The following is a 57,671-nucleotide window of genomic DNA, read 5'->3' on the forward strand; positions in this document are numbered from 1 at the left end:
CCCTTAAATTTAGAAATTCAGCCTAAGCTGAATTTCTTCCTTAACTCTTAACTCTCTTAATATCCGTAGTTCTCATTAAGTAACAATATAAAAATTCTATTTGGTGCTGGCTTTCTTATTACTGTATATTCTCTACAAATTCTTTCTGGACTATTGCAATTCATACATTTTCCTGTAATTACACAAGGTGTTTTTCTATTTAATCTCTTTGCATTAGCTGGTGCTGCAAGATTTTCTACTCTTGAAATTGCCTCATTAATATTCTTCACTATCTTATTTACACCAGCAATAACTATTACTTTATCTGGACCATATAACATCGCAGCAACTCTATTCCCATTTCCATCAACATTATATAATTCTCCATCTTCTGTTATTGCATTTGTACTTGTAAAATAAGCATCACAAAAGAATGCTTCTCTATATATCTGCTTTATTTCTTCTGGCTTCAATCCTTCTTTATATCTATCTAAAAATTCATATCTTCCACTTCTTAAATGGTTTATAATCTTCGTTTCAAATAAACTCATAGAACCGCCAACTGTGACTTTGCTATTTTCTTTAACTAATTCTTTTATTTTATTAATCAATTCATCTTGTGTATTAATAAAAAAACTCTCCATATTATTTTTTCTTAATGCTTCTATTGTTCTATTAATTTTCACTTCATTAACCCACTTTATATTATTATCCATTTTAATCTTTCCCCTTTGAAATTAACTTATATAATAATTTTAAACTAATATCTATTACAATCCAATAAATATTCTAATTCTTTTTTCTTACCATGTATGATATTATATTTAGTATATTTTAATTTTGAAAGGGTTAATATTATGAATTGGATTGAAGATATAAAAAATTATAAACCTTATAACGAACAAGAAGCTAAAGATAAAGATTTAATACTAAAATGTATAAATCTTCACGATGATATATTAACAAGAGAAAATACAATTGCTCATATAACTAGCTCAGGATATATAGTAAACAAATCAAGAACAAAGGTGTTAATGATTTATCATAATATTTATAAGAGCTGGGCATGGACCGGTGGTCACGCAGATGGTGATTCTGATTTACTACACGTTGCTATAAAAGAAGCTAAAGAAGAAACAGGTCTTAAAAACGTAACTCCTGTTATGACTAATATACTTGGATTAGATGTACTTAATGTTAACGGTCATATAAAAAAAGGTAAATATGTATCATCTCATTTGCATTTATCTGTTGCTTATCTATTGGAAGCTAATGAAGAAGATAAACTAATTGTCAATGAAGAAGAAACTAGTGGTGTTAAATGGCTACCTATCAATGAGCTAGACATTCACTGTAATGAACCTTACATAATAAATACTGTATATTCAAAATTTAATAAAAAGATAAAAGAGCTGAATTTATAAATTCAGCTCTTTTATCTTATTCTTGTGATAACTTTTTATAGTTTTCAAATCTTTCCTTAGCATCCTTTTCTGTCTTAGCAAATAATTCTTCTGCTAGCTCTGGGAATACTTTAGCTAATGCTGCATATCTTACTTCTCCCATTAAGAAATCTCTAAAATCTGATTTTGGTTCTTTAGAATCTAATGTAAATGGATTCTTTTCACCCTTTAATGTTGGATTATATCTATAAAGGTTCCAGTAACCACAATCAACAGCTTTCTTTTGTTCATCTGGTGTATTAGTCATACCTTTCTTAATTCCATGACTAATACATGGTGCATATGCAATTATTAATGATGGTCCATTATAGCTTTCAGCTTCTGTTATTGCTTTTATTGTTTGATTTTTATCAGCTCCCAAAGAAACTTGAGCTACATATACATAACCATAACTCATTGCCATCATACCTAAATCTTTTTTCTTTGTTCTCTTTCCTGAAGCTGCAAATTTAGCTATTGCCGCAGTTGGAGTTGCTTTAGATGCTTGACCTCCAGTATTTGAATAAATTTCTGTATCAAATACAAGAACATTTACATCTTCATTGCTTGCAAGTACATGATCTAGACCACCATACCCAATATCGTAAGCCCAACCATCTCCACCAAATATCCATTGTGATCTCTTAATAAAGAATTCCTTATCTTTTAATATTTCTTTTGCAATTTCATCACTACATCCTTGTAATGCAGCTTCTAATTTTTCTGCCCTTTCTCTAGATCCTTCACCTATGTCTTTATTATTTAACCAATCTTCCATTGCTTCTTTTGCATTACTACATAAATTTTCATCCAATGCTTTCTTAATATTAGAAGCAATTCTTTCTCTTATTGTCTTTGCCCCCATAAACATTCCAAGCCCATATTCTGCATTATCCTCAAATAATGAATTAGCCCATGCAGGCCCATGACCTTCTTGGTTCTTTGTATATGCTGTTGCTGCACCTGAAGATGCCCATATTGAAGAACATCCTGTTGCATTTGCAATTACCATTCTATCTCCAAATAATTGAGTAACTAATTTAGCATATGGTGTTTCTCCGCAACCTGCACATGCTCCTGAGAATTCTAAAAGTGGTTGTTCAAATTGACTTCCCTTAACTGTATTCTTATTCATAGGATTCTTCTTATTCTTTATATCCTCTACAGCATAATTCCAAGCTTCTATTTGATCATGTTGGGAATCAAATGGTTTCATAATAAGCGCTTTACCTGGTGCTGGACAAACTTCTGCGCAGTTAGAACATCCTGTACAATCAAGTGGTGTAACTCCTATTGTATAGAAATAAGGTACATCTCCCTTAACACCTTTAGCTTGAAGTTTTTTAAAGCTTTGTGGTGCATTCTTTAATTCATCTTCTGTAGATAAGAATGGTCTAATGCATGCATGAGGACATACATATGAGCATTGATTACATTGTATACATCTCTCTGGAATCCATTCTGGAACATTTACTGCTATTCCTCTCTTCTCATATTTAGTAGTTCCATGCATAAAAGTACCATCTTCTATATTATTATTTACAAAAGCTGATACAGGTAAATTATTACCTTCAAGCTTATTCATAGGAATACATATATTTTTAACAAAGTCAGGAACAGATATATTTTCTTTTTGTTCATCTCCAGTAGCTGATTTCCATGATTCTGGCACATCTATCTTAACTAATGATTCTAATCCCTTATCAATAGCAGCATAATTCATATTTACTACTTTTTCACCTTTTTTACCATATGAAGTAACTACTGCTTCCTTTAAATATTTAATAGCTTCATCAACTGGAATAATATTAGCAAGCTTAAAGAATGCTGCTTGCATTATCATATTAATTCTTCCTCCAAGTCCTATTTCTTGGGCTATTTTTACTGCATTTATTGTATAGAAATTAATATTATTTTTAGCAATATATTTTTTCATTTTAGCTGGTAATTTTTCATCTAACTCTTCTTTAGTCCAAATTGTATTTAATACAAATACACCATTTTTTCTTAATCCTTCCAAAACATCATATGAATATACATATGATTGATTATGACATGCTACAAAATCTGCTTTATCTATTTCATAATGAGCCTTTATTGGATTTTTACCAAATCTTAAATGTGAAATAGTTATTCCCCCAGATTTCTTTGAATCATACGCAAAATAACCTTGAGCATACATATTTGTATGATCACCAATTATTTTAATTGCGCTCTTATTAGCTCCAACTGTACCATCTGATCCAAGTCCCCAGAACTTACATGCTGTTGTTCCTTCAACTGCTACATCTATTTCTTTGTCAGATGCTAATGATAAGTTAGTTACATCATCAGTAATTCCTATTGTAAATCCATTCTTTGGATTATTACTCTTTAAATTTTCATAAACTGCAGCTATATCTGCTGGATATGGATCTTTAGAACCTAATCCAAATCTTCCCCCTATTACCTTTGGAGGGTTATCCATTTCATTTACTGCTCTTAATACATCTAAATATAGTGGTTCACCAATTGATCCTGGTTCTTTTGTTTTATCTAATACAGCAATTTTTTTAACTGTACTTGGAATAGTATTTAATAATCTTTCAATACTAAAAGGTCTATATAACCTTACTTTTACTAATCCAACTTTTTCACCTTTATTCATTAAATAATCAATTGTTTCTTCTACAACTTCACTTACTGCTCCCATAGAAATTATAATTCTATCGGCTTCTTTATCTCCATAATAATCAAAGCAATGATATTCTCTACCTGTTAATTCTGTAATTTTACTCATATATTCTTCTACTACAGATGGAATATCGTCATAATACTTATTTAGTGATTCACATAATTGGAAGTATACATCTGGGTTTTGCGCTGTACCTCTAGTTACTGGATGACTTGGATTTAATGCATTTTTTCTAAACTTATCAATTGCTTCACAATCTACAAGGTTAGCTAATTCATCATATTCTAAAATTTCTACCTTTTGTATTTCATGAGATACTCTAAAACCATCAAAAAAGTTTACGAATGGGATTCTGGCTTTTATTGCTGTTAAATGTGCAACTGGTGATAAATCCATAACTTCTTGAACAGATCCTTCTGAAAGCATTGCACATCCTGTAGCTCTTGCAGCCATTACATCTTGATGATCACCAAATATACTTAATGATGAAGTTGCAAGTGCTCTTGCTGCTACATGAATTACTCCTGGTAATCTCTCTCCAACCATCTTATACATATTCGGAATCATAAGTAATAATCCTTGAGATGCAGTATATGTAGTTCCTAATGCCCCACTTTGAAGTATTCCATGAAGTGCTCCTGCTGCTCCTGCTTCTGATTGCATTTCTACAACTTTAACTGGCTCACCAAATATATTTTTCTTTCCTTGTGCTACCCATTCATCTACATGTTCAGCCATTGGAGATGAAGGGGTAATAGGATAAATGGAACTTACTTCAGTAAATGCATAAGAAATATATGCAGCTGCAGTATTTCCATCCATAGTTTTCATTTTTCTCATATTTTTGCCTCTCTTTCATTAGTTTTTAATTTTATACTTTAGGCTTTTATCAATTAATTTTTTCATTCTTTATTAGTATTGAAAAAATGTAAAATATTATGTATATTACTTTTAAAGTTTTTTTACTTTTTTTAACAGATGTATTGACTGCATAATTTTTTAGTTTTATACTAATAATATAAATAAAGATATCAACGCGGGATGGAGCAGTCGGTAGCTCGTTGGGCTCATAACCCAAAGGTCGTAGGTTCAAGTCCTGCTCCCGCAACCACAAAAAGGATGTCATATGACATCCTTTTTTATTTATACTAATGAATTTACAGACATAATAAATTGTTTTGCTACTCTATTAGATCTACCACTACTTAATGCTGCCCACTTAATTGCTTCTCTTTTTAATGTTTCCTTTGGTAAATTAATATTATAAATTTCAGCTAACTTATATACTGTATTCAAATAATCATTTTGATTACCTACTGAAAAAGTCAATGTTACTCCGAATCTTTCAGCTAAAGAATGTTTTTCTTCAACTGTTTCTCTAGCATGAATTTCGTCTCCTTGTCTATCATTAAACCCTTCTCTTATTAAATTCTTTCTATTTGATGTTGCATAAATTAAAACATTTTTAGGCCTTACCTCTAAACCTCCTTCAATTAATGCTTTCATATTTTTATATTCATATTCAAACTCTTCAAAAGATAAATCATCTAAAAATAAAATAAATTTAAGACCTCTATGTTTAATTAAAGATAAAATATTGTTTAAATCCATAAAATCTTTTTTATTTAATTCAATAACTCTTAATTTTTTATTATAATATTTATTTAAAATAGCCTTTACTGAAGAGGATTTTCCTGTTCCACTATCACCAAACAATAATACATTATTGCAAAGTTCACCATTTATAAAACTTTCTGTATTATTAATTAAAATTTTTAATTGCATTTCATTTCCGATTAATTCATCAAAAGTAATTGGATCACAATTTTCTATTCCTATTAGCCCCTTATTTTTGTCCCATTTAAATCCTTTATAATAATTCATAATACCAGCACCATTTTTATAATAAAAATCTACTAGTAAATTTCCTATGGTATTTATATCTTCATTATATTTAAAAATATTAAAAATTGGATCATTATCTGAAATTTTATTATCATTTAGTGTACAAAACTCTTCTGAAATATCAAATAATCTTTTAATTACTCTTATATCATTTAATGCTATATTAAATAAATTTTTATCAATTTCATTACCAACTTTTTCTGATTTTATTGTGAATAAATTTTCATCTTGTCTTACTAAATAACATAAATACATTTTAAACAAATCACCATCAATAGGTAAATCCAAAGCCTTTTCTAATAACCTATTTAAAATATATTGATGTTTATCATAATTATCTTCTTCCAAATAACTTAACACTTCAGATATAATTATGTCATCATTTAAACTATTAAATAAAATAAACCTCTTCATTCTTCTCACCCCATTAAAACAAAATTAATTATATAATACATTTTTATCCATTTTTATTCAATAAAAAAGATATAGAGTATTTATTTAATACTCTATACCCATAATCTATATCCTTAATACTCTTCTTTAATAATACCTACTTTTATCTATTTTCTATTTATTACTTTTACCTGTATACCTTCCATAACATCAAACGCTTTTTCATGTAATTCTTCATTAAATCCCGCACATAACTTAGCATCAACTAAAATTTCTGCATTAGTATATTGTGATTGAAACATTACTACATTACTTATTACACAAATATTTGTTACTACACCGATAATTTCAATACAATTAATATTTTCTCCAAGTTTTTCACTTAATTCAATTATTTTACTAGGTGAAATACCAAATGAACCCTTATTTATATGAATTGTATTTTTATTATTAATGAATTCACTAAGTTTTCCATAAAGTTCATGTCCTTCAGTATTTAAAATACAATGTGTTACAGGTAAATTCTTACCTTCTCTAGTTGCTAAATAATCCTCTGTATGAGTATCATATGTAAATACTACTTTATCTCCTTTTGACAAATAACTATTTACCTTTTCATATATTCCCTCTTCTATTTCTTTAGCTTTTTCAAATCCTAATGCTCCATCTACAAAATCCTTTTGATAATCTACTACAACCAATACTCTTTTCATTATCCATCCTCCTAACTATAAATTAATTAAATATATTTTACCATAACACCTATCTAAATGTTACTTCTGTATATACACTTATTTTTAAAAATTACATATTTATTTTCTTAAAAATTTCTGATATTTAACTTTTTTACCTTTATTAAAAGGTTAATCTTTTATATAATGGTAAAGTAATAAATTATATGGTTAAATTTTGGAGGTAATTTAATGGAATTTTTAGAAATTATAAAAGCCATAATTCTCGGTATCGTTGAAGGGGTAACCGAATGGCTTCCTGTTAGTAGTACTGGTCACATGATTTTAGTTGACGAATTTTTAAAACTAAATGTTTCAAAAGAATTTATGGAAATGTTTTTAGTAGTTATCCAGCTTGGAGCTATTTTGGCAGTTATTTTATTATATTGGAAAAAGATTTTCCCGTTTAAATTTGATAACGGTGTTAAAGTTGAAAAAGATACAATTATAATGTGGGTTAAAATATTAATTGCATGTGTTCCTGCAGCTATCGTTGGACTTTTATGGGATGATTATTTAAATGCTTTATTTTATAACCCAACTACTGTTGCAATTATGTTAATTTTATTTGGTATTCTATTTATTGTTATTGAAAACTACAATAAGGGTAAAAATCCTAAAATAAATAGTTTAACAGAAATAACATATACAGTTGCCGTAATGATAGGTTTATTTCAATTAATAGCAGCTGTTTTCCCTGGTACTTCTCGTTCTGGTGCAACTATAGTTGGTGCATTATTAATAGGTGTTTCAAGAACTGTAGCAGCTGAATTCACTTTCTTCCTTGCTATTCCTGTTATGTTAGGTGCAAGCGCATTAAAACTTGTTAAGTTTGGATTAAAGACTGGTTTTGTTATGACTGGAAGTGAACTTACTATATTATTAGTTGGAATGATTGTTGCATTTATTGTGTCAATTCTAGCAATTAAATTCCTTATGTCTTATATTAAAAATAATGATTTTAAAGTATTTGGATGGTATAGAATTGTACTTGGAATATTAGTATTAGCATATTTCTATGTAATAAGATAATCTTTACATAAAAAAGACTGAGTAAACTTACTCAGTCTTTTTTAGTACAACTCATAAATATCTGAAAACTCAATATTAATCTTTTGTACTAATGGTTTATTTTCTGCATCTATTATCCTACTATTATTATCATTATCTTCTTCCATTCTTACATTTGGAAGCTTTATAACAATCTCACAACCTTTTTCAACTTCCTTTTCTAAAGAAACTGTTCCCTCATGAAGTTCTATTAGGGACTTTACTAATGAAAGCCCAATTCCACTTCCTTCTTTCTTTCTATTAAAAGATTTATCTTCTTGAACAAATCTTTCAAAAATATGCTCACTAACTCCTTTTGATATACCACTTCCATCATCTTTAACTCTGATTGTAACAAATTCATCATCCGCATCCATTAAAACACTTATGTTTCCATTGTCATCAGTAAACTTAACTGAATTAGATAATAAATTTAAAATTACTCTCTCTATACTTTCAGGATCACATTTTATTATAAGTTCTTCAACGTATGTATCAAATAAAACATTAATATTTTTTGCTTCAACATAAGGAATAATTGACAACGTAATATCCTCTACTAAACTGATGATTTCATAATTTCCAAAGTTAAGATTCATAAATCCAGAATCTATCTTTGTAATATCAACAAGATTATTTACTAATCTTAATAATCTAAAGCAATTTTGTTTTATAGTTCCATCATATTTGCAATAAGCTTTCCATAAAGCATTTTCACCTTGGCTTTTGCTAATTTCAAGTAATTGAAAACATGAATAAATTATATTAATAGGTGTTTTAATTTCATGTGATAAATTTGCAAAGAACTGAGTCTTTGCTTTTTCAATCTCTTTAATTTCATTATATTTTTTTTGAAAGTCTTTTAAATTGTTTACTTGATTATTTAATTTATTACTTACTTCTATTCTTCTAACAACTTCAATATATAATCCAACAAGTAAAATTAAATATGCTATAGTACTTAAAAATCTATTATAAACTAATACTTTCTCTGCATATTTAGAGAAAATATTTAAATAAAAAATTCTTCTAATTGTAAATATACTTATCGTAGTAATAAATATAGTGTAAATAAACTCACTTTTTCTTATACACCTTTTTACTAGGATAAGTAATAATATTACATAATAAATTAGCAAACTACATTGAATTATATTCCAAAAATTAATACTTTTTATTGAAAATATATTGCTTAAATTTAATTTCACTTCTATAAATGTCCCTATAATATTTATTAAAACAATCAATATTACAGAAAGTTTCTTTCTACTAACAATTTTATATGCATATTTACTTTCGTTTAATATTGCAATAGTAAGTAAAAATATTCTTACTACAAATGGAAATGTTATTAAATGCGCACTTAATCCAATATTTTCAATTATAAAATTTACAAAAATATATTCAATAAATATACTTATATATGATAATTTCAAAATAAAAAACTCATTATTTTTGTACATATAATAATATAACAAACAACATGGAATTGCTATTAATCCAAGTAATACATTAATTGTATTAATATCTTGTATAATTATAGTGCTTTTTAGATTATTTATATCTAATATTTCTATACCAACAATGGAAAAACATAAAAATAATACCGTTCCAATTAACATATATAAAATATATCTTCTACTTTTCTTTTCATATTCTCTAATACTATTTTCTTTCATATATCCCCTTAACATTTGTTTTTAATATTATTTTTTAGCACAATATTTACATGATTATATCATATTTTCTATAATATTAGAAATTAATTTCTAATATTATGAACCATTAATTAAATTATTGCTAGAATTTTTCCAGTAGTTTGCATATACTATCCTAAGCAATAATTTAAGTGATATTATGAACTATACCATAGAATTAAATGATTGTATTTTACTTGGATCCGGAGCTGAAGGAAGTGTTTTTCTTACTCCAGAAGGTTTTGCTATTAAGCAGTTTAATACAATAAAAGCTGCTAAAAAAGAGGTTTCTATTCTTGATGATGTAAAAGATAGTCCTTTTTTTCCAAATGTATTGATTAGAGTGAGCAATATAGTTGTCAGAGAATATGTCCAAGGTGAAAATCTCTATGAATATATTCAAAAAAAAGGCTTATCCTATTCTCTTTCTAAAGAAATAATAGATTTACTCGAAGATTTAAAAAGATTAAAGTTTAAAAGACTTAATGTTAGAAATGCTCATATTTTTATTGATTCTAACGAAAAAATTAAAGTTATTGATCCAAGAAAACCTTATGTAAAAAACACCCCCTATCCTAAAGACATAATTAAATTACTTTTAAAGTTAAAGGTATTTGATAAGTTTTTACAAGATTTATTAAATTATAGACCTGATTTATTAGATTATTGGATTGACGGATATAATTATGTAGCCAATAATTACAGACATGTACTAAGATACTGATAAAAAAATATTACTATACAATATTTTTTTATGACAAATTATAAGTGGTAAGTTAATATTGAAACTCCTAATGGATTTTCTAAAAATATAGTTTTAATTAAATAAACCTATATTTATTTTTTAACTTACCACTTCAATTTACTGCTTATTTTTTATTTCTTTCTTACTAAATTAGTATTAAATTTAGCTACATACTTTCGATTGATACTACATCATAGCCTTGATCTTCAATCTTTTCTTTAATTTCATCATTGTTAGAAGATGTTTCAACTATGGCATACTTTTCTTCTAAATTCACTTGAATTTTGCCTGAATCTTTTAGCTCTGCTAAAGCTTCTTTTACATGATTTACACAATGATTACAACTCATACCTTCAATAAATATCTTTTTTAACATTAATATCTCCTCCTTAAATTATCAAAACCAAATATAAAAATTCCATATTTATATTGTTAATTTTATTAAATAAAATTATTTATAAAATAATTATTTTTTACTAATTAAATTTTAAGCCTTAAACTTCTTAAGTCTTAAAGCATTAGCTAATACTGAAACTGAACTTAAACTCATTGCTGCTGCGGCAATCATTGGATTAAGTAATGGTCCTCCAAATATGTGTAATACCCCCATGGCTACAGGTATTCCCAAAACATTATATCCAAATGCCCAGAATAAATTTTGTTTTATATTTCTTATTGTCGCTTTACTTAACTTAATAGCTACTATAACATCCATTAAATCGCTTCTCATAAGAACTATATCTGCTGATTCAATTGCTACATCTGTTCCTGATCCAATTGCTATTCCTATATCTGCTTGTGCTAATGCTGGTGCATCATTGATTCCATCTCCTACCATTGCAACTTTATCATCTTTTCCTTGTAACTTTTTAACTTCGTTTGCTTTATCTTCAGGCAATACTTCTGATAAAACTATATCTATTCCTACTTGCTTTGCAATAGCTTCAGCAGTCTTTTTATTGTCTCCTGTAATCATTGCAACTTTAATTCCCATGTTATGAAGCTCTTTAATTGCATTAATACTACTTGGCTTTACTGTATCAGCAACTGCAATAATTCCTTCTAATGAATTATTTATTGCAATAAACATAGGGGTTTTACCCTCATTTGCTAATCTATCTGCTTCACCCCTTAATTCACCTATGTCTATTGACCTTTCCTTCATCAATTTTAAGTTTCCTAATAAAATTGATTCATTTTCTATTACTACCTCTATTCCATGACCAGGTATTGCATTGAAATTTTCTAATGATTTTAATTCAATATTTTTTTCTATTGCTGCTCTTACTATAGCTTCACCTAATGGATGTTCAGATCCCTTTTCTGCACTTGCAGCTAAAGCTAATAATATATTATTTTCTTTCCCTCTAGATACTATATCAGTAACAACTGGTTTTCCTTCTGTTATTGTACCTGTTTTATCAAATACTATAGTATTAATTTTATGAGTAATTTCTAATGCTTCTCCACCTTTAATTAATACTCCATTTTCTGCACCTTTACCTGTACCAACCATTATTGCTGTAGGTGTTGCTAATCCCAAAGCACAAGGGCACGCAATTACTAGTACTGATATAAATATTGTTAATGCAAATACCGGTGTTTCTCCAGCTATTAACCATGCAATTGCTGAAAAAATAGCAAGCCCGATTACTATCGGAACAAAGTATGCTGAAATAACATCTGCCATCTTTGCAATTGGTGCTTTTGATCCTTGTGCATCTTCAACCAATTTAATTATTTGAGATAATGCTGTATCTCTCCCCACCTTTGTAGCCTTATATTTAATAAAGCCTGTTTTGTTAATACTTGCACCTATTACATTACTTCCAACTATTTTTTCAACTGGTATACTTTCTCCAGTAAGCATTGATTCATCTATTGCTGTTGAACCTTCAATAACTTCACCATCAACTGGTAACTTTTCTCCTGGCTTAACTAATATTATATCTCCAACTACAACTTCATCTATTGGAATTACTATTTCGTTACCTTCTCTAATAATAGTTGCTGTTTTTGGTGCTAATCCCATTAATTTTTTAATTGCTTCAGATGTTTTTCCTTTTGATATTGCTTCTAAATATTTACCAAGTGTTATAAGTGTTAATATTGTAACTGCTGCTTCGAAATATAAATGCATAGCATAGCTTGTATCACCAGTAGCTATTTTATACATTCCAAATACACTATAAAGAAAAGCTGCACTTGTTCCTACAGCTATTAGTGAATCCATATTTGGACTTAACTTTATCAAATTTTTAAATCCAATTAAATAGAATTTATATCCTATAGCCATAACTGGAACTGTTAATATAATTTGAAATACAGCAAAGTTCATTGGATTAACCATAGGGTCTATTATCTTAGGCAATGGCATTCCCACCATGTGTCCCATAGTAACTATTAAAAGTGGAATTGTAAAAATACATGAAAAAATAAGTCTTCTTAATAATTTATCTTTATCAGATAATTTTTTTTCTGTATTTTCTTTTTCTTCTTCTCTTACAAGCTTATAGCCAGCTTTTTCTACAGCTCTTTTAATATCTCCGTAAGTTACTATATCGTCATCAACTGTAATACTCATTTTTTCAGTAGTTAAATTAACTACCGAATCTTGAACACCTTCTATTTTTTTTGTTACTTTTTCAACTCTACCAGCACATACTGCACATGTCATTCCTTCAACCCTATAAGTATGGGTTTTTATATTTTTAATTACTGAATATCCAAGAACTTCTACTTTCTTTTCTATTTCATTTGATGTTACTTTATTCTCATCAAAACTTACTGTTAATGTTTCTGTAGTAAAATTAACACTAGCATCTTTCATGCCTTCCATTTTTTTAATTCCACGTTCTACTCTATTTGCACATGCAGAACATGTCATTCCACCAATTTTATATTTTTTATCCATTTAATTTCTCTCCTTTCCTTATTTAGATATCTTCTCAAAAAGATTCATTATTTCATCTATCTTTTCATCGCCATTATTATTTATTATCGCATCTTTAACACAATGATCTAAATGTCTTTTTAAAATTTGCATATTTGCCTTTTTTAATAATGATTGAACTGCAATTATTTGATTAGAAACGTCAATACAGTATCTTTCATCTTCAATCATTTTTATTATTCCTTCAATTTGTCCTTTTGCTATTTTTAAATTTTGAATTGCTTTTTTTCTTTCTTCCATAGTTCTCCTCCATATTACCCCCCACCCCAGGGGGGTATGTTTTAATTATAATACTTTTTATTTCTATGTCAATATTAATATTTTTTATTATTTCTTATTCTTTATACAAAATTTTATTGCTACTTATCCCTATATTTATCAGATATATTTTTTAATTTATTAGGTTAAACTATTTATGTGTTATTAGTGGAAAATCTTTTATAGATGCAAAATTAATAACTAATTTAATACTTCAGTTAAAAGAGGTGAATGAAATGAGTAAATGTTGTTCAAAATCTGATCCTAGCTGTAAGGATTATGCAGAAAAAGTGAAAAATAAGGCAAATGAAAAAACACCTTATGAAATTGATAAACCAACTAAACATTTTTAAAATTAAATCTTCAAATATAAAATTAATATGCTCATCATATAGTTTCATCATTTAAATTAGACACTATATAAGGAGCATATTTTATTAAATTATAAAATTTTATTTATTTTTATAACTATCTACTAACATCATAAAGAATTTAAATAATACTACTGATATTATACCAGTTGTTATGTATATTTGAATTCCAGCTATTTGATTTACAATATAACCAAAAGTTTCATATCCTTGACCTATTAAGTAAGCAGACATCTTTGTTGAAGCTACAATTCCTATAGCCATAGGGAACGTAAGTCCTGCAAATCCTGGATGGAAAATATATGAGAAGAATTTTGGTAATTTGCTTATTATGAATATTAATGCACAAATTACTGCAAAGTATAAATAATAAACTATAAATTTATTTGGTGTTTGAATAAAATTAAGGTAACTTACTAAACAAAGACTTGATGGTGCAAGTACAATTGCTTGAGTATGATACATTGGATCTTTGATTTCATATTTTGCTAATCTATAAATCATAAATGGAATTATTATAGTAAATACTGCAATACCATAGTATACAACTATTTTACCTATTAAAGGTTCATTCATAACTCCACCAACTACTGTAGAAACCATTATACCATTATATGTAACAAACCAACTTGGAACGAAAGTTTGCATATTAACACCTTTTACTACGTTTCTATATGTAAATATTAGAATGTGAATTGCATGTAATATTAAACCTATAAACCAAAGTGCCTTACCAAAAGCCGCATTATAAGTATAAATATAACTACCAATAATCATAGTTATCATTGTAAATCCTGCATAAAGTGATGCTGGAACTGTATTTGAATATTCATTTTTTACAGTATCAAAGTGAGCAACCATTTTAACTATATATGCTATTAAAACAGCAATTGCTGCCCATATAGTTAAATGTCTTACCCATGTATATCCCATACCTGAGTATACATTAGCTAAAGTTGATGCCCCTACCATGGTTGGTAAAATTGGAACTGGTAAGTTTTTAATCTTTTGTATTAGTGACTTATTATTCATGATTCCTCCTAAAATTTAAAAATAAACTAATAAATAAGTTCTATATATATCTTGTGTAATAGAGTTGAATTAAATTCATTTGTTAATTTTTTCACTTTTCATTCAACAAATTTACTTAATCACTCCTCAACAATAGTTATTATACTTATAGAAATCATTCAAGTATGTGATTTTTATCACAATATTGTTAATTTTTTAATTATTTTTTTAAGATATTTTATTAAACTAAAAATATAAAATAATATTAATAAAAAAAAGAACTGTAATACTACAATTCTTTTTTCATTTTATATTTTGTAGAAGTTATATTATAAGCTCAATATCTTTTTCCCAGTATCAACTAGTTCACATTTATCTCCTACTTTAACTTTTCCACCTTTTAATACTCTTGTAAAAATTCCATTCTTAGGCATTATACACTCTCCTACTTGATAGTATATTGCACATTTATCATGACATTCTTTTCCTATTTGAGTTACTTCTAAAAGAACATCATCTCCTACAGTTAATCTTTGTCCAACTGGAAGCTTATTTAATTCAAATCCTTCAATAACTAAATTTTCTCCAAAGGCACCAAAATCAACATTTCCACCTTTATTTCTGAAATCTTCTATTTTTTCTAAAGCTAAAAGACTTACTTGTCTATGCCATTTTCCAGCATGAGCATCTCCTTCAATTCCAAACTCTTCTATAAAATTTGCTTCTGAAACTTCATTTTTTAATGTTCCCTTATGTTTACTTGTACAAATAGCAATTACTTTTCCCATTTCTTATCCTCCAATTTGATTCATAAACTTTAATTCTTTATGCTCACTTTTTTCTAAAAATAAATGTTTTTCTGGTTTGTCATATATATTTTCTTGTATAATTTCTCTTAAATTTTCGTCACTAATTCCTTTTCTAAGCTTAGATTTTAAATCTACCCCATAATCAAAGTGAAGACATTGCTTTAAAAAACCTTCTGGAGTTAATCTTATTCTATTGCAATCTTCGCAAAAACAATTGCTTAATGCACTTATAAAACCAACTTTACCTTTTGCGCCTTTTAACTTAATATATGTAGCTGGTCCGCCACTTTTACTTCTTACTACTTTTTCATAATCAGTATAATTGTCTTCTATAACCTTTAGTACTTCTTCATTTGTAACACCTTTATAATTAATTGCAATTCCAATTGGCATTAATTCAATAAAACGTATATCTATAGGTTTTTCTTTAGTAAGATTTACAAAATCAATTATTTCGTCTTTATTAACATCATTAACTATAACAGTATTTAATTTTACTTTTATCCCTAGCTCTATTGCCTTATCTATGGCTACTAAAACATTCTCTAACTTACCTAATCTAGTTAATTTGCTAAATCTTTCTTCTTTTAATGAATCTAAACTGATATTTACTCCCTTCAATCCATTTAACTTCAATTCTTCAAGTTTATCAGCTAGTAATATTCCATTTGTAGTTAGATAAATTTCTTCAATACCTGGAATATTATTTATTCTCCCTATAAGATTTACTATTCCTGCTCTAACTAATGGTTCTCCACCAGTTATTCTAATTTTTTTTATTCCAAGTTTAGCGCTTTCTTTTACAATTTTATATATTTCATCATCAGTTAACTTTTCATCATTTTTTAAGAAGTTATTTTCCTTCTCCTTCATACAATAAACACATCTTAAATTACAATTATCAGTTACCGATACCCTTAAGTAATCAATCTCTCTTTCAAACTTATCTTTCATATTAATTCAAAGGGTAAGTTAAAAGTTAAACTCCCCACTCTTTCCTCCTGTTTTTTTAAGCAAATGAGTTCCTTCGATAACCATTCTTTTATCAATTGCTTTACACATATCATAAATTGTTAATGCACTTACTGTTGCAGCTGTTAAAGCCTCCATTTCAACCCCTGTTTTATCAACTATTTTTACTGTTGCTGTAATTTCAATGGAACTCTCTTCTTTATTTTATCTCAAAATCCACATTACAACTTGTAATCATTAATGGATGGCACATTGGAATTAAATTTGATGTTTGTTTACTAGCCATTATTCCTGCTATTCTAGCTACTCCTAATACATCGCCTTTACCAATTTTCCCATTTTCTATTAACTCTAATGTCTCTCTACTAACTTTTATTTTTGAAACAGCAACTGCAACTCTAGCTGTTTCATTTTTTTCTGATACGTCAACCATTCTAGCATTTCCACTATTATCAAAGTGCGTCAATTTATTATCCATAATACAAGCCTACTTTCTAAAATTATTTTCCAAATGAACAATGTGGGAATGTACATACATTACAATCTAAGCATAATCCACCATGTCCATATTCGACTATATCATCAATTGTTAATTTTTCATCACTTAAAACTCTTGGTAATACTAAATCAAGTACTGTTCTTTTAGAGTACATTGCACAGCTTGGTACTCCTAAAATTGGTGTATCACCATAATAAGCTAATAAGAACATAGCTCCTGGTAATACTGGAGATCCATATGTTACTAATTCACCACCACATTCCTTAATTGCTGTAGGTGTAACATCATCAGGGTCTACAGACATTCCTCCTGTACAAATTATCATATCTACTTTTTCACTTAAACCTTTTTGAATTTCTTCAATAATTCTTTCCTTTTCATCTGGTAATATTACTTGACGTATTACTTCACTACCATAATACCCTAATTTTTGCTTTATTACTGGTAAAAAGGCATCCTTAATTCTGCCTTTATATACTTCATTACCAGTAGTTATTAATAAACACTTTTTAGGTTTTATTTCTGCTACACTAATTATCTTTTCTCTAATTAGATTTTCAGCAGTAATAATTTTTTCCTCATCTATTATTAATGGAATAACCCTTGTTGCTCCAACTTTTTCCCCTTTTTTAATTGGAGTATTATTATGCAACGTAGAAACTATAATTTCACCAACCGAATTTAATTTGAATAAATTAGCTTTATCTATTTTTAATACTCCATCTCTGTCAGCAAAGAAATCTACTTTTCCTTCTTTAATTTCATCTGAAATCTTAATTCCTTCTCCCACAACTAAATTTGAAATTCTTGTTGCTGCATCATTTTCATGAAGCTGACCTTCTGTAGGTTCCCAAACATAAACATGCTCTTTCCCAATAGATAGTAATTTTTCTATATCTTCTTCTTTAATTATATGACCTTTTTTAAATAATCTTCCTTTAAATTCACCAGGAATTATTTGAGTTACATCATGAGAAAGTATAGTTCCTACTGCATCTTCTACTTTTATCATTTTCATATTAATTTTCCCCCTATTACTTTCTAGCACATTCTTTTGAAGTTCCTAATAATATATCAATTCCGTGTTTAATGTCATCTAATGCATAATCTAATGCTTCCTTGCAAGCCTTTGGACTTCCTGGTAAATTAACAATTAATGTATCTTTTCTTATACCAGACACAGCCCTTGAAAGCATAGCTCTTTTAGTAATTTGCATACTATACATTCTTATTGCTTCGCATATTCCAGGTGCTTCTCTATCAATTATTGCTTTAGTAGCTTCTGGTGTTATATCCCTTTTAGAAAATCCAGTTCCACCTGTACTTAATATTAAATTAACTTTAAGCTCATCACTCATAACTTTAAATTCATTTTCTAACATTTCTTTTTCATCAGGTAATATGACTTGTTTTACTACAGTAAATCCCGCAGCTTCAACTAACTCTTTTACTACAGCCCCACTTTTATCTTCTCTTTCTCCAGCATAACCTTTATCACTACTTGTAATTATACCAACTGTATACATTATAATTCCTCCAATTCTTTATATTCTTTTTCCGTATTTATATTTAAAAAATCTTTTTCAATAAATTTTTTTTCTTGATTTCCATCTATAACTTTATAATTTAAAGATTTTATCAATAATTGAAGTTTATTATTATTATTTTTTATTGCATTTTCAATACTAGGAATGCTCTTTTTTGAATATACTGCACATAATGGCTGTAGCCTTCCAGAAACCTCCGGTATTAACACTTCATATTCTTCATTATAATTTCCTAATATATTTAAAGTTTCACTAGTTATAAGTGGCATATCACATGCTATACATAAAACTTTATCTGTAGTTGAATTCATAAGAGCTGAATGTATTCCGCTCAAAGGACCATTCCCCTTATATATATCTTCAATTACTCTTAAATTAAATCCTTCATATTCTTCTTTTTTATTTGCAATTATTATTATTTCTTTATAACCTTTGCCTGCATCAATTATATGCTCTATAAATTTACGTTCCTTATAATTTAATAACGCCTTATTATTATAGTTCATTCTACTACTTTTACCACCAGCTAAAATAGCCAATGTCTTGTTTATCATAAGCATCTATCTCCTAAAATTTAATGATATCAACTGTTTCACCACTATGAAGAGCTTCGCTTCCACCCTCTACTTCAATCATACAATTAGAATTTAAATTAGAACTTAATATTCCATTTCCACTTTTCACTTGTGTTATATATACCTTTTGTTTTCCCTCTTCTATTACAACTCTACCTCTAATAAATCTTCTCTGAGGGCTTTTTTTATTGAAATTATCACATAAAGTTGCTTTTTCTCTTTTAACTTCTATTTTTTCAATTCCACTTAATTTTTCTATTGATGTCTTAACAAACAACTCAAATGCTGTTAGTGCCGCAGTTGGATTTCCTGACAAACTAACCACAAGAGCATTATTTACAATACTACAAAGCACTGCTGAACCTGGTTTCATTTTAACCTTCCAAAATAATCGTTTCCCACCTATATTGTCTATTGCATGATTTAATAAATCTTTTTCACCTACAGATACTCCACCAGTTGTAATTATTAAGTCAACATTTTGAGATATATTCTCTATATATTTCTCTATATCTCCTTCAATATCTCTTACATGCTTTACTTCTAAAATATTATATCCTAACTCAGAAACTCTAGCCATTATAGTATATTTATTACTATTGAAAATTTTACCTTCCGTTAAATCACTATTTACATCTATAACTTCATCACCAGTACATAAAAGTGCAATTTTAGGATTTTTATATACCTTTATCTTTGAAATACCACTGCTTGCAATAATACCTATATCTGCAAAATCTATCTTTTTATTTTTATTTACTAATAGAGATCCTTTTTTAATATCTTCACCTTTAAAACAAATATTATCATTAGCTTTTATTTTTTTAGTTAATGTTATATGCTCCTCATCATTTTTGATAGTATCTTCTTGCTTTATTACTGCATTTGCTCCATTTGGAATAGGAGCACCAGTCATTATTCTTATTGCAGTTTTATTAGTTACTTCATAATTACTTACTTCACCAGCAAAGACCTTATCAATGATTTTTATTTTATCATTAGAACCACTATTTTCTGCTAATATTGCATATCCATCCATTGCTGACTTATTAAATGGTGGATTATCAATTAGCGAATATATGTCCTCTGCTAAAACTCTTCCTGTTGCATTTATTAAGTCAATCTCTTCTGTTCCTATGGCTTTAACATTTTCATCTAATATATCTATTGCCTCTTCCAATGATATAAATGACTTCATTTGATATCCTCCTTAAAATATAAAAGACTTACTACTTCATATTTTAGGTATGAGTAATAAGCCTCAAATATAACAAAATTATTTTTAGTTATATATAACTAAAAATAAAACTATATATTTAAACAAAACTTATTTTCCTTCCCAAAACGTGGAGATAATATCTTTTCAAATATTACCCTTAAATTTTATTTCAAATTTCGGCTTAAGTTCCTTAGATTTACTCCTTAGGATACTTAGCTCTAGAAAATATATTATTGATAATTTTCAAACTTAAATTCTTCTTCTTTTTCAATTAAATCTACAAGTTTTTCTACATCGTCTTTATTTACAACATTTATGTTATTATCTATATCTAAATGAGTATCGCTTGCAATAGCTATTAACTTTTCTTTTTGAGTTATAATCCTATCACTTACTCCATCTCTATAAACTTCGATTTTTCTTAAGTTACTATTTTTATATCCTTCAACTAAAATTATATCTTTATCCATTAACATTTTAATTATATCACTAAGTTCAATCTCTTCGTGTAATTCTTTAATCATAGCAAATCTATTTTTTGATGAAATTACAACTGTTTCCGAGCCTGCTTCTCTATGTTTATATGTATCTTTTCCTTTTTTATCTATATCAAATCCATGAACATCATGTTTTATAGTTGCTATACTATACCCTCTATTTTTTAGTTCTTTTATTAAAGACTCCATTAGAAATGTCTTTCCAACATTTGAGCTATAACCTACAATATTTATTACCTTTGACATTTACTTCATCCCTTAGTCTTTATTTTATCTTTATATTTTAAAAATCTGCTTTGATTTTAAATCTTATTAACATTTTTGTAAATATATTTTATTTAAATTTAATAAGTTAGAGGCAAAAGATTATTTAATATATATTAAAACTCTCCCCTTTCCCTCTAACTCTTTTTATTATATATTAACTTGCCAAATTACCAAATTAAAATTTGGGCTCTTATAAATGAAACTCACTCCTCACATGCGTTCGGAGGAGTAAGTTCGAGCAACCAAATTAAAATTTGGGCTCTTACTTATAACTAAACTCAAAGTTTTTTTCTATGTTAAAGAAATCAGCATAATCTATATCAAATAAACTCTTTGTAACTTTTGATACATCTATATTTTCCTTAATAAGCTGAGTTAAAACTCCAGCATAAGAAAGGTCTCCTTGAATTATTGCACCATAGATTTTTCCATCTTTATGGATTATCTTTTTATAGTTATTATCTTCAACTTTAGTTTCAACTATATAAGTTTCATCAGCTGGTTCTACCATACCAAGAGACATTGTAGCTATACCTACAAAGTTCATTGTGTTTTTGCTTCCAAAGAAATCAGTCATTACCATTTCTTTTCCTAACATATTATGTGCTGCTATTATACCTTCTTTAACAGCTGTTGGCCATATTGGATTTCTTCCCGTTACATCTCCAGCTCCATATATATTTTCTATATTAGTTTGCCCTTTTGCATCAATTATTAATCCAAATCTATCACATTCAACATTACTATTTTCCATAAATGCAACATTAGATCTAACCCCTGTAGCAACTATTACTAATTCACATGGAACTTCTTCACCAGTATTTAATACTAAAGCTTTTGGATTGTTATTTTCATCTAAAAGTAACTTTTCTGCTTTAACATCTAACTTTAAAGAAACACCTTCTTCAATGAATTTCTTTTCATATACATCTGAAGCATGCTTGTCTAATTGTAATGGAAGTATCTTATTACTCATTTCAACTAAAGATATATTTAATCCTTGTCCAAGTAATCCACTAACTGCATCTATTCCAACAAGACCAGCACCTAAAACTACTACATTCTTAACTTTTTTAGCTTGTTCTTTTATTAATATAGCATCATCTAAGTTTCTTAGCCCAACTACATTATTACCTTCTCTAAGTCCTAGTACTGGAGGTATAAATGCAGATGCTCCACTACAGACTAATAATTTATCATAACTTAAAGTCTCACCATTTGATAGCTCTAAAGTTTGTTCTTTATCATTTAATGCTTTAACTTCTAAACCTTTCATCCAAGTAATATTGTTTTCTTCAAAAAACTCTTTACCTGTAAAGTTTAAGGCATCTACATCTCTATGACTTGAAATGTAATGATGAAGTATGCATCTTGAATATACATTTTCATCTTTAGATATTAATACTATTTCAGCATTTTTATCTAATTCTCTTAAAGTTTTAGCTCCACTTATACCTGCTGCAGAGGCTCCTATAACTACATATCTCATTATTCAGTTACCTCCTCTAAAGTAATTGCTCCCATAGGACATTTAGCTACACATTGTGCTGTTCCATGTTCCTTACATGCATCACATTTCATTATTTCTTTATGCATTCTGCTATCAGCTTTTAATACTCCATAAGGACATGCCATTATACACATGTAACAACTAGCACAGTGATCTTTATTATATTCTACTAATCCAGTTTCTTTATTCTTACTCATAGCACCTGTCATACAAGTATAAACACATTCTGGTCTATCACAATGTCTACAGAATATTGGAGCATATTTACCTTTACTATCTATTGTTATTCTACTTCTTGTATCCTCTGACTCGTGAGCTACAATACATGCTGTTGTACAAGTTAAACAGCCAACACATTTATCTCTATCTATCTTAATTCTTTTCATCTTTAGTCACCCTCTATTTTTTAATGATATTTACTGCAACTGTTTTAAATGATGGTTCCTTTGAATATGGATCATAAACTGAAGGAGTAAGTGCATTTGTTTCAATATAATGAATTGGTGCATATAAATGATCCTTCTTTACATGATCAGATATCTTTATAGTAAAGTCTTTAGTTACTCCATTTTGAGAAGCTATTGAAACTCTTTCATTTTCTTCTATATTTAATTCTTTTGCTAACTCTGGATGCATAAATGCATATGATTCCTTAGAGTAAATTCTTTCTGACTCAGCAATTTCTCTTGATCTAACTTGAGTATGCCATTGCCCTACTGTTCCTCTTCCTGAGTTAAATATATATGGAAATTCTGCACTTGTTTGTGTTGGGTTTTCTGCTATATCTTCAAAGTGGAATTTAGCTTTCTTTGATGGAGTATAGTAATTACCATCTTCATATAATCTTCTTTCATCTTCCACTAAAGTTTCTCCAGCTCTAAATGGCCATTGAACTCCTCTTGAACCTTCCATATTTGGTCCTTCTAACATTTCATAAGTTACACCTGTAATATCACAAGGCATTCCCTTAGAACATTTCTTTAATAATTCAAAAGCACTTCTTGGAGTTTCCCATCCTTTTAATAAATCTCCCATTCCAAGTTCCTTACCAATGTTATAGAAGATTTCGAAATCTGATAATTCTCCTTCTTCTTTTTCAATTACAGGATTAACCTTTGATAATCTTCTTTCAGTATTTATTAATACCCCTTCTTTTTTGATTGCTGGAACAGAAGGTAAGTATAAATCACAAAGTTTAGCACTATCAGTATCTTCATATATATCTTGAACTACGAAGAAATCTAGATTTTTAACGCACTTTTCAAATTCTTCATTATTTGCCCATGAATGTCTTGGGTTTGTACAAATTACCCATAACCCCTTAATTTCTCCTGCAATTGCTTTTTCAATTATTGCATTGTAAGGAATTGTTGGTTTTGTAGCAAGTACACTTTCATCTACACCTAAAGCTTCAGCAACTGCTTTTCTACGTACTGGATTATCGAAATCTCCACCACCATAAAGTCCTGCTGTATTACTAAATGCTCTTGAACCCATAGCATTACATTGTCCAGTTAAAGAGTTTGCACCTGTACCTGGTCTACCCATGTTTCCTGTTATTAATGCTAAATTAATTATAGATTGAGCTGTTCTAACTGCTTGGTAACCTTGATTAACTCCCATTGTCCACCAGAATGAAACTCTTTCTCCTGCATGAATAATTTCAGCTAATTCTAAAACTCTTTCCGCACTTATTCCTGTTTCAGCTTCAACTTTATCTAAAGTGAATTTAGCTACATGATTCTTGAAATCTTCATATCCTTCTGTATGATTTTCTATGTAGTTAACATCAATATATCCTTTTTCTATTAAAACATTAGCTAAAGTATACATTAATACTAAGTCAGCCTTTGGTTTAATATCTATCCATATATCAGAATTCATAGCAGTTTCTGATCTTCTTGGATCTATTGTTATTATTTTAGCTTCTTTATTTTCTCTAATTCTTCCCCAGAATACTGGATGAGCTATAACTGGATTTGCTCCAATTAAAATTATTGTATCTGAAAGTTCTGCATCATTTAATGTATATGGTGGAGCATCAAATCCAAAACTTTGTTTATGAGCAACTACTGATGTAGCCATACATAATCTTGTATTACCATCACCATTAATGCCCATGTAGTTTCTTCCTACATGTCCTAATAAAGCCATATCTTCTGTTGGCATTTGTCCTGTACTAATGAAGGCAACACTTTCTTTACCGTATTTTTCTTGAATGCTTGTCATTTTTTTAGCAAATGTTTTAAAGCCTTCTTCCCATGAAATTTCTTTCATTTCTCCATTTTCATCTCTTAAAAGTGGGCTTTTTCTTGCTTTAATTTTTGTTTGTTGCTTATCTAAGTTTAATCCTTTTATACAACAAAAACCTTTATTTACAGGGTAATCAACAGTAGGAGAAACCTTAGCTATCTTACCATTTTCTACATAAAAATCTACATTACATGCTAATGCACATAAATTACATGTTGATTGAATCTTCTTCATATTACTCCCATCTCCAATTCGTGATTTTAATAAACTCTATATTCAGTATTATTTCAGATTCATTTTATCACTAAAGGTTATATGCAACTGTGATTATAATCACAAATTATTTGTCATTTATTTAACAATATTATTGCTAAAATCTCTTTTTTATTTAATAAAAGTAAAAATAAGCCATTAGATTTTTTTATAAATAACCTATTAGCTTATTTAAACTTTTACACTAATTCAATTTTACTAGTAAAATATTCATCATAATGTTAATTTAAATTTAACTATTTACTATTTCGCCTCCATTTATGTGAATAGTTTGACCTGTAATATATGAAGCTGCTTCAGATGCTAAAAATACATATGCACCAGCACATTCAACAGGTTGACCTGCTCTACCCATAGGAGTATTTGATCCAAACTGTGGAATTTCTCCCTTTTCAAAGCTTGATGGAATAAGTGGTGTCCATATAGGTCCTGGAGCTACTGCATTTACCCTTATACCACTTTTATTTTTTGCTAATGATGTTGATAAAGATCTTGTTAATGTTACAATAGCACCTTTAGTCATTGAATAATCTATAAGTTTTTCATTTCCTGCAAAAGCTGTAACTGATGCTGTATTTATAATGCATGAACCTGATTTCATATGTTTTAACGCTTCTCTTGACATATAAAAAGTTCCATAAATATTAGTTTTCATAGTTTTATCAAATTGAGAATCTGAAATTTGTTTAAAATCTTTACATTCATATTGAACTGCTGCATTATTTACTAATATATCTATTTTTCCATGTTCTTTAATTACATTCTCTATTACTGAACTACAAAAAGTAACGTCTGAAATATCTCCTGAATAAATACTACACTTTCTTCCTGTAGCTTCTATTAATTTTTTAGTATCTTCAGCATCTTTTTTTTCATTGTAATAAACTATAACAATATCAGCTCCTTGATATGCATAAGCAATAGCTACTGCTCTACCTATTCCACTATCTCCACCAGTTATTATTGCAACTTTATCTTTTAGTAAATCTCCACTTTTTATATACTTTTCATCATAGTATATAGGTACTGGATTCATTTCACTTTCAAAACCTGGATGAATATTTTGATGTTGTGCTGGAAAACTTGTTGGAAAGTTCATATAATCACTCCTTAAAAAATCCTTGTCATAATTTATTATTAGTTACTTTATGATTTATAATTCTTTTTTATAAAAATCTTATCTGTTAATTAATAGTTTATTTTTTATTAAATAAATTTCACTTTATAAAAAATGGAATTGCATTAGCAATTCCATTCAATTTTATCTCTATATTAACCAAATACTTTATCATAGACTATAGGATCCTTAAATCCAAATATTACTTTTCCATTTTTCTCAAAAATTTCACTTACATACAACTTTCCATGTTCTGTTCTTTCTTTTAATGTAAAAATAGTACCATTTCCAAAATCACTTATACTTTCTCCATAAAAAGATCCATTTTCCTCTTTATAAATCATAGGATTGAACTTTTCAGACTTAACTAAAGTACTATAATCCATAATTAAAGAACCATTGTCATTTCTAAATTCTTCTTTAGATATTCCTTTCGGTAATTCATAGGAAGTTAATACAACATTATTTTCTTTATCTAATGTAAATAAAAATAAATGCGGTAATATTTTTTTACCTTTTTCAGTTTCATAATAGCTTTCTTCTATTACAAAATACCCCTTAAAATTTTGGGGTAAATTTTTAATTTTTTGATTACATACCGCATTTATATGTTTAGCCTTAGGATGTATGATTTCACCTTCACTTTCTTCTTTTTTTATTTGTGCCTGGTTATTAAATTTACCACACAAATTTTTAATAAAAGATTCCAACCTACTCATAATTCCTCCCTAAACTGTTTATTTTTTTAATAATTCATCAACAACAGCTTTAGCTTCAGCTAAGCAAGAACCACATCCCTTTCCACAGTTAGTTACACTTTGAACTTTTTCAAAAGTATCAGCTCCATTTTCTATTGCTCTTTCGATATCTTCAACAGAAACATTAAAACAATAACAAATTTTTTTAGTTTTATCCATATATATTCCTCCATAATATTACTATTTATATCTATAGTTGTATGTATATTTATAGTTTTAACATACATGAAATCTATTATTCTAACTTATTAATTTAAACTAATTTACTTATGAAAAAAATTAATTTATTAATAATTGATTACTTACATATTATTGAATCAATTATTCTTCTTGCTATTGTTGTTTTATCAGGTAATATAGGAAGGTTATCTTTACTATACCAATCAGCATGAAGTATTTCCTCTCCATCAACTTTGATTTCTCCACTTTCATATTCAGCTGTAAATCCAATCATTATAGAATTTGGATATGGCCAAGGTTGACTATCAAAATATTTAATATTTTTTACTTTTATATTAACCTCTTCTAATATTTCACGTCTTACACAATCTTCTAATGTTTCATTTACATCTACAAACCCTGCAATAGTACTATGTAATCCTTCAGGAAAGTTTTTATTATTTGCTAATAATATTTTATCCCCCTTGGTAATTCCTACTATAATTGCAGGACAAACCTTAGGATAACATGTATATCCACACTCTTTACACTTCATTGCAAATTCATTATTAGCAAACTCATTTTTTCCACCACATATTCCGCAATATTTATTCGTCTTATGGAAATGAATTATCTGAGCAGCCTTTCCTGATACTGATACACTTTCTTTATCAATAATTGCAGCACTTTCTCTTAATGTAATAAACTTTAACTCTCCAGATACTTTCACCGCAGAATTAATTTCACCACAAAAGCAATGTTTATCTTTTAGCTTTCCAAGGTGATATTTTATTTCTAATCCATCTATTAATTGCTTTACATCCTTAAATGTCGGAATATTAATCTTTCCCATATCCTCTTTAACTAAGAGCATTTTATCTTGAAATAAAAACCATAAATCCCCCTCTTTATTTTCCTCTGGAAATAAAGGATCTGATACAAATTTCATATAGTCATCAGTATTAATCATAATTCCTCCAATCTTATTCTTCTAATATTTCACAATGCATATATTTCTCAGCTTCATTCCAAGGTACAATAAATCCTTGTCCTTTAGAGCAAAATACTGAGTTTGAAGAATACTCTATATCTGCATTTTTATTATATCCTATTTTTTCCACAATTTCATCAGTATTATGACATATATCATATCCATCAAACATTAAACTTATATTACCTTTTCCTTTTGTAAATGCAATAAGCTCCATGCTATAATCCATAAATGTTGATACGGGTCCTCTTCCCATTATTCTAACCTTATTTAAATTAGTTTCAGGAGTATTAAATTTACCACTTAGCTTTTGTATATCTGATAAAACTCTTCCCATATAATCTAATTCTACATCTATTGTAAATCTATAAAATGGCTCTAATAATATATTATGAGCTTTTTCTAAACCTTGCCTTAATGCCCTATATGTTGCCTCTCTAAAATCTCCTCCTTCTGTATGTTTGTTATGAGCTCTTCCTGTTAAAAGTGTAACTTTAATATCCGTAATATCAGAACCTGTTAATAGTCCGTGATGATTTCTTTCAAAAATATGAGTTTTAATTAAATTTTGCTGTCCTGTTGTTAAGTCATCAGCATGACACTTATTTTCAAACACAATTCCTGTTCCCCTAGCCTGAGCCTCAAGTTTTAAATGAACTTCTGCATAATGCTTTAATGGTTCAAAATGCCCATAACCTCTTACTTCATTTGTTATAGTTTCCTTATACATTATTTCACAAGGCCCAAAGTCTACTTTTAAATTAAATCTTTCATATACAATTTCTTTTAAAACCTCTAATTGAATCTTACCCATAATATGAACTTGAATTTCTTTATGCGTTTCATTCCATAACACATTTAATGCAGGGTCTTCAGCTTCTAATATCTTAAAATACTTTAAGACTTCTTTTTCATTATATGATTCATCATATATAACGCTAGACATTAAAGTTGGAATCATATTAAAATTTACTTTATTATTTAAAATACCTATTCCATCTCCAGCATTTACTGTTGATAAACCAGTTACTGCAAAAACATCACCTGCTTCAACTTCATCTACAGTAATAAATTTATTTCCATTATAAATTCTAATACTACTTATCTTTTCTTTTATATTTGTATCTGCTTTAGAAATTTCTATTTCATCTCTTACTTTTAGTTTACCACTTAATGCTTTAATAAATGTAATTCTCGTTCCATTACTATCATATCGTATTTTATTTACTATCCCTGAGAATTCACAACTTGAATCATAATTAGTAGATGTCAATTCTTCTAATACATTTAAAAATTCTCTTATACCTTCATCTTGAAGTGCAGAACCACTAAAACATGGATATATTTTATTTTCTCTTATTAAATCCCTTAATTTATTTACCCATAAATTATTTTCATATTCATCATTTAAATATTTTTCTAAAAGAAGTTCATCTTTTTCAGCTATGAATTCTATTACTTCCTCATTCATTTCTTCTAAATCCGTTATAAAACAAACATCCTTAGAAAGATTATTATTAATTTCTTGTAATACTCTTTTTAAATCTGCACCCGTTCTATCTAATTTATTAATAAAGAAAAATGTAGGAACCTTATACTTTCTTAGTAAATTCCAAACTGTTTCCGTATGTCCTTGTACCCCTTCAACTGCACTTACTATGACAATTGCATAATCCATTATTCTTATAGCTCTTTCCATTTCACAAGAAAAATCTATATGCCCTGGGGTATCTATTAAATAATATGTTGAGTCATTTATATCGAATACTGCTTGATCTGAAAATACTGTAATCCCTCTTTTTTTCTCTATGTCATGACTATCCAAAAAGGAATTTTTATGGTCTACTCTTCCTCTTGTTTTTATACTTTTTGTATGATAAAGAACTTGCTCAGAAAATGTAGTTTTTCCAGCATCTACATGAGCTAGTACTCCTATTGTTTTCTTCATATAATCTCCTTTGCTAATTATGTGAAAATTTATATTTTTAATTATATCACCTTAAGAATTTTTTGCCATTTTTAAAATGTTTTAATTATAAAAAATGCACATTAAAAGTAATATTATTTACCTTTAATGTGCATAATTCGCCTTATTAAATATATGATTCTGCTATCTTTATAAAATATTTTTGTGTTAAATATAGTAACTGACAAGTTGTTTTAATTGTAAAATAAACATCATTTAAACAATCTTCTTCTAAATCAAGATATTCTTTTCTATTAATTCTTAATTCCTCTAAATAATCTCTTGATTCATTGATATTATTTAATATTTCATTAAAAATTTCATCCTTTTCTTTTAATGCCTTTTTTAATGTTCTGTGCAATAATAATTCATATACGAAATGATCCTTCATATCCTTTCCGTAATACTCTTCTAAATGATATTTACAAAAGCAATCTGCTATATAGTGAGCAATTTTACCTACAATAAAAGATACTTCATTAATATCAAGATCATTGTTTTCAATGTATTTTTTATATTCAAGCATCTTATCTTTTGAAACACTATATGTGTGTTTAATCTTATTTTTTCTTTTGTGTAGGTCTGGTTCTATACATCCAAGTAAGAATCTCTTTTTATCTAAATTTAAATTATATTTTTCATTACAAATTTTATAACAATATGAGCCAATGGCTAAATGTGTGTTTATTAACATAAGAGTTCTCCCCCTATCAGGAATTAATATTATATATAATCCCGATAATATTATTATACATCATAAATCTAAATTGTGATTGTAAATTTTTTGTATTTATTCTGGCTGCTGTGTAATATTTTATAAATTACAACCAATATTAGCTATGAAAATAAATATTACATTTAAATATTTATGATTAATTTCTTAACATATGACTATTTTATTTTGCACATAATAAATAAGAATTATTAATTACCTTAATTATTGGAGGCTAATTATGAAAATTAGATTAGGATACGTTGCAATTTCAAAGAAATTAGGAAAAAAGGTAACTTCTTCTAGCACAGTAACATTTTCAAATTATAATAAAATTGTTCTTCCATCAAAAAAATTAGAAAAATTACAAACTGTTGCTGCATCAAACTTACATGATTTAGAAAAAATAATAAAATATAATATTGAAAACAACATTCACTTTTATAGGATTACATCAGCACTAATCCCATTAGTAACTCATCCTGAAGTTGGATATTGGGGGCATAGAGAATTTTTAAAGCAGGATTTTGAATATGTAGGAAAGCTTATAAATGAATCTAATATGAGGGTCGATACACATCCTGATGAATTTAATGTAATAAATAGTATTAATCCTAAAGTAGTTGAAAACACAAAAATAAATCTATTGAGACAAGCTGAATGGTTTGATGATTTTAAATATGATTTAGGTAAAATGGTAATCCATGTTGGTGGAGCTACAAATGGCAAAGAAGCGGGATTAGAAAGATTTATTACTAATTTCAATACTTTTCCTAAAGAAGTCAAATCAAAGATAATTATTGAAAATGATGATAAAACATATACAGCACGCGAAACATTAAATTTATGTAATGAATTAAATTTACCCATGGTTTTAGATGTTCATCATCATAATTGTAATAATGCTAATGATAATATATATGACTTAATTCCTAAAATATTTGATACTTGGAAAAATGAAAAGCTTCCCCCTAAACTTCACTTTTCCTCTCCTAAAAATGGGGAGAACGATAGAAAACATTCTGATTTTATTAATCCACATGATTTTATAAACTTCTTAGAAAATATAAAATTATTTAATACTGATATTGATATTATGCTAGAATGTAAAGAAAAAGATTTAGCTCTCTTTAAACTTGCAAGTGATATAAAAGAATTGAAACCTGAATATAAATGGGTCGATGAAAGCACTTTTATTGTATAAATATGTGAAAAATAGTACATAATAAAAAATGATGTAAAACATACTGCAATATATTTTACACCATACAACTTTAGTTTATTCGACATATAGCATTCAAAAAATAGTAGCATCCAATTTAATGGATTAGCTACTATTTTTTATTTTTAGGACAAACTTTATATTATTTTCTTATATATTATATAAAAGCTCTCCTCTATTTTTCTAATAATTTTTGTAATTCAGCATAATATCTTAATGTTTCATCATTACTCTTACTATTAAAGAAAATATATCTACCATCTTTTAACTTAATGCTAATACAATTTGGATTTTCAAAGTAAAGATATAATTTACACTTTCCATAACCATCTATACTAAAATTACCAAGATTATATGTTGAAGCACCAACCCCATTAGTTCTTATTCCTGAAGGTAGCCTATCTAGCATTGTTATTTCTTCAATATCATCAATATTAAACTCAGTTCCATAAGTTGGAGCATTTATTTTTACAAAATTATTCTTAATATTTAAAGTAAAACTAGAATGATCAATTCTTATCAAGCTTCCTGTTATCCCTATTACAAGTATTCCAGCGAATATTAAACTACCATAATAAATTCTTCTTCCCTTTTTAGTTCCTAAATTATAAGTTATTCCATAGCCTGCCCTATCTTCAACAGTTACACTTCTATCATTAGGATTGTTATATACACCTTTGCTCCAAAACTCATCATTATCAGTATAAATAGGATTTGTACAAGTATTTAATATTTTTCCTTGTTCTTCTTTTATTTTATTATTTATATAAAATATGCCAAAAAGAATAATACTTGAAGGTATTATTACAGATAAAATAAATAATATTTTACTATTATTATTATTTAAGAAAAGTGAAAACATAAATGACATACCAATACTTTGGATTGTAGCCGCTATTATAGTTCCCATTGTCCATGTTCTTTTAAATACTGTATTATATGCTATATTAGCATTTGTATCTTCACTTATAACTTCCGTTTTCCCCTTAGAATATACCTTATACATAACTAAGAAAATTATATTACCTATTAATGCATTACTTGCTGCAATTCCAAGTGAAACTCCATACTCTTTTATATTATTAAATACAATTATTATTGGAAATAATGAGATTATAAAACTTGGAATAAACCAAAGAACAGATACTGGCATTTTATCTTTTAAACGAGTAACTTCAGTATCTATAGTTACTAATCTTTTGCTTGGTAATAACCAATTATTTTCTCGTTTTAAATCCATTAACCTTTTATTATATTTAATAAATAAACTTCTAGTAAAAATATATACTCCAATTAACCATAAAAAAAAGTATAATATTTGATTTGAATTTAATTTAAAGAAAAAAGATGGAATAAATAAAATAGCTGCAATAATAAAACCTTTTATATTTTCTTTCTTAAACTCTTTTACTATGTCTAATACTTTTTCATTTTTAAGTTCTAAAAATGGAATAGTTACTCCAATTAAAATATTTTTATCTCCCTTAATCATATATCTACAATTAAAATACATTGATAACAAAACAACTACAGGTATACTCCCCCAAATAATATTAAAAACCCCCATATTTACCCCTCATTCCATGCTATATTTAAGCCATTCATATTTTTATAAATATCTTCACACATTTTCATGAATTCTTTATATTCAATTCCCTTTATACCAGATTCAGCAATTATAAGCTCTAGTTCACCTTCTAATTTTTCCTTAAATTCTTTGCTTGTATCTAATGATGGACTAACCTTAGCTCCATGACGTCTATCTATTTCTATATATCCTTCGTTTTTTAGTATTGTATATGCCTTATTAACAGTCATATTATTAACCCCTATATCTTCTGCCATTTGTCTAACTGTTGGCAAACCTTCCCCCTTTTTTAATTCTCCTCTTCCAATTCCCATTACAATTTCATTTCTTAATTGTACATAAATAGGAATATTGCTAGTCATATCTAATTTAATAATCATAATTTATCCCCTTTGTATAGTTTGTATTATTAATTATAATACAAACTATACAAATAAACAATATTAAATTTAAAAATTTATCTGATGACTAGCTGTTATAACACTTACTCTAACAATGGGCACCCCCATATATAACATATTCTTAGCTTCTAAATAAAAAAAAGCAACATTAATTAAGTTATAAAAATAATTAATGTTGCTTTTAAAATTATTTTTTTAATACTAAGCCCTTACTTCTGATACATGTACATTCTCGCGCTTCTTCAGTATGTAAACATTGATATTTTATTTTTTTAGGTGCTTCTATTTCAATTTGCTTTTTTTCTTTTAATTCTTTTTTATTCATTTCTTTTATTCCTTTCCATTATAAGTAAAATTATAAATTTTAATTTAGATAATTGAACTTACTTCTACAAACGAATGTAAGTAGTAAGTTTCCTTTATAAAAATATTTATTTACTAATTATATTTTTATTATATAATAATTATTATCTATTGATATTCATTATATAATACTTTTCTTAATTAGTACATATAATAAAATTAGTAAAAAAGTAAGGAGAAAACAAATGATAAGCTTAATTAGTTTAATAATTTCATTATCTCTAATTATGTATTTAGCATATAAGGGATATTCAACAATAATAACTGCACCTATTATAGGGTTATTAACTATTTTAATTTCTATTGGTCTTAATGGTCATTTAATGGTTAATTATACTGAAGTTTATATGAGTGGATTTGCTGGATTTGTAAAAAGCTATTTTCCACTATTTTTAACAGGTGCAATTTTTGCAAAGTTAATGGATGAAGCTGGATATGGTAGATCTATTGCCTCATTTATAACAAATAAATTAGGCAAGGATAAAGCAATACTTGCAATAGTTTTATCTGGTGCCTTTTTAACTTACGGAGGAGTATCACTTTTTGTTGTTGCATTTATTTTATATCCGCTTGCAAATATTTTATTTAAAGAAGCTGATATTCCTAAAAGACTTATACCTGGAACTATTGCACTAGGAGCATTCACCTTTACAATGACTGCTCTGCCTGGTTCTCCTGAAATTCAAAATGTAATTCCTATGAGTTATTTTGGAACAGATACTTTTGCTGCACCAATTCTTGGAATCATAGCAAGTATAATAATGTTTACTTTTGGTATGCTATGGCTTACAAGAAGAGCTAAAAAAGCAAAGATCAATGGTGAAGGATATGGAAATTATAAAGATACTCATAAAATTGATTCAAATGAAAATTTACCTAATATTATTTTGTCAATAATGCCCATATTAATTATATTTATAACTAATTTCACATTATCTAAATTTTATTTTCCTAATACTGATGGAAGTTATTTAGATAAATATGGTGTTACTTTAGATAAGGTATCTGGTACATGGAGTGTAATAATTTCAATTGTTTTAGCAATCATATATATAATTTTACTTAATTTTAAGAAATTTAAAAATTTAAATGCATCTCTTAATGAAGGGGTAAAGAATTCCTTTCTACCTCTACTTAACTCAAGTGCAATAGTTGGATATGGTAGCATAATTAAAGCATTACCAATTTTCACAAATATTCAAACTAGCATAATGAATATTTCTTCTAACCCAATTATTTCTGAAGCAATATCTGTTAATGTTATTTGTGGTCTTACAGCTTCTGCTTCAGGTGGATTAGGTATAAGTTTATCTGCTCTTGCACCAACATTTATAGAGATGAGTCAAACTTTATCAATTTCCCCGGAAATACTACACAGAATTGCTGCGTTATCCTCTGGCGGTTTAGATACTCTACCACATAATGGTGCTGTTATAACCACCCTTGCAATTTGTGGTTTGACACATAAGCAAAGTTATAAAGATATATTTGTTACTTCAGTTATCATTCCAATATTAACAACTATAATAATTGTTATATTAGTATCTTTAAGCTTTGTATAATATAAAACCTCAAGAATAATCTTGAGGTTTTATATTATACATATATTTTTATCCCTTAACAGCTCCTGCTGCTATACCTTCAATTATATGTTTTTGACATGTTAAATAGAAAATTACAATTGGTATAATTGCTAGAACTAATATAGCCATCATCGCTCCCATATCAACTGCGCCATATCCTCCACGTAGATATTGTACTGCAATTGGAATAGTCTTATATTCTGTTCCTAACAATAAATATGGCAATAAGTAGTCATTCCATATCCACATTACATTTAATATAGCTATTGTTATTGCAATAGGCTTTAATAACGGTAAAACAATTAAAAAGAATGTTTTTACCGGTGAACATCCATCAATCATTGCGGCTTCTTCTATATCTATTGGAATTGATTTAACAAACCCACTAAACATAAAGACAGATAACCCTGATCCAAATCCCAAATATATTATTATTATCCCAAGAGGATTATCTAAGCTTAACATGTTTGCAACTTTACTCATTGGAAACATAACCATTTGGAAAGGAACTATCATAGATAATACAAATAAATAATATAAACAACTTGTAAATTTTGATTTTACTCTTGTAATATACCAAGCAGTCATTGATGTAAATAATATAATTACAGCTGTTGATCCAACAGTTATAAATAAAGAATATCCAAAGGCTGAAATAAAGCCAGTCTTATCTATACCATTAACATAGTTAGCAAGTCCTGAAAAACTAGTTGAGTTTGGTAAAGCAAATGGAGATCTACTAATATATAATTTACCCTTAAATGAATTATATAAAACTATAAAAATAGGTGCTAAAAATACAATAGATAATATAATCAATATTAAATATAAAAGTACATTATTCTTTTTCTTAGGTTCATACTTTAAATTAAGTTCTGTATCATTTTTCAATTTAGCTTCCATTAATTTTCAACCTCCTTCTTTCTAGTTATACTTAATTGAAGTAACATTATTACTGCTACAATTAAGAAGAAGATTACAGCTTTAGCTTGACCAACACCTTCCCATCCTACTCTTCCATAGAATGTCTTATAAATATCTAATGCAAGCATTGCCGTTTTATTACCTGGTGCACCATCAGTTAACGCTAAGTTTTGATCAAACAATTTAAATGCATTTGACATTGTTAAGAAAAGGCAAATGGTAATTGATGGCATAACTAGCGGTATAGTTATCTTTCTTAATGTCATCCATTTAGAAGCACCATCAATTTTAGCACTTTCCATAAGTTCACCCGGTATGTTTTGTATACCTGCAATATATATTATCATCATATATCCTATTTGTTGCCAATTTAGTAAGATAACTAATCCCCAAAATCCATACTTAGGATCCATAGTTAAATTTACACCAAAATAATTTAATATTCCATTAATAATAATTAACCATATATAACCTAAAACTATACCACCTATAAGATTCGGCATAAAGAAAACAGTTCTAAATATGTTAGTTCCTTTTAATTTTCTAGTTAAAAGATATGCAAGTGCAAAAGCACATACATTTACAGTTATAACTGACACAACAACAAATTTAGTTGTAAAAATTAATGCATTCATAAATTCTGGTGTAGAAAATACTTTTTTATAGTTATCTAATCCTATAAAAGTTGCATTAGTAACAGTAGTAAATTTGGTAAATGATAAGTAAATCCCCATTATAAATGGGACCAAAAAAGCTATACCAAAAGCTACTAATGTAGGTAATGCAAATAACCAAAAATACTTCTTTAACCCTTTTTGCATAGTCTCATCCCCCTTAAATTTTTATGCTTAAATATTAATACTATTCTTTAATAAAGGCAGCACATATTATATGCTGCCTTATTTAAAAATTATTGAGCCTTTTCAGCCTTCCAAGAATCCTTAACTGTAGTAACTACATAATCCCAATCTTGAGTACCTTGTACATATTCTAGTAAAGCACCAGCAAATGTATCTTTAAAGTTTTGACTTGGGAATGCTTGGAATATCCAAGGAACAGTATTTACATTATCTTTACTCATCCAATTTAAAACTTCCTTAGATAATGGATCTGCTGACTTTTCGTCATCATCAAATGTATCAAATGGAGCTATAAAGCCTAAATCTCCTGAAACATAAGCTTTTCCAGTATCACTTGTAAATAACCAATTTATAAAATCAATTGATGCTTGTTGCTTTTCTTCTGAAACTTGACTATTTATTGCTAAATAGTTTTCAGTACCAATACAAAGACCTTGATTTTCTTCTCCATCAATACCAGTATATATAGGCATAAACTTAATATTTTCCTCTTTAACTGTATTACCATCGATATCGCTGATTTGTGACCAAGCCCAATTACCATTTTGAACCATAGCACAATCACCTAATGCAAATTCAGCCATAGCATCATCAACACTCTTATTACCTAATACCCCCTTCTCTGAAACTGAGTTATTAGTATACAAGTCATATATATTTTTAAAGTTCTCATTATACTTAAAATCAATTTCCTTGGCATCTAATCCTGTTTGAAGAACATCTCCATTTTCCCCAGCATCGTCTTTAAATTCATAATATAGTGGTAAATCAGCTAAGTGAGTTTCCCATCTCCACGCATTACCTGATGCCATTGAAGTAGATGCAAACACCCCTTGAATTCCTAATTCATCTTTATTAGCTTCCATATCTTCTACAACAGCCTTCAATTTATCAAAATTATTAATGTCATCTATAGATGTAACATCAGTTGCCTTATTTGATAAAGCAAAATATTTTTGCATTATTTCATCATTATAAATAATTCCATATCCCTCAACAGCATAAGGAATACCATAAACGCCATCACCATCTGTTACTGCTAAAGTTTTATCAAGTAAATGACTATATAGTTCTGTATCTTTTAGATCTAAACAATAGTCTTTCCAAGATTGATATCCAACTGGTCCATTAATTTGGAATATTGTTGGAGCATCTTTCTTTGCAATTTCAGATTTTAACGTTTGTTCATAAGTACCACTAGCTGCAGTTTCAACTTTTACCTTTACTCCAGTTTCTGCTTCATACTCTTCAGCTATCTTTTTATATACATCTGCAATTTCCGGTTTGAAATTTAAAAAATAAATTTCCTCTCCTGATGATTTAGAATCACTTGTAGCATCACCAGTACTGTCCCCCTTACTTCCACATCCTACAAATGCACCTGCAACTAATGTTGTTGCAACAGCAATAGCTAATAATTTTTTAATCTTCATAAACTTCCCTCTCCCCTTAAATATACTTTATATATAAATGACTTACAGATATATTGTAAATCTTTATATAACATTTAAAAAAATATTTCTTCCTAAATTTAACTTAGAATAGTTGCTGGAACCGTTTCCTTTTTGCATTAAAAAAATCCATTTATTTTATATTAATTCAAATCATCTTATAATTTTATTTTACTGTAAATTATTGTTTAAATCAATATATTTTTCCTTTTTTATTAATCTACACCTTTTTATTCAAATAATTTAAACTATTAGTAAATAAAGTTTTAAATTTTAACTATTTCATATTTATTTTAAGTCTATATTAATATTTACATAGATATTTTCTTTATTAAACTTCCATAAATAAAGAGTAATTTGAAATTTTAAATTACTCTTTATTTATTACATATTGAATATTCTATTTAAATTTATATTTTCCTCAAAAAGTTTTGCTAATTCATCATATTGATTTAATTTATATTGTTTATAATCAATTAGTTCTTTATCTAAAATATTAATTCCTTTATTTATTCTTAATGAATTTATAAATGTATTAAGAAAATCTCCCTCATCGAAAATCCCATGTAAATACGTTCCTAAAACATTATCTTTAAATGAACCTTGTATATGTCCATGTTCATTTTCAATGAATACTTGTCCTTTATCTTTAACCTTTGTTATACCATTATGTATTTCATAACCATATACATTTATTCCAACACATTTACTTAATACATCACAAGAATTTTTTATATATCCCTTTGTTTGTTGAGTTATTTTTTCATTATTAAAGATAGTATCAATGCTTAAAAATCCAAAACCTTCTTCTGTTGTTATTTCACCCTCTACTCCTTGTGTATCCATTATGTTATCTCCTAACATTTGATACCCTCCACAAATTCCTAATATCATCGTTCCTTTATTCTTAAGCTCAATAATTTTATTGAAAAGTCCATTTTTCTTAATTACTCTTAAATCATTTATTGTATTTTTAGTTCCTGGAATAATTACTAAATCTGGTTCACTAATATCGCTTATATTTTCTACATATCTAACACTAACACCATCTAATATTTCTAAACTATTAAAATCAGTAAAATTAGACATATGAGGTAATCTTATAATTGCTATATCTAAATCTTCTATTTTATTATTTTTTATTCTTTCAGTAACACTATCTTCATCTTCAATATCTAATTTAAAATAAGGTAATACTCCTAATACAGGTATATTAATTATTTCTTCTAACTGTGTCATTGCATCTTTAAAGTAATCGACATTACCTCTAAATTTATTGATAATAACACCCTTTACTCTTTTTCTCTCATTTTCTTCAAGTAACATTAAAGTTCCAACTACAGAAGCAAATACTCCCCCTCTATCAATATCAGCTACTAAAATTACATCTGCATCAGCAGATTTTGCCATAGACATATTTGCTATATCAGTTTCTCTTAAATTTATTTCGGCACAACTTCCTGATCCCTCTAATATCATAACCTCATAGTCTTTTGAAAATTTATCAAAAGTCTCTTTAACTACTTTTTTTAATTCCTTATTTAATTCTTTATATTTATAAGAATTCATCATTGAATGAACTTTACCATTTACAATTACTTGTGTTTTATTATTTCCACTTGGCTTTAATAAAACAGGATTCATATATGCCATAGGCTTTAATTCACAAGCCTCTGCTTGAACAACCTGTGCCCTTCCCATTTCTAATCCATCTTCAGTTACATATGAATTTAATGATATATTTAATGCTTTAAATGGAGCTACTTTAAACCCTTTATTTCTGTAATATCTACATAAAGCTGTTGCTACGGTACTTTTACCTACTCCAGATGCTGTTCCTAAAACCATTATCTTATTCATTTTCACTTTCCTTTACATCTAAAAAACCATGTGTTTCATTTTTTATAATATTTAAGCTTTTAAATTTTATTGGATACTTAAATATTGGTCCATCATATACAAAAGTATGGTATTCTCCATTTTCTCCACAAGCATCTGAACCTGTTTTCTTTATTTCTTCAACTACTTCTTTTGTTAAAACTTTCCCTAGGAAATCTTCTCCCATACACTCAAGCTTTACATTCTTTATAACTGTTTTAAATCCACTATCTATAAACTCGTATACTAGTTCTTCTCTATTTTCTTGCCATAAAGGGAAAATTGCCTCTATTCCAGCTTCATTACACCTTGATGTACACCATTCTCTATGTGGTTCTAAATCTATATCACCAAAAACACAAGAATCTATTTTAAAATTTTCTTTAGCTTTCAATAATTTTTCAGTAAATTTAATTTCGTAATCATCACCACTTGTTTCTACTAATATTAATGGTATATTTAGTGATTTAGAAATATCAACTATTAACTCTCTAGGAACTCCATGAAACCATGACCTATTTTCACCCTTATTTACTGTTATAAGTAAAGCTGCTGGAGTATTGCTAGCCTTTATCATTCTATACAATGCTAAAGTGCTATCTTTTCCACAACTATATGACATTACAAAATTTTTCATATACTACCTCCATTTTTCTAAAACCTCGAGCATAAAGCCTTTTACATCAATTCCATAAACTTCTTGTAGTCTTTCTTCAGTTAATACATCTTTTGGATTTCCTGACCCTATAATTTTTCCATCATTCATCATTACTACCTTTTCTCCAAAAGCTTGAACTAGATTTAAATCATGTAATACAGCAACAATAATTTTATTATTTTCCTTCGTCCATTTATTTAAATAATCTAATATTTCTATTTGACATTTTAAATCTAAATGATTAGTAGGTTCATCTAATAAAATTATATCTGGATCTTGTGCAAAAGCCCTAGCTAAATATACTCTTTGCAGTTGTCCTCCTGATAATTGACTTATAAGTTTATCTTTAATATCAATTAACCCTACATTTTCAATACTTTTAAGAATTATTTCTTCATCTTTTTTATTTATCTTTGAAAATACTCCTTTTAAATGAGCATATCTTCCTAAAGCTACTGTTTCATAAACTGTATATGGAAAATATATATTACTAGCTTGTGACATTAATGCAACATTTTTTGCTAAATCTTTTCTATTTAATTGGCTTATTTCTTTAGAGTCTAATGTTATATTTCCTTTATACTCTAATAAATTTGCTATTGATTTTAAAAGTGTACTTTTCCCACAGCCATTAGGACCAACTATGCAAAGATTTTTACCTCTCTCAACGCTAAAGCTTACCCCTTTAACAATTTCTTTATTGTCATATCCACATCTAACTTTATTAACTTCTAGCATTAAAATACCCACCTACTTTGACTTTTTAAAATATATATAAGCAAAAAATGGTCCGCCAATTAATGCTGTTATTGCACCAACTGGTAATTCTGATGGAGCTACAATAGTTCTTGATACTAAATCCGTCATTATCATCATACATCCACCAAAAACAACAGACATTGGTATAACATAAGCATGCTTTGAACCAAATATTTTTCTAACAACATGTGGTGCAATTAAATCTATAAACCCTATAGTTCCACTAAGTGCAACTGCGCTACCTGTAAGTATTGCAACAAATAAAAATAACCTTCTTTTAACTTTATTTGTATCTACTCCTATAGTTTTTGCTGCTTCTTCTCCAAATGTTAATACATCCATTTCTTTAAAATAAAAAGATACACCTAAAATTCCTATAATAAAAAAAGGTATACCTGCTTTAACATAACTCCATCCTCTCATAGAAAATGATCCCATAGACCACATTGTTATACTTTCCATCTTATCTGATGCTAAAGCTGAAATAGTAGTTAATGTAGCACTAAAAAATAGTGATAACACCATACCTGCAAGTATTATTGTTGTATTAGACATTCCTCTATCTACTTTTTCTGAAAACTTTAATACTATTATCATAGTAATTAAACTGCAAGCAAATCCTACTACTGGCATAGTTAATCTTCCCAAAAACGGAATTGATATTCCTGTTACTATAATAATACCTACACCTAATGAAGCACCAGATGATAATCCTAAAGTATATGGTGAAGCTAATTGATTTTTCAAAACTGATTGTACTATTGCGCCACTAGCAGCAAGAGAACCACCAACCATAAATGCAAGTAATACTCTTGGTAACCTTAAATTCCATATTATAGATACTTGCTTAGGTTCAATTCCATCAAGCAATGGGACACTAAAAAACTTATTAGCTAATATAGAAAAAGTATCCAATATGCTAATATTGGAACTTCCTAAGGAAGTTCCAATACATATAGCTAATAATACCAACGGAATTGATAAAATTAATAATATTTTATTTTTATAGGTCTTTATACTCATCTGGATAAATAGCTTTTGCTATTTCCTTTAAAGCTTTTATAACATTTTGTGATGCTCTTGAAGATGAGTTTTTATCTATTTGATATACATCTCCATTTTGTACAGCAGTTATTGTGTCCCAGCCTTCTCTGCTTTTTATATCTTCCACAGCAGTTAAACCTGCTTCATTAGTTCCTGGAGTATTTGCTAAAATAACATCAGGATTAGCATCTATAACAGCTTCTGGTGTTACTGTTATCCATGAATTTTCTTCTCCAAAAATATTAGTAGCTCCTACTGTTTCTATAAGCTCATTTAAGAATGTATCATTTCCAAATGTATAAAGCCCTGCTCCAGCCCCAATTTCAAAATAAACTTTCTTTTTATCTACTATAGTATCTCCAATTGCCTTTATCTTAGCAACTTCTTCTTTCATAGAATTAATTATTTCTTCACCTTTTTTTTCAGTACCTGTTAAACTTGCAATAAACTCTATATCACCATATATTCCATCAATACTATAACTACTTGGAATATATACAACTGTAATACCAGCCTCTTTTATTAAAGCAAATGGATCTTCATCTCCAGATTTATTATGACCTGATGCTATAACTATATCAGGATTTAAAGAAATTATTGTTTCCGCATCTGGATTTCTAAAATCTATTTTAGGTAAATCTTCACTTACTCCTTCAACATCAGCTGAGTATTTATCTACAGCTACTAATTTATCTGCTAAACCTAATTCTACTAATACTTCTGTATTAGATGGTGCTGTAGAAATAATACTATTAATTTCACTAGGAACATTAAATTCATTTCCTTCTCTATCTGTCATCGTTGTAGGCTTACTTGAACATCCTACAAATATCATCATAGCCATTATAAATGTAAAAGCTAATGATAAAACCTTTCTCATTTTTTGCATTACTATTCCTCCTAAATGTATACTTTAGAGTGGTGTAATTTAGTTAGTAATATATTAATTAGGCTTTTCATATATATTTTTTACTAATTTTAACCCTATTAATTTTTTCTAACTAAAAAAAGCGCTTTCATATTTGAGAGCGCTCTAAAATACATAATAACTTTGATAATTTCTTAATATTTCTTAACATTAAATATTCATAAAATAAACTTAATATTATAATTTATTAAGTTTATTCTCTAACACTTAAAATCTAAAAACAAATCATATTAATTATATTATCTATTATTCGTATCTATTATCTCACCCTCAGAAGATAATATTATCATCATAGTAGGCAGGTCTCCCGACTTAACTTCATCCTACTCTCCATACCTTCCCGTATTTTTATACAGTGGCTATACATGAATTTCGTCAGTCTTACGGTTACTGGGGTAGTTTAGGACTTCAACCTAATTCCCTATTAAGTTTAAAAAAACACCTATTATGGTTTAAAATTCATAATGATTATATCTTTATGAATTTTATTTGTCAAATAAAATATGCTTTAATTCAGCAATCAATTTATTATTTTCTTCTCTTGTTCTTACTGCAACTCTATAAAAACTATTATCTAGTCCTATATAATTATCACAGCTTCTAACTAATATTTTTCTTTTAATCAATTCACCTTTTAAATCTAAATTAGTTAATATTTTAAACATTATGAAATTCACACTTGGTTCAAAAACATATAAATATTTTATTTGCTTTAAAGCACTATATAAATATTCTTTCTCATCTTCTATATATTCTATACTTTTTTTAATATACTGCTTTTCTGTTAGTCCTTTAGTTATACCTTCAGCTGCTATAACGTTTATACTCCACGGCACTAAAATCTTATTTATTTTATCCATTATTTCCTTATTTGAACACAATCCATACCCTATCCTAGCCCCTGGAATTGCAAAAAATTTAGTTAATGATTTTACAATTATTAGGTTTTCATAATCATTTAATAATTTATTACTTGAATATTCCTTATTATCTTTAACAAAATCTAAAAAAGATTCATCAATAACAACTATTGTATTTGTAAGTATTGACTTATTTAATACTTTTTTGATAAATTCATTTGTTGTCAAAACTCCAGTTGGATTATTGGGATTACAAATAAAAACTATATCTATATTATTTTTTATATTCCCTATAAATTCATTATCTAAATTAAAATTCTTAGATTCCTTTAAGTTATAATATTCTATCTCACCATCAATACTTAAAATTGCTTCTTCATACTCTGAGAAAGTTGGAGCTGGCAATAATGCTTTTTTAGGTTTCAAAGCGCGTACTATATTAAATATTACTTCTGCAGCTCCATTCCCTAATGTAATATTTCTTGTATTTATTTTTTCAAACTCTCCAATAGAGTTCTTTAAATCAAAATAAGTTATATCTGGATATTTAACTACTTTATCAATTGCATCTATCATTGCCTTTTTAACATTTTCACTTATCCCTAATGGATTTATATTGGCTGAAAAATCTATAATTTCACTTGGATTTAACTTATATTTTCTTGCAATTTCTTCAGTATTTCCACCATGAACTGCCATAACCTTTCCTCCTTAAAAAATAACATTTATACTCCAATTAATAATTAATGCCATAATACACCCTAAAACAGCACTACAATATAATATATTGTTTGTGTTATTTACCTTATTAATATCTATTTTTTCTCTATCATCACCTATAGTTTGTTTTTCCACGAGCTTTCCAAAATAATAGTTTGGACCTCCTAATTGAACATTTAAAGCTCCTGCCACAGCAGCTTCTGGATGCGCACTATTAGGGCTGCTGTGATTATTTTTATCCCTTTTATAAATTTTAAAGCTATTTTTATAATCTAAACCTAAAATAAAAGATACTACTACAATAAAATACCCACTTAACCTTGCAGGAATATAATTAAATACATCATCAAGTTTTGCTGGAAAATATCCAAATTCAATATATTTGTCATTTTTATATCCAAACATAGAATCCATAGTATTTACTGCTTTGTATAGAAATGCTAACGGAGCCCCTCCTATACCTGCATAAAAAAGAGGTGCTATAACCCCATCTGACATATTTTCAGCTACTGTTTCTACAACAGCTTTTAATATTGATTCTTTATCTAAATTCTTTGTATCTCTTCCTACTATATATGATAACTGCTTTCTTGCTCCTTCAATATCATCCTTAATTACATATTTAACAACTTTCAAACCTTCAATCTTAAGAGCCTTTGTTGATATACAAAAATAAATCATTACAGATCCTAATATCATTGTTACACTTGGATTAATTCTATATGTAACTTTAAGTAATAAATAATTAAATATAAATACTATAAAAACCACAAGTATCCAAGTTAATAAGCCTGCGACTTTTAAGTATCTCTTTAATATACTTCTAAAAAACTTTTCCACTGTCTTACATAACGATCCTATTATTCTAATTGGATGTATAGGATTTTGTGGATCACCTACTATTAAATCTAATAAAAATCCTAATATTATTTCAATCATTTTTCTAACCTTTCTATAACTATATTTTGTTTATCTCTTCAAATTTAATATTATTATCTATCTTTTCTAAAATAATTTCATAACCTCTTCCACACTCCGGTTGATACTCATAAAAGCTTTTACTGCTATCATAAAATATTTCTAGTATAGTTCCTATTGTTCCCCCATGAGAAACTAAAACTACTTCACTCATGTTCTCTTTATAACACCCATCTATAAACCTATTAAATGCTTCTTTTATTCTTTTTTTATATTGACTCTTACTTTCTCCATTAGGACATAATACTTGTCCATCTTTATCTGTAATCCACTTAATATACTCTTTATTTTCTTTAAGCATATCATAACTTTTCATTTCAAAATCTCCAAAGTTATACTCCCAAAATTCATTAATTTCGCTATATGTTTTTTCTGGATATAAAATTTCTAATGTTTCATTTGCTCTTTTTGCTCCGCTACTAAAAAAACTAATACACTCTGGATACTTTACTGTACTTTTAATATCATATAATTCTTTTTTTCCTCTTTCACTTAATGATATATCAGTCTTTCCACAATACAGATGCTTTTCATTAGCTTCTGTTTTTCCATGTCTAATTAAATAAACCTTCAGCTTTTTCATACATCTTTTTCTCCTTATAATTATCTCTTACGAGAATATCATTTTTAAATCTTTTCTACAACTAAGTTTTGTTAATTATTAAATTTAAGTATGCTTGTTTTAAGTATTACTACAAGTAATTTTTATAGCATTTTCATAATATTCTTCTAATTTACTTACAGAAAAATTTGATGTATCATATATGCTACTTACAGTATGGCCATCTAAAAAAAAGAAAAACCAACAAATAATTTTGTTGGCTAAACTTAGCATATAAACTTAATTCTTAACTTTTAATTATTGTTGATATACCACAAAAAACTCTATATACGCAGGAAGATTCTTTTGATAAATATTGAAGACATCTTCCTGTTTCTTCTCTCCACATTCTATCTTCTTTTTTTAATGGAACTATTCCACTTGATATTTCATCAGAAATTATTATTTTATCTTTAAATAAATTTATATTTTCTTTTATATATTCAAGTGAACTTTTATTTTTTAATGTATTATTATATGTAAATTTATGAAGTCCGCAAATAACCTTTTTAGAAAAATCTATTTCACCATCACTACAATAAAATATATCCTCCTCATTAATATTAAACTTTTCTTTGATAAAATCTTTTTTCCCGTTATATGCTCCACCAAAAACTAATATCATAATTTTCTCCTTAAAACCAAATTTGTTTTATTATGAATATATAATATTAAATAAAACTTAAAACTAAAACTCCAATAGCTTCTGCAATAACAAGTCCATATCCAGCACTATCTCCAGACATTCCATCAAATTCCTTAGCTGCATTATTAACTAAAAAGACACTTATTAAAATCATTCCTAAAATCATTATTAATCCATATATACCAAAAATGAATACTGAAATTAAGCTTGCTATTATTAAACCAGATAGCAATACTACTTTATCTACTTTTCCTGTTCCTTGTTTGAAAAATGCACCTAATGAACTTGCCTTCATGGATTCTTTTGACAATAATAAATATCCCATTAAACTTCTAGATATAATAGGTATTAAAATTAATCCTACAGAACTACCATTAAAATTATTAATAGTACTCTCATTAATATTATTACTTATTACTGTATGAAGTGTAGAAAAGTTTAGTATAAATAACATAATTACAGATATAACTGCAAATGCCCCAGTATGAGGATCTTTTAATATTCTTAACTTTTCTTGCTTATCTCTTCTAGAAAGAAGTGCATCACAAACATCCATATATCCATCTAAATGAAGCATTCCAGTTAAAATAAATGGTGTTATTAACGTAACTGCAGTAGTTACCATGATGCTGGCACCTAATAAATTTAGTATTCTAAAAACTCCATACCAAATTACTCCTACAATCAATCCTATAACAGGATAAAACTTCATTATATTTTTTCCACCTTCATCATCCCATTCATATTTAGGTAATGGAATAATAGTAAACATGCTTATTGCCATTAAAAATCCCTTAAAATATTTTTTCATTTTTCCTCCTTTGGATTTAGCTGTGCCTCTATTATATAACTTTACCCTTATGGTAAATTATATTTCCATAAGAACATTCAACTACTGTATCAGCTATCTTTGCTAGTTTTCTATTTACAACTCCTATTTCTTTTCTGAAATTTTCTGTATAACAATCATATTGAATGCTATCACTAAATAAATAGTCTGATACTATAACTACATTTTTAGAATTATTAATAATTTCTAATATTCCTGATAAAATATCATCACTAACATCTTTGTAAAATTCTTTTCCTCTAAACATATAGTTTGTAACAAGTGATGTTATACTATCTATTAAAACAGTATCTTCCTCTTTTATAAGACTTGAAACTTTGCTCATATTTAATGTTTCTTCTATTGTATTAAATCCATATCCTTCTCTTTCCCTTAAATGATTTTCTATTCTTTTTAAATCTTCTAAGTCATATGGATTCATTGTTGCAACATAATATAATTTGCCTACTTCCCTTTCTATCTCTCCATCTAACTGGCCACTTATAGGATTTTTTAAGCTTTCATTTAACGATTTTGATAAATTTTGCGCAAACATGGATTTTCCACTTTTAGCTCCACCAACTACTAAAACAATCATCTTATCTCCTAAACTATATAGTTTTCTTCTCCTCTAACTTCATCTAAATAATCATCATTTATTTCAGCTTCATCAAATGTTGCCATATTATTCATCATTGCACAACTAAATTCAATTACCGAAAATGCTATAGGACACCCGCTACCTTCCCCTAATCTCATATCTAAATTAAGCATTGGCTGTAATTCCAATTCTTTCATTGCAATATTATAACCTATTTCTTTAGAGCAGTGTGATGTTATTAAATACTCTTTAACTAATGGATTTATTCTTACTGCTGCTAATGCTGCAACTACCGATATAAATCCATCTATCACTATAGGTATTTTATAATAAGCCGCTCCTAAAAACACTCCCATCATTCCAGCTATATCAAAACCTCCAACTTTAGAAACTACATCAATTGGATCTTTTTTATCTGGATTATTAACTTTAATCGCTTCTGATACTACCCATTTTTTCTTTTCAAAAGCCTCCTTCGTTATTCCTGCGCCTTTACCAACAGCTTCTTCAATACTACATTCAGTTAAGCTTACAAGAACAGAACTACTTGTTGTTGTATTTCCTATACCCATTTCTCCAACACCTAATATGTTATATCCATCTTCATAAGCACTCCTAGCCATTTCAATTCCTATATTTATTGCTCTTATACATTCATCATAACTCATAGCTTGTCTCTTAACTATGTTATAAGTTCCTTTTCTTATTTTCCTATCTATAGCCCCTGGAATTTTTATATCTGTATTTACTCCTATATCAACAACTTTTAAATCACAATTATTTTCTTTAGCTAGTACAGCAACTCCTGTTACTCCCCTTGAAAAGTTAATTGTTTGTGCTAGTGTTACACTTTGAGGTGCTGAAGCAACTCCTTCTTCTACAACCCCATTGTCTGATGACATTATAATAATACATTTTTTATTTATAGAATTTTTTATCTTACCTGTAATTCCAGCAAGCTTTATTGCTATATCCTCTAATTTACCTAAGCTCCCTAAAGGTTTTGCAAGCGAATTAACTCTTAACCTAGCTTCTTCTATAGCATCTTCATTTAATCCTGTTATATCATTAATAATTTTTTTAAGCTCTAATTTTTCGTTTCTCATTGTTTCACCCCAATTATTTATTTAAAACATCCTCTTTTTTTGTTATAATACTTTATTATTTGTTTAAATGTCAACAATCATATATTAAACAACTTTTCATTTAGGAGAACAATATGAACAATACTATAATTAACTTTTTACAAAATGAAATGAAATGGAATAAATTAAACATATCATCTATAAAAAAAATAGGCGGACTTAGTAGCGAAAATTATAAAGTTTCTTATAATAACAATAATTATTTTGTAAAAATTTGCACTCATAATTATTTACATACCGATAGAAAAAGTGAATTATCAATAATAAATAAAGCTATAGAAATAAATTTAGCTCCACATTTATATTACTTTTCTACTGAAACTGGTAATATGATTAGCAGTTGGATTAATGGTACCATGCCCTCCTTAAATGATTTTTCTTCAACTAAATTTCTACATAAACTTTCTGTTGCTTTAAACAGTTTTCATAATTTAAAATGCCAAAAATATTTTAACCCTTTTAATCATATAAGAAAAAGAATCAATCTATGCAATGATTTGAATCTTCCCTTACCAAAATCTATAGATACACTACTAAACCATTTAAATAATCTAGAAGTAAAGCTTAGTAAAAATCCTTTAATAGGTCTTTGCCATAATGACCTAAATGCTTCAAATATTATTTTAACTGAAGATAATATATATTTTGTAGATTATGAATACTCTTCTATGGGTGATGTATTTTTTGATTTAGCAACAATATCTTGGTTTTTTAATGAAAGATCTAGGAAAAACTTATTAGAACTATATTTTAATGAATGTACTGAACAACATTATGAAAAATTATTAGATTACCTTTTCGTAGTGAAATTTTATAATGCCACTTGGTCATTGCTTAAATCTTCTGATTCTAGTTCTGACTATGATTATTTAGCTGGTGCTAAAATGATATTTAATGATTTGCTCGATTATAACTCTATACGAAATTTTTAATAAAAGAGAGGTTTAAACTGTGATAAAATACTTATTATTTGATTTAGATGGAACAATAACTGATCCTAAAGAAGGTATTACTAAAAGTGTACAATATGCTCTTAGCAAGTTGGGAATTGAAGAAAACTGTGAAAATCTTCTTAAATTTATAGGTCCACCTTTATTAAATTCATTTATGGACTTTTATGACTTTGATAAAGAAAAGGCTGAGCTTGCAATAAAGTATTATAGAGAACGTTATTCTACTATTGGTTTATTTGAAAATAGTGCAATTGAAGGTATTGAAGAAGTTTTATCTAAATTAAAAGAAGCTGGATTTGTACTAGCTATTGCTACTAGTAAGCCAACTCATTTTGCTATTCCTATTTGTGAAAAGTATAATTTAGATAAATATTTTGATTTAATTTTAGGAAGTGAATTAGATGGAACAAGATCAAAAAAATCTGAAGTAATTCTTGAAGTGCTTAATAAGCTAAATGCTATACCTAATGAATCAATTATGATTGGAGACCGCATGCACGATATAATTGGAGCTAAAGAAGCAGGAATTAAAAGTATTGGAGTTACATTTGGATATGCAGAAGATGGAGAATTAGAAGAATCAGGAGCTGACTTCATAGTAGAAAGTTCCTCTGAACTATTATCTTGTATATTTAAATTAATTTAGTATATATTTAAAAATATAAAAGAATTTGTATAAAACAAATTCTCTTATTATCTCATTTTATAACTTTATTCCTTACCAAACACCTTTAAATATCACTACTTATTTCTTCTAACTCATTAATTATTTTGCTGCTTATCTTTTTTAAAATATATTTTAAATTATGCTTTAGAATTTTATATTTAAAATATCGCAAAAAAATAAAGGAAATCTATTTCTAAATCTCCTTTATTATCATATACCATAATGAATTAAATGCTTATTTTGTTTTATTGCAAGATTAATTTTTATAATTAATTTTTCAAGTTCATTTGATTTAAATTGCTTATTTGCAGTAGTAATTATTTTTCTAAATTCTTTTAATGAACCTGGTGGTATAATTGTAGTTCCACAATAATCTAGTCCTAGTGCAGGATGTTTTTTCATATGAAAATAAGTTTTTAAATTTCCCAATTCCTCCAAGTATTCTGTTATCATTTCTTCTATTAAATCATCACTAACAGAAATACAATTATACTTTTCAGGTTCATAATCACTATACAATTTATCATCTTCAAATCTTTCAATGATTCCAAAATCATGTTTTGCCAAATTCCCACCCCTAATAAATTATATTTTCCAAATTATATTCTTAAACTAAACCTTAAAATTTTAACTCCTTATTAAATATATAATCAAACCTCTAAGTATAAATTACATTAATGTTACAAATTATTATTGAAATACATTTTATATTACTATGTATTATTACTCATCAAAAAAGAATAACATTTCTGCTATTCTTTCTCTTACTACTTCTTATTATTACAATTTTTGTCCAAACAATCTTCTAACAAATCACTGATAGCATTTGTTAGTTGACAATTTGAGTTCATAAAATAACAATTAGTCATTTGGTTATTCCAAGCATATAAGAATATTAGAAATAATACTAAATTCATAAATCTTTGTCCATAACACTGTAGTAAATTTAATAATTGACAAGCCAAAAATTCATTTGTTCCTTCTGTATCGCTATTGCTACCGCAATAATTTTCACAAAGTTCTTCTAACTCACCATCATTTAAGTCATTTAATATATCGTTTAAATTAGATGTTGATCCAAATGTACTCAATTTTCTTTTCCTCTCAAAAAGTTATCTAACGCTTCATAATACGCTAAAAACATAGAGATTGCTACAATTTTATATAATTTAACCTAAACTCATTACTTATGTATATTCTCCTTCGCTTAAAAACTCCTTTTAGATAAATTTATATTTATTAAATACCTAATCATAATAATATGTGATAAATTAATAAAAAAAATGTCACAACACTAAATAAAGTATTGTAACATTTTTTAACTACATATTAAACTTTTATAGTTCCATGCTTTAATAAATGATTTATTCTCTTAAAATAAGTTATACCTAATGGAATTGCCGCTGCAAGCCAAGCTACTGGATCCGCTAAACATATTCCTAAAAACTCTATATATCTTGGTAATGTAAATGCTACTACAGCTCTTGCAATAAGCTCATATGCTCCTGCCATCATTGGAACGAATGAATCCCCTATTCCTTGAAGTGCATTTCTATATATAAATATTAATCCAAGAGGTATAAAGAATATTGCTGATATATCAAGCACTTGTTGAGCATATTTTAGTATTTCTGCATCTGGATTACTTATAAACATCATAACAAAATATTTACCAAGGAATATTAATACTGCTCCCGCAATAATACTAGTAATAATAGAAATTTTAGTACATGCCTTTACGCCTTCTCTTATACGATTATACTCCTTAGCACCAAGATTTTGACCACAATACGTAGCCATAGTTACACCAAAAGTAATTGCCGGCTGCATAACAAGTTGAAGTGCTTTCGAAGCTGCAGTATATGAAGCAATAATAGTAGAACCAAATACATTTAATGCTCCTTGTACTGTCATTATACCAATTGCAGTTATTGAAAATTGAAGCGCCATTGGAATTCCTATTTTTAAATGTTTATGATAGTATCTTTTCTTAACTTTAAAATCTTCTTTCTTAAGTCTTAAAATAGTAAATCTCTTATATGTATATATTAGACAAAGTATTGCCGATACACCTTGAGAAATAATTGTTGCATATGCAGCACCTGCAACTCCCATATTAAAGTTAATTATAAATACTAAATCTAAAATTACATTTAATACTGAAGAAACTATTAAGAAATATAACGGTGTTTTACTATCTCCTAATGCTCTTAATATACTTGCAATTAAGTTATATGCAACCGTTGCTACAACTCCTGCATAAATTATTTTTATATATAAATATGCATCACCTATAATATTTTCAGGTGTATTCATTAATTTTAATAAAGGCATAGCTCCTAATAAGCTAACTATTGTAATTACCACTACTGAAATTACAGTTAATGTAATGGCACTTGCAACCGCTTTACGTAAGCCTTTTTCATCTTTAGCTCCAAACCTCTGAGAAACTAATACTGCAAACCCACTAGATAATCCAGTTGCAAATCCATTAACTAAGAATACCATTGAACTAGTTGCTCCAACAGCTGCTAATGCATCTACTCCAACAAATCTACCAACTATTATAGTATCAACCATACTATAAAACTGTTGAAATATATTTCCTATTAATAAAGGTATTGAAAATAGTAAGATTAATTTTGTTGGATTACCTTTAGTCATATCATTTGTCATATTGTTTTTCATCCACTCATCTCCCCCTAACATCTTATTTCACAATTAAATAGAATATCATCTTTATTATACTTTTGCAAAACAAATTTTAAGAGGTAAGACTAGTTTCCTTACCTCTTATATATTATTATTGTTTTACTATACACTTATTTAGATCTCGCTTCTTTAATCCATTTCTATTAGCTTTACTTATCCAAAATCTATTTGCTGCAAGTCTAAATGCAAACCTTGGAAACATACTTGGTGTTGTAAATATATCATCCCCACTTTTATTTTCATTTATATTTTTAGCCAAATTATCTAATGCTAATCCTAAATTAGTATTGGGACCCTTACCCATAGGTACATTCCTTAATCCTCCCATCATTTCTCCAGCCCCTATACCAATTCCTTGTGCCAATTTTATATTCATCTTTTTACACCAACATTTCATTATATTAAGTGCTATTTTATTTTGCTTACCTTCATAAAAGCCGCAGTTGGCAATAACATATACATTAACTCCTTTTAGATTATCTTTAAAATTCTCTTCTAGCATAATCAAAAATTCTAAAACATGAGAAGGTAATGAATCTACATATAATGGAAATGCAAATACTAATGTATCAATAGTATTAATCTCCTTTATAATATCTTCATAATCTACTTTTTTAGATAATTTATATTTAACTATATCTTTGCTTTCAATAAAATCACTTAATATATTTAGAAAATATTCAGAGTTACTTTTAGATACCTTTGGACTACCATCTATCATCATTATTTTCATTACAAAGTACCTCCTATTGTCAATATATTTTTTACAAAAATAGTATCACTAGTTTTAGTATTTAAATTTATGCCATTTCCTTTAACTAATTCTTGAGCCATTTCCTTTTCTTCATGAGATATATTATCACCATAAAAATACACTCTCATATTTATTTGCTTTTTATACCTACTTTTATGGTGAATTTCATTATTTCTTATTGTAAAATAAGGATGTATATATCCTATACTACGATCAAGTATATTTTTAATAAATGGACTATACATTCCATACTTACATTCACTTATTATTATAAGTTCATCACAACTAGCAATTTTTTCTCCCATTTTATTATAATCATCTTTTATAACACATTCTCCTGGAGTTTTTATCCAAAAGCCAAAACACCTAATACACTTGTTTATTCTTTTCCTTTACAAATTATAATATCCTCTTCATTTAAATTCTCTGAAATATTATTAAAATCTTCTTTACTTAAATCATGAATTATTAACTTCATATTTTTTATCCTCACTCTTTTTAATAATAAACTATTTTCGTAATTCCTTACTTACTTCTCCAATAATCTTAATTCCTTCTTTTATTTCATTAAGTGATAATCTAGAAAGTCCTAGCCTTAAAGTATTTTTACAACTATAATCAACTGAAAATATATCGCCCGGAGTAAATATAACTCCCTTTTTATAACACTCATCTAAAAGCTTTCTAGAATCTACTCCTTCTATTCCAATATAAATATGCAATCCGCCTTCACCCCATATAAATGTTGGATTAATGTATTTATTAATACATTCTACAGCAAGCTCATATTTTTCCTTATATACTTTTCTTACTTTTTTAATTTGCCTTTCAAATGATCCTGAACGTAAATATTCATATAATATACCTTGATCTAAAAATGATGTATGAATATTTTTACACCTTTTTACACTTTCTAATATATCAATAACATTTTTATCTGCAAGGATCCATCCTACTCTTATTCCTGGAAATAATATTTTTGAAAAACTCCCAATATAAATAACACCACTTCCCCCATTATCAAGAGCAGCAATTGGAGATACATGCGTACTATTATATAAAAGTTCTTCATTAAATCCATCCTCAATTATAGGAACATTATACTTTTTGAATAAATTATAAACAGAATATCTTTTTTCACCCTTCATTACAATTCCTGTTGGATTATGATATGAAGGAATTAAATATCCGAACTTTATATCATTATTTTTTA

At 27.5% G+C, this 57,671-nt stretch carries 57 protein-coding genes, 1 tRNA gene, 1 pseudogene and 2 riboswitches (1 of these 61 running past the window's edge); of the genes and pseudogenes, 8 read left to right on the forward strand and 51 right to left on the reverse strand.

Features of this window, described 5'->3' with window-relative positions; translation table 11 throughout:
* Window positions 1-56: 56 nt before the first annotated feature.
* Window positions 57-695: a lactate utilization protein gene (locus TY07_RS02310; protein ID WP_042394771.1), complete on the reverse strand. Its 639-nt coding sequence runs from the start codon at window positions 693-695 to the stop codon at window positions 57-59.
* 141 nt (window positions 696-836) lie between these two features.
* Between TY07_RS02310 and TY07_RS02315 the strand changes: the two genes are divergently transcribed.
* Window positions 837-1,403: an NUDIX hydrolase gene (locus TY07_RS02315; RefSeq protein ID WP_042394774.1), complete on the forward strand. Its 567-nt coding sequence runs from the start codon at window positions 837-839 to the stop codon at window positions 1,401-1,403.
* A 16-nt stretch (window positions 1,404-1,419) separates the two neighbouring features.
* On the opposite strand, the gene nifJ is transcribed toward TY07_RS02315, so the two are convergent.
* On the reverse strand, window positions 1,420-4,935 hold the full coding sequence (gene nifJ / locus TY07_RS02320; RefSeq protein WP_042394778.1) for a pyruvate:ferredoxin (flavodoxin) oxidoreductase: 3,516 nt from the start codon (window positions 4,933-4,935) through the stop codon (window positions 1,420-1,422).
* 195 nt (window positions 4,936-5,130) lie between these two features.
* Between nifJ and TY07_RS02325 the strand changes: the two genes are divergently transcribed.
* Window positions 5,131-5,206, forward strand: a tRNA-Met gene (locus TY07_RS02325).
* 32 nt (window positions 5,207-5,238) lie between these two features.
* Here TY07_RS02325 and TY07_RS02330 read toward each other — a convergent pair.
* Both TY07_RS02330 and TY07_RS02335 read right to left on the reverse strand, forming a co-directional pair.
* On the reverse strand, window positions 5,239-6,414 hold the full coding sequence (locus tag TY07_RS02330; protein WP_042394782.1) for an ATP-binding protein: 1,176 nt from the start codon (window positions 6,412-6,414) through the stop codon (window positions 5,239-5,241).
* 146 nt (window positions 6,415-6,560) lie between these two features.
* Window positions 6,561-7,106 (reverse strand): cysteine hydrolase family protein, encoded by a 546-nt coding sequence (locus tag TY07_RS02335; RefSeq protein WP_042394785.1) that lies wholly within the window; start codon window positions 7,104-7,106, stop codon window positions 6,561-6,563.
* 210 nt (window positions 7,107-7,316) lie between these two features.
* Here TY07_RS02335 and TY07_RS02340 point away from each other — a divergent pair, with 210 nt between their 5' ends.
* Window positions 7,317-8,156: an undecaprenyl-diphosphate phosphatase gene (locus TY07_RS02340; RefSeq protein ID WP_042394789.1), complete on the forward strand. Its 840-nt coding sequence runs from the start codon at window positions 7,317-7,319 to the stop codon at window positions 8,154-8,156.
* A gap of 41 nt (window positions 8,157-8,197) precedes the next feature.
* Here TY07_RS02340 and TY07_RS17525 read toward each other — a convergent pair whose 3' ends face one another.
* A complete protein-coding gene (locus tag TY07_RS17525; RefSeq protein WP_070098830.1) occupies window positions 8,198-9,853 on the reverse strand; it encodes a sensor histidine kinase in 1,656 nt (551 codons plus the stop codon).
* A 178-nt stretch (window positions 9,854-10,031) separates the two neighbouring features.
* Between TY07_RS17525 and TY07_RS02350 the strand changes: the two genes are divergently transcribed.
* Window positions 10,032-10,595, forward strand: a complete 564-nt coding sequence (locus TY07_RS02350; RefSeq protein WP_042394792.1) for a protein kinase family protein — start codon at window positions 10,032-10,034, stop codon at window positions 10,593-10,595.
* A gap of 187 nt (window positions 10,596-10,782) precedes the next feature.
* Here the strand turns inward: TY07_RS02350 and TY07_RS02355 are convergent, their stop codons facing one another.
* From TY07_RS02355 to TY07_RS02455, 21 genes and pseudogenes are all read right to left on the reverse strand, one after another.
* Window positions 10,783-10,992, reverse strand: a complete 210-nt coding sequence (locus TY07_RS02355) for a heavy-metal-associated domain-containing protein (protein ID WP_042394795.1) — start codon at window positions 10,990-10,992, stop codon at window positions 10,783-10,785.
* Window positions 10,993-11,103: 111 nt separating this feature from the next.
* Window positions 11,104-13,530 carry a heavy metal translocating P-type ATPase gene (locus tag TY07_RS02360; RefSeq protein ID WP_042394798.1) on the reverse strand — a complete coding sequence of 809 codons (2,427 nt, stop codon included), beginning with the start codon at window positions 13,528-13,530 and terminating at the stop codon, window positions 11,104-11,106.
* Window positions 13,531-13,548: 18 nt separating this feature from the next.
* Window positions 13,549-13,809, reverse strand: a complete 261-nt coding sequence (locus TY07_RS02365) for a metal-sensing transcriptional repressor (protein WP_042394801.1) — start codon at window positions 13,807-13,809, stop codon at window positions 13,549-13,551.
* Window positions 13,810-14,279: 470 nt separating this feature from the next.
* A complete protein-coding gene (locus TY07_RS02370) occupies window positions 14,280-15,230 on the reverse strand; it encodes a TDT family transporter (RefSeq protein ID WP_042394804.1) in 951 nt (316 codons plus the stop codon).
* Between the two features lie 308 nt (window positions 15,231-15,538).
* A complete protein-coding gene (locus TY07_RS02375) occupies window positions 15,539-15,997 on the reverse strand; it encodes an MOSC domain-containing protein (RefSeq protein WP_042394806.1) in 459 nt (152 codons plus the stop codon).
* Between the two features lie 3 nt (window positions 15,998-16,000).
* Window positions 16,001-16,972: a GTP 3',8-cyclase MoaA gene (moaA, locus tag TY07_RS02380; protein ID WP_042394809.1), complete on the reverse strand. Its 972-nt coding sequence runs from the start codon at window positions 16,970-16,972 to the stop codon at window positions 16,001-16,003.
* An 18-nt stretch (window positions 16,973-16,990) separates the two neighbouring features.
* Window positions 16,991-17,468: pseudogene (moaC, locus tag TY07_RS02385) on the reverse strand (cyclic pyranopterin monophosphate synthase MoaC).
* A 22-nt stretch (window positions 17,469-17,490) separates the two neighbouring features.
* Window positions 17,491-18,507: a molybdopterin-binding protein gene (locus tag TY07_RS02390; RefSeq protein ID WP_042394812.1), complete on the reverse strand. Its 1,017-nt coding sequence runs from the start codon at window positions 18,505-18,507 to the stop codon at window positions 17,491-17,493.
* 16 nt (window positions 18,508-18,523) lie between these two features.
* On the reverse strand, window positions 18,524-19,015 hold the full coding sequence (locus tag TY07_RS02395) for a MogA/MoaB family molybdenum cofactor biosynthesis protein (protein ID WP_042394814.1): 492 nt from the start codon (window positions 19,013-19,015) through the stop codon (window positions 18,524-18,526).
* Window positions 19,015-19,590 carry a molybdenum cofactor guanylyltransferase gene (locus TY07_RS02400; RefSeq protein ID WP_042394817.1) on the reverse strand — a complete coding sequence of 192 codons (576 nt, stop codon included), beginning with the start codon at window positions 19,588-19,590 and terminating at the stop codon, window positions 19,015-19,017. Before TY07_RS02400 ends, TY07_RS02395 begins: the two co-directional genes overlap by 1 nt.
* A gap of 13 nt (window positions 19,591-19,603) precedes the next feature.
* Entirely contained in the window at window positions 19,604-20,809 is a 1,206-nt protein-coding gene (locus TY07_RS02405; protein ID WP_042394836.1) for a molybdopterin molybdotransferase MoeA, read from the reverse strand.
* A 118-nt stretch (window positions 20,810-20,927) separates the two neighbouring features.
* A riboswitch (molybdenum cofactor riboswitch) is annotated at window positions 20,928-21,066 on the reverse strand.
* Window positions 21,061-21,573: a molybdopterin-guanine dinucleotide biosynthesis protein B gene (gene mobB, locus TY07_RS02410; protein WP_042394839.1), complete on the reverse strand. Its 513-nt coding sequence runs from the start codon at window positions 21,571-21,573 to the stop codon at window positions 21,061-21,063. Its footprint overlaps the riboswitch before it by 6 nt.
* 283 nt (window positions 21,574-21,856) lie before the next feature.
* The gene (locus tag TY07_RS02415) at window positions 21,857-23,083 is read right to left on the reverse strand and encodes an NAD(P)/FAD-dependent oxidoreductase (protein ID WP_042394843.1); all 1,227 of its coding nucleotides are present in this window, start codon (window positions 23,081-23,083) and stop codon (window positions 21,857-21,859) included.
* Window positions 23,083-23,490, reverse strand: coding sequence for a 4Fe-4S dicluster domain-containing protein (locus TY07_RS02420; RefSeq protein ID WP_042394846.1), 408 nt, complete (start codon window positions 23,488-23,490; stop codon window positions 23,083-23,085). The genes TY07_RS02415 and TY07_RS02420 overlap by 1 nt, the downstream gene beginning before the upstream one ends.
* Before the next feature lie 13 nt (window positions 23,491-23,503).
* Window positions 23,504-25,591: a molybdopterin oxidoreductase family protein gene (locus TY07_RS02425; protein WP_042394849.1), complete on the reverse strand. Its 2,088-nt coding sequence runs from the start codon at window positions 25,589-25,591 to the stop codon at window positions 23,504-23,506.
* A 271-nt stretch (window positions 25,592-25,862) separates the two neighbouring features.
* The gene (locus tag TY07_RS02430) at window positions 25,863-26,729 is read right to left on the reverse strand and encodes an SDR family oxidoreductase (protein ID WP_042394852.1); all 867 of its coding nucleotides are present in this window, start codon (window positions 26,727-26,729) and stop codon (window positions 25,863-25,865) included.
* A 173-nt stretch (window positions 26,730-26,902) separates the two neighbouring features.
* Window positions 26,903-27,466: a hypothetical protein gene (locus tag TY07_RS02435; RefSeq protein ID WP_042394855.1), complete on the reverse strand. Its 564-nt coding sequence runs from the start codon at window positions 27,464-27,466 to the stop codon at window positions 26,903-26,905.
* Between the two features lie 18 nt (window positions 27,467-27,484).
* Window positions 27,485-27,664 carry a (2Fe-2S)-binding protein gene (locus TY07_RS02440; protein ID WP_042394858.1) on the reverse strand — a complete coding sequence of 60 codons (180 nt, stop codon included), beginning with the start codon at window positions 27,662-27,664 and terminating at the stop codon, window positions 27,485-27,487.
* A 139-nt stretch (window positions 27,665-27,803) separates the two neighbouring features.
* Entirely contained in the window at window positions 27,804-28,634 is an 831-nt protein-coding gene (gene nudC, locus TY07_RS02445; protein WP_052330582.1) for an NAD(+) diphosphatase, read from the reverse strand.
* A gap of 13 nt (window positions 28,635-28,647) precedes the next feature.
* Entirely contained in the window at window positions 28,648-30,603 is a 1,956-nt protein-coding gene (locus TY07_RS02450; protein ID WP_042394861.1) for a GTP-binding protein, read from the reverse strand.
* A 145-nt stretch (window positions 30,604-30,748) separates the two neighbouring features.
* Window positions 30,749-31,315, reverse strand: coding sequence for a zinc dependent phospholipase C family protein (locus TY07_RS02455; RefSeq protein WP_042394864.1), 567 nt, complete (start codon window positions 31,313-31,315; stop codon window positions 30,749-30,751).
* Window positions 31,316-31,574: 259 nt separating this feature from the next.
* On the opposite strand from TY07_RS02455, the gene uvsE reads away from it, so the two are divergent.
* Window positions 31,575-32,537 (forward strand): UV DNA damage repair endonuclease UvsE, encoded by a 963-nt coding sequence (gene uvsE / locus TY07_RS02460; RefSeq protein WP_042394867.1) that lies wholly within the window; start codon window positions 31,575-31,577, stop codon window positions 32,535-32,537.
* Between the two features lie 193 nt (window positions 32,538-32,730).
* Here the strand turns inward: uvsE and TY07_RS02465 are convergent, their stop codons facing one another.
* From TY07_RS02465 to TY07_RS18265, 3 genes are all read right to left on the reverse strand, one after another.
* The gene (locus tag TY07_RS02465; protein WP_042394870.1) at window positions 32,731-34,122 is read right to left on the reverse strand and encodes a PH domain-containing protein; all 1,392 of its coding nucleotides are present in this window, start codon (window positions 34,120-34,122) and stop codon (window positions 32,731-32,733) included.
* Window positions 34,123-34,124: 2 nt separating this feature from the next.
* Complete coding sequence (locus tag TY07_RS02470; protein ID WP_042394874.1) at window positions 34,125-34,523, reverse strand: GntR family transcriptional regulator; 399 nt, start codon at window positions 34,521-34,523, stop codon at window positions 34,125-34,127.
* A gap of 208 nt (window positions 34,524-34,731) precedes the next feature.
* Window positions 34,732-34,869 carry a hypothetical protein gene (locus TY07_RS18265; RefSeq protein ID WP_172676168.1) on the reverse strand — a complete coding sequence of 46 codons (138 nt, stop codon included), beginning with the start codon at window positions 34,867-34,869 and terminating at the stop codon, window positions 34,732-34,734.
* A 223-nt stretch (window positions 34,870-35,092) separates the two neighbouring features.
* On the opposite strand from TY07_RS18265, the gene TY07_RS02475 reads away from it, so the two are divergent.
* Window positions 35,093-36,469 (forward strand): GntP family permease, encoded by a 1,377-nt coding sequence (locus TY07_RS02475; RefSeq protein WP_042394876.1) that lies wholly within the window; start codon window positions 35,093-35,095, stop codon window positions 36,467-36,469.
* A gap of 48 nt (window positions 36,470-36,517) precedes the next feature.
* On the opposite strand, the gene TY07_RS02480 is transcribed toward TY07_RS02475, so the two are convergent.
* The 16 genes from TY07_RS02480 to cobT form a co-directional block, all read right to left on the reverse strand.
* Window positions 36,518-37,393 carry a carbohydrate ABC transporter permease gene (locus TY07_RS02480; RefSeq protein ID WP_042394878.1) on the reverse strand — a complete coding sequence of 292 codons (876 nt, stop codon included), beginning with the start codon at window positions 37,391-37,393 and terminating at the stop codon, window positions 36,518-36,520.
* A complete protein-coding gene (locus TY07_RS02485; protein WP_042394879.1) occupies window positions 37,393-38,235 on the reverse strand; it encodes a carbohydrate ABC transporter permease in 843 nt (280 codons plus the stop codon). Before TY07_RS02485 ends, TY07_RS02480 begins: the two co-directional genes overlap by 1 nt.
* Window positions 38,236-38,324: 89 nt before the next feature.
* Window positions 38,325-39,707, reverse strand: a complete 1,383-nt coding sequence (locus TY07_RS02490; RefSeq protein ID WP_042394881.1) for an ABC transporter substrate-binding protein — start codon at window positions 39,705-39,707, stop codon at window positions 38,325-38,327.
* 402 nt (window positions 39,708-40,109) lie between these two features.
* Entirely contained in the window at window positions 40,110-41,585 is a 1,476-nt protein-coding gene (locus TY07_RS02495) for a cobyric acid synthase (RefSeq protein WP_042394882.1), read from the reverse strand.
* On the reverse strand, window positions 41,578-42,240 hold the full coding sequence (locus TY07_RS02500) for a Dph6-related ATP pyrophosphatase (RefSeq protein WP_042394884.1): 663 nt from the start codon (window positions 42,238-42,240) through the stop codon (window positions 41,578-41,580). Before TY07_RS02500 ends, TY07_RS02495 begins: the two co-directional genes overlap by 8 nt.
* A gap of 3 nt (window positions 42,241-42,243) precedes the next feature.
* Window positions 42,244-42,999 carry an ABC transporter ATP-binding protein gene (locus tag TY07_RS02505; protein WP_042394887.1) on the reverse strand — a complete coding sequence of 252 codons (756 nt, stop codon included), beginning with the start codon at window positions 42,997-42,999 and terminating at the stop codon, window positions 42,244-42,246.
* Window positions 43,000-43,011: 12 nt separating this feature from the next.
* Entirely contained in the window at window positions 43,012-44,043 is a 1,032-nt protein-coding gene (locus TY07_RS02510) for a FecCD family ABC transporter permease (protein ID WP_042394888.1), read from the reverse strand.
* Window positions 44,024-44,953, reverse strand: a complete 930-nt coding sequence (locus tag TY07_RS02515; RefSeq protein ID WP_042394890.1) for an ABC transporter substrate-binding protein — start codon at window positions 44,951-44,953, stop codon at window positions 44,024-44,026. Before TY07_RS02515 ends, TY07_RS02510 begins: the two co-directional genes overlap by 20 nt.
* Window positions 44,954-45,272: 319 nt before the next feature.
* Window positions 45,273-45,453, reverse strand: a riboswitch (cobalamin riboswitch).
* Window positions 45,454-45,477: 24 nt separating this feature from the next.
* Window positions 45,478-46,551 carry a threonine-phosphate decarboxylase CobD gene (cobD, locus tag TY07_RS02520; protein WP_042394893.1) on the reverse strand — a complete coding sequence of 358 codons (1,074 nt, stop codon included), beginning with the start codon at window positions 46,549-46,551 and terminating at the stop codon, window positions 45,478-45,480.
* A 12-nt stretch (window positions 46,552-46,563) separates the two neighbouring features.
* Window positions 46,564-47,511: an adenosylcobinamide-phosphate synthase CbiB gene (cbiB, locus tag TY07_RS02525; RefSeq protein WP_042394895.1), complete on the reverse strand. Its 948-nt coding sequence runs from the start codon at window positions 47,509-47,511 to the stop codon at window positions 46,564-46,566.
* A 19-nt stretch (window positions 47,512-47,530) separates the two neighbouring features.
* A complete protein-coding gene (locus TY07_RS02530) occupies window positions 47,531-48,133 on the reverse strand; it encodes a histidine phosphatase family protein (protein ID WP_042394899.1) in 603 nt (200 codons plus the stop codon).
* A gap of 99 nt (window positions 48,134-48,232) precedes the next feature.
* The gene (locus TY07_RS18270; RefSeq protein WP_198133965.1) at window positions 48,233-48,385 is read right to left on the reverse strand and encodes a hypothetical protein; all 153 of its coding nucleotides are present in this window, start codon (window positions 48,383-48,385) and stop codon (window positions 48,233-48,235) included.
* 13 nt (window positions 48,386-48,398) lie between these two features.
* On the reverse strand, window positions 48,399-48,776 hold the full coding sequence (locus TY07_RS02535) for a bifunctional adenosylcobinamide kinase/adenosylcobinamide-phosphate guanylyltransferase (protein ID WP_042394904.1): 378 nt from the start codon (window positions 48,774-48,776) through the stop codon (window positions 48,399-48,401).
* 46 nt (window positions 48,777-48,822) lie between these two features.
* Window positions 48,823-49,608, reverse strand: coding sequence for an adenosylcobinamide-GDP ribazoletransferase (locus TY07_RS02540; RefSeq protein ID WP_042394906.1), 786 nt, complete (start codon window positions 49,606-49,608; stop codon window positions 48,823-48,825).
* A 31-nt stretch (window positions 49,609-49,639) separates the two neighbouring features.
* The gene (locus TY07_RS02545) at window positions 49,640-50,224 is read right to left on the reverse strand and encodes a bifunctional adenosylcobinamide kinase/adenosylcobinamide-phosphate guanylyltransferase (protein WP_042394909.1); all 585 of its coding nucleotides are present in this window, start codon (window positions 50,222-50,224) and stop codon (window positions 49,640-49,642) included.
* An 8-nt stretch (window positions 50,225-50,232) separates the two neighbouring features.
* Window positions 50,233-51,333, reverse strand: coding sequence for a nicotinate-nucleotide--dimethylbenzimidazole phosphoribosyltransferase (gene cobT / locus TY07_RS02550; RefSeq protein WP_042394912.1), 1,101 nt, complete (start codon window positions 51,331-51,333; stop codon window positions 50,233-50,235).
* A gap of 113 nt (window positions 51,334-51,446) precedes the next feature.
* On the opposite strand from cobT, the gene TY07_RS02555 reads away from it, so the two are divergent.
* Entirely contained in the window at window positions 51,447-52,304 is an 858-nt protein-coding gene (locus TY07_RS02555) for a choline/ethanolamine kinase family protein (protein WP_042394913.1), read from the forward strand.
* 19 nt (window positions 52,305-52,323) lie between these two features.
* Window positions 52,324-52,971 carry an HAD family hydrolase gene (locus TY07_RS02560; protein WP_042394915.1) on the forward strand — a complete coding sequence of 216 codons (648 nt, stop codon included), beginning with the start codon at window positions 52,324-52,326 and terminating at the stop codon, window positions 52,969-52,971.
* A 231-nt stretch (window positions 52,972-53,202) separates the two neighbouring features.
* On the opposite strand, the gene TY07_RS02565 is transcribed toward TY07_RS02560, so the two are convergent.
* The 6 genes from TY07_RS02565 to pdxR form a co-directional block, all read right to left on the reverse strand.
* Window positions 53,203-53,559: a hypothetical protein gene (locus TY07_RS02565; protein ID WP_042394917.1), complete on the reverse strand. Its 357-nt coding sequence runs from the start codon at window positions 53,557-53,559 to the stop codon at window positions 53,203-53,205.
* Between the two features lie 200 nt (window positions 53,560-53,759).
* Window positions 53,760-54,083 carry a hypothetical protein gene (locus TY07_RS02570; RefSeq protein WP_042394920.1) on the reverse strand — a complete coding sequence of 108 codons (324 nt, stop codon included), beginning with the start codon at window positions 54,081-54,083 and terminating at the stop codon, window positions 53,760-53,762.
* 238 nt (window positions 54,084-54,321) lie between these two features.
* Complete coding sequence (locus tag TY07_RS02575) at window positions 54,322-55,668, reverse strand: MATE family efflux transporter (protein WP_042395193.1); 1,347 nt, start codon at window positions 55,666-55,668, stop codon at window positions 54,322-54,324.
* A 127-nt stretch (window positions 55,669-55,795) separates the two neighbouring features.
* The gene (locus TY07_RS02580) at window positions 55,796-56,437 is read right to left on the reverse strand and encodes a flavodoxin family protein (protein ID WP_042394923.1); all 642 of its coding nucleotides are present in this window, start codon (window positions 56,435-56,437) and stop codon (window positions 55,796-55,798) included.
* A complete protein-coding gene (locus TY07_RS02585) occupies window positions 56,437-56,763 on the reverse strand; it encodes a hypothetical protein (RefSeq protein WP_341349568.1) in 327 nt (108 codons plus the stop codon). Before TY07_RS02585 ends, TY07_RS02580 begins: the two co-directional genes overlap by 1 nt.
* 204 nt (window positions 56,764-56,967) lie before the next feature.
* Window positions 56,968-57,671 carry the 3' portion of a MocR-like pyridoxine biosynthesis transcription factor PdxR gene (gene pdxR, locus TY07_RS02590; protein WP_042394925.1) on the reverse strand. Its footprint extends 742 nt past the window's final position, so only the last 704 of its 1,446 coding nucleotides appear in the window; its start codon lies off the right edge, out of view; the stop codon is at window positions 56,968-56,970.

Source organism: Clostridium saudiense, assembly GCF_000577815.1.
GTDB classification, from domain to species: domain Bacteria; phylum Bacillota; class Clostridia; order Clostridiales; family Clostridiaceae; genus Clostridium; species Clostridium saudiense.

Coding starts and splice junctions, on each gene's coding strand:
- uvsE (WP_042394867.1), top strand. CDS start 31,575: ATGAAAATTAGATTAGGATACGTTGCAATTTCAAAGAAATTAGGAAAA.
- TY07_RS02310 (WP_042394771.1), bottom strand. CDS start 695: ATGGATAATAATATAAAGTGGGTTAATGAAGTGAAAATTAATAGAACA.
- TY07_RS02390 (WP_042394812.1), bottom strand. CDS start 18,507: ATGAAAATGATAAAAGTAGAAGATGCAGTAGGAACTATACTTTCTCAT.
- TY07_RS02585 (WP_341349568.1), bottom strand. CDS start 56,763: ATGGGAGAAAAAATTGCTAGTTGTGATGAACTTATAATAATAAGTGAA.
- TY07_RS02370 (WP_042394804.1), bottom strand. CDS start 15,230: ATGAATAATAAGTCACTAATACAAAAGATTAAAAACTTACCAGTTCCA.
- TY07_RS02440 (WP_042394858.1), bottom strand. CDS start 27,664: ATGGATAAAACTAAAAAAATTTGTTATTGTTTTAATGTTTCTGTTGAA.
- TY07_RS02575 (WP_042395193.1), bottom strand. CDS start 55,668: ATGACAAATGATATGACTAAAGGTAATCCAACAAAATTAATCTTACTA.
- TY07_RS02555 (WP_042394913.1), top strand. CDS start 51,447: ATGAACAATACTATAATTAACTTTTTACAAAATGAAATGAAATGGAAT.
- TY07_RS02355 (WP_042394795.1), bottom strand. CDS start 10,992: ATGTTAAAAAAGATATTTATTGAAGGTATGAGTTGTAATCATTGTGTA.
- nudC (WP_052330582.1), bottom strand. CDS start 28,634: ATGATTAATACTGATGACTATATGAAATTTGTATCAGATCCTTTATTT.
- TY07_RS02515 (WP_042394890.1), bottom strand. CDS start 44,953: ATGCAAAAAATGAGAAAGGTTTTATCATTAGCTTTTACATTTATAATG.
- TY07_RS02530 (WP_042394899.1), bottom strand. CDS start 48,133: ATGAAAAAGCTGAAGGTTTATTTAATTAGACATGGAAAAACAGAAGCT.
- TY07_RS02465 (WP_042394870.1), bottom strand. CDS start 34,122: ATGGGGGTTTTTAATATTATTTGGGGGAGTATACCTGTAGTTGTTTTG.
- TY07_RS02480 (WP_042394878.1), bottom strand. CDS start 37,393: ATGGAAGCTAAATTGAAAAATGATACAGAACTTAATTTAAAGTATGAA.
- TY07_RS02510 (WP_042394888.1), bottom strand. CDS start 44,043: ATGAGTATAAAGACCTATAAAAATAAAATATTATTAATTTTATCAATT.
- TY07_RS17525 (WP_070098830.1), bottom strand. CDS start 9,853: ATGAAAGAAAATAGTATTAGAGAATATGAAAAGAAAAGTAGAAGATAT.
- TY07_RS02315 (WP_042394774.1), top strand. CDS start 837: ATGAATTGGATTGAAGATATAAAAAATTATAAACCTTATAACGAACAA.
- TY07_RS02395 (WP_042394814.1), bottom strand. CDS start 19,015: ATGTATACAGTTGGTATAATTACAAGTAGTGATAAAGGTTATGCTGGA.
- TY07_RS02400 (WP_042394817.1), bottom strand. CDS start 19,590: ATGATAAACAAGACATTGGCTATTTTAGCTGGTGGTAAAAGTAGTAGA.
- TY07_RS02375 (WP_042394806.1), bottom strand. CDS start 15,997: ATGGGAAAAGTAATTGCTATTTGTACAAGTAAACATAAGGGAACATTA.
- TY07_RS02340 (WP_042394789.1), top strand. CDS start 7,317: ATGGAATTTTTAGAAATTATAAAAGCCATAATTCTCGGTATCGTTGAA.
- TY07_RS18270 (WP_198133965.1), bottom strand. CDS start 48,385: ATGCTAAGTTTAGCCAACAAAATTATTTGTTGGTTTTTCTTTTTTTTA.
- TY07_RS02545 (WP_042394909.1), bottom strand. CDS start 50,224: ATGATTGTTTTAGTAGTTGGTGGAGCTAAAAGTGGAAAATCCATGTTT.
- TY07_RS02420 (WP_042394846.1), bottom strand. CDS start 23,490: ATGAAAAGAATTAAGATAGATAGAGATAAATGTGTTGGCTGTTTAACT.
- TY07_RS02430 (WP_042394852.1), bottom strand. CDS start 26,729: ATGAACTTTCCAACAAGTTTTCCAGCACAACATCAAAATATTCATCCA.
- mobB (WP_042394839.1), bottom strand. CDS start 21,573: ATGTCAAAGGTAATAAATATTGTAGGTTATAGCTCAAATGTTGGAAAG.
- TY07_RS02505 (WP_042394887.1), bottom strand. CDS start 42,999: ATGCTAGAAGTTAATAAAGTTAGATGTGGATATGACAATAAAGAAATT.
- TY07_RS02415 (WP_042394843.1), bottom strand. CDS start 23,083: ATGAGATATGTAGTTATAGGAGCCTCTGCAGCAGGTATAAGTGGAGCT.
- TY07_RS02490 (WP_042394881.1), bottom strand. CDS start 39,707: ATGAAGATTAAAAAATTATTAGCTATTGCTGTTGCAACAACATTAGTT.
- TY07_RS02360 (WP_042394798.1), bottom strand. CDS start 13,530: ATGGATAAAAAATATAAAATTGGTGGAATGACATGTTCTGCATGTGCA.
- TY07_RS02450 (WP_042394861.1), bottom strand. CDS start 30,603: ATGAAGAAAACAATAGGAGTACTAGCTCATGTAGATGCTGGAAAAACT.
- TY07_RS02500 (WP_042394884.1), bottom strand. CDS start 42,240: ATGAAAAATTTTGTAATGTCATATAGTTGTGGAAAAGATAGCACTTTA.
- TY07_RS02475 (WP_042394876.1), top strand. CDS start 35,093: ATGATAAGCTTAATTAGTTTAATAATTTCATTATCTCTAATTATGTAT.
- cobD (WP_042394893.1), bottom strand. CDS start 46,551: ATGGCAGTTCATGGTGGAAATACTGAAGAAATTGCAAGAAAATATAAG.
- moaA (WP_042394809.1), bottom strand. CDS start 16,972: ATGAAAGATAAGTTTGAAAGAGAGATTGATTACTTAAGGGTATCGGTA.
- TY07_RS02485 (WP_042394879.1), bottom strand. CDS start 38,235: ATGCAAAAAGGGTTAAAGAAGTATTTTTGGTTATTTGCATTACCTACA.
- cobT (WP_042394912.1), bottom strand. CDS start 51,333: ATGAGAAACGAAAAATTAGAGCTTAAAAAAATTATTAATGATATAACA.
- TY07_RS02425 (WP_042394849.1), bottom strand. CDS start 25,591: ATGAAGAAGATTCAATCAACATGTAATTTATGTGCATTAGCATGTAAT.
- TY07_RS02495 (WP_042394882.1), bottom strand. CDS start 41,585: ATGAATAAGATAATGGTTTTAGGAACAGCATCTGGAGTAGGTAAAAGT.
- TY07_RS02405 (WP_042394836.1), bottom strand. CDS start 20,809: ATGAAGTCATTTATATCATTGGAAGAGGCAATAGATATATTAGATGAA.
- TY07_RS02330 (WP_042394782.1), bottom strand. CDS start 6,414: ATGAAGAGGTTTATTTTATTTAATAGTTTAAATGATGACATAATTATA.
- TY07_RS02535 (WP_042394904.1), bottom strand. CDS start 48,776: ATGATATTAGTTTTTGGTGGAGCATATAACGGGAAAAAAGATTTTATC.
- TY07_RS02435 (WP_042394855.1), bottom strand. CDS start 27,466: ATGAGTAGGTTGGAATCTTTTATTAAAAATTTGTGTGGTAAATTTAAT.
- TY07_RS18265 (WP_172676168.1), bottom strand. CDS start 34,869: ATGAATAAAAAAGAATTAAAAGAAAAAAAGCAAATTGAAATAGAAGCA.
- nifJ (WP_042394778.1), bottom strand. CDS start 4,935: ATGAGAAAAATGAAAACTATGGATGGAAATACTGCAGCTGCATATATT.
- TY07_RS02540 (WP_042394906.1), bottom strand. CDS start 49,608: ATGAAAAAATATTTTAAGGGATTTTTAATGGCAATAAGCATGTTTACT.
- TY07_RS02335 (WP_042394785.1), bottom strand. CDS start 7,106: ATGAAAAGAGTATTGGTTGTAGTAGATTATCAAAAGGATTTTGTAGAT.
- TY07_RS02580 (WP_042394923.1), bottom strand. CDS start 56,437: ATGAAAATAATGATGATAGATGGTAGTCCAAAGGTATCTAAAAGTAAC.
- TY07_RS02365 (WP_042394801.1), bottom strand. CDS start 13,809: ATGGAAGAAAGAAAAAAAGCAATTCAAAATTTAAAAATAGCAAAAGGA.
- TY07_RS02350 (WP_042394792.1), top strand. CDS start 10,032: ATGAACTATACCATAGAATTAAATGATTGTATTTTACTTGGATCCGGA.
- TY07_RS02455 (WP_042394864.1), bottom strand. CDS start 31,315: ATGTTAATAAACACACATTTAGCCATTGGCTCATATTGTTATAAAATT.
- TY07_RS02470 (WP_042394874.1), bottom strand. CDS start 34,523: ATGATTATTAAATTAGATATGACTAGCAATATTCCTATTTATGTACAA.
- cbiB (WP_042394895.1), bottom strand. CDS start 47,511: ATGATTGAAATAATATTAGGATTTTTATTAGATTTAATAGTAGGTGAT.